General features: G+C 71.3%; 61 protein-coding genes (1 of these 61 only partly in view). 32 read left to right on the forward strand and 29 right to left on the reverse strand.

The genetic code is table 11. The annotated features are described in order from the left end of the window. The coding region (gcvP, locus tag OWR29_RS35355; protein WP_267567835.1) for an aminomethyl-transferring glycine dehydrogenase at window positions 1-2,277 on the forward strand (2,277 nt) is incomplete at its 5' end. Between the two features lie 267 nt (window positions 2,278-2,544). On the opposite strand, the gene OWR29_RS35360 is transcribed toward gcvP, so the two are convergent. Continuing rightward, entirely contained in the window at window positions 2,545-2,745 is a 201-nt protein-coding gene (locus tag OWR29_RS35360) for a DUF5999 family protein (protein ID WP_267567836.1), read from the reverse strand. 405 nt (window positions 2,746-3,150) lie between these two features. Between OWR29_RS35360 and OWR29_RS35365 the strand changes: the two genes are divergently transcribed. Then, the gene (locus OWR29_RS35365) at window positions 3,151-4,392 is read left to right on the forward strand and encodes a chorismate-binding protein (RefSeq protein WP_267567837.1); all 1,242 of its coding nucleotides are present in this window, start codon (window positions 3,151-3,153) and stop codon (window positions 4,390-4,392) included. A gap of 679 nt (window positions 4,393-5,071) precedes the next feature. Here the strand turns inward: OWR29_RS35365 and OWR29_RS35370 are convergent. Then, entirely contained in the window at window positions 5,072-5,647 is a 576-nt protein-coding gene (locus tag OWR29_RS35370; protein WP_267567838.1) for a dihydrofolate reductase family protein, read from the reverse strand. A gap of 157 nt (window positions 5,648-5,804) precedes the next feature. On the opposite strand from OWR29_RS35370, the gene OWR29_RS35375 reads away from it, so the two are divergent. From OWR29_RS35375 to OWR29_RS35390, 4 genes are all read left to right on the forward strand, one after another. Beyond that, window positions 5,805-6,635 (forward strand): hypothetical protein, encoded by an 831-nt coding sequence (locus tag OWR29_RS35375; RefSeq protein WP_267567839.1) that lies wholly within the window; start codon window positions 5,805-5,807, stop codon window positions 6,633-6,635. Continuing rightward, complete coding sequence (locus tag OWR29_RS35380; protein ID WP_267567840.1) at window positions 6,632-7,126, forward strand: sigma-70 family RNA polymerase sigma factor; 495 nt, start codon at window positions 6,632-6,634, stop codon at window positions 7,124-7,126. The genes OWR29_RS35375 and OWR29_RS35380 overlap by 4 nt, the downstream gene beginning before the upstream one ends. A gap of 27 nt (window positions 7,127-7,153) precedes the next feature. Then, the gene (gene def, locus OWR29_RS35385; protein ID WP_267567841.1) at window positions 7,154-7,654 is read left to right on the forward strand and encodes a peptide deformylase; all 501 of its coding nucleotides are present in this window, start codon (window positions 7,154-7,156) and stop codon (window positions 7,652-7,654) included. Window positions 7,655-7,824: 170 nt separating this feature from the next. After that, window positions 7,825-8,151, forward strand: a complete 327-nt coding sequence (locus tag OWR29_RS35390; protein ID WP_267567842.1) for a hypothetical protein — start codon at window positions 7,825-7,827, stop codon at window positions 8,149-8,151. A gap of 20 nt (window positions 8,152-8,171) precedes the next feature. Here OWR29_RS35390 and OWR29_RS35395 read toward each other — a convergent pair whose 3' ends face one another. After that, entirely contained in the window at window positions 8,172-8,990 is an 819-nt protein-coding gene (locus OWR29_RS35395; RefSeq protein WP_267567843.1) for a phosphotransferase family protein, read from the reverse strand. 42 nt (window positions 8,991-9,032) lie between these two features. After that, window positions 9,033-9,770: a VOC family protein gene (locus OWR29_RS35400; protein ID WP_267567844.1), complete on the reverse strand. Its 738-nt coding sequence runs from the start codon at window positions 9,768-9,770 to the stop codon at window positions 9,033-9,035. A gap of 34 nt (window positions 9,771-9,804) precedes the next feature. Here OWR29_RS35400 and OWR29_RS35405 point away from each other — a divergent pair, with 34 nt between their 5' ends. Then, window positions 9,805-10,299 carry a tRNA-specific adenosine deaminase gene (locus OWR29_RS35405; RefSeq protein WP_267567845.1) on the forward strand — a complete coding sequence of 165 codons (495 nt, stop codon included), beginning with the start codon at window positions 9,805-9,807 and terminating at the stop codon, window positions 10,297-10,299. Here the strand turns inward: OWR29_RS35405 and OWR29_RS35410 are convergent. From OWR29_RS35410 to OWR29_RS35420, 3 genes are read right to left on the reverse strand one after another with little or no spacing between them, the layout of a single operon-like run. Next, complete coding sequence (locus OWR29_RS35410; protein WP_267567846.1) at window positions 10,289-11,398, reverse strand: type III PLP-dependent enzyme domain-containing protein; 1,110 nt, start codon at window positions 11,396-11,398, stop codon at window positions 10,289-10,291. The two genes, OWR29_RS35405 and OWR29_RS35410, sit on opposite strands and share 11 nt — an antisense overlap. Further along, window positions 11,385-12,881: an IucA/IucC family protein gene (locus OWR29_RS35415; RefSeq protein ID WP_267567847.1), complete on the reverse strand. Its 1,497-nt coding sequence runs from the start codon at window positions 12,879-12,881 to the stop codon at window positions 11,385-11,387. Before OWR29_RS35415 ends, OWR29_RS35410 begins: the two co-directional genes overlap by 14 nt. Then, the gene (locus OWR29_RS35420; RefSeq protein WP_267567848.1) at window positions 12,878-15,031 is read right to left on the reverse strand and encodes an IucA/IucC family protein; all 2,154 of its coding nucleotides are present in this window, start codon (window positions 15,029-15,031) and stop codon (window positions 12,878-12,880) included. The genes OWR29_RS35415 and OWR29_RS35420 overlap by 4 nt, the downstream gene beginning before the upstream one ends. Before the next feature lie 595 nt (window positions 15,032-15,626). On the opposite strand from OWR29_RS35420, the gene OWR29_RS35425 reads away from it, so the two are divergent. Both OWR29_RS35425 and OWR29_RS35430 read left to right on the forward strand, forming a co-directional pair. Next, on the forward strand, window positions 15,627-15,944 hold the full coding sequence (locus OWR29_RS35425; protein WP_267567849.1) for a hypothetical protein: 318 nt from the start codon (window positions 15,627-15,629) through the stop codon (window positions 15,942-15,944). Window positions 15,945-16,236: 292 nt separating this feature from the next. Further along, complete coding sequence (locus OWR29_RS35430) at window positions 16,237-16,575, forward strand: hypothetical protein (protein ID WP_267567850.1); 339 nt, start codon at window positions 16,237-16,239, stop codon at window positions 16,573-16,575. A 198-nt stretch (window positions 16,576-16,773) separates the two neighbouring features. Here the strand turns inward: OWR29_RS35430 and OWR29_RS35435 are convergent, their stop codons facing one another. Beyond that, entirely contained in the window at window positions 16,774-17,265 is a 492-nt protein-coding gene (locus tag OWR29_RS35435) for a pyridoxamine 5'-phosphate oxidase family protein (protein ID WP_267567851.1), read from the reverse strand. Between the two features lie 258 nt (window positions 17,266-17,523). Between OWR29_RS35435 and OWR29_RS35440 the strand changes: the two genes are divergently transcribed. Genes OWR29_RS35440 through OWR29_RS35455 form a run of 4 tightly spaced genes read left to right on the forward strand, consistent with a single transcriptional unit; the run spans window position 17,524 to window position 21,825 of the window. After that, complete coding sequence (locus OWR29_RS35440; RefSeq protein ID WP_267567852.1) at window positions 17,524-19,062, forward strand: ABC-F family ATP-binding cassette domain-containing protein; 1,539 nt, start codon at window positions 17,524-17,526, stop codon at window positions 19,060-19,062. Window positions 19,063-19,074: 12 nt separating this feature from the next. Continuing rightward, complete coding sequence (locus OWR29_RS35445; RefSeq protein WP_267567853.1) at window positions 19,075-20,004, forward strand: tyrosine-type recombinase/integrase; 930 nt, start codon at window positions 19,075-19,077, stop codon at window positions 20,002-20,004. 55 nt (window positions 20,005-20,059) lie between these two features. Then, complete coding sequence (locus tag OWR29_RS35450) at window positions 20,060-20,896, forward strand: undecaprenyl-diphosphate phosphatase (protein WP_267567854.1); 837 nt, start codon at window positions 20,060-20,062, stop codon at window positions 20,894-20,896. After that, the gene (locus OWR29_RS35455) at window positions 20,893-21,825 is read left to right on the forward strand and encodes a DUF3626 domain-containing protein (RefSeq protein WP_267567855.1); all 933 of its coding nucleotides are present in this window, start codon (window positions 20,893-20,895) and stop codon (window positions 21,823-21,825) included. Before OWR29_RS35450 ends, OWR29_RS35455 begins: the two co-directional genes overlap by 4 nt. On the opposite strand, the gene OWR29_RS35460 is transcribed toward OWR29_RS35455, so the two are convergent. Further along, window positions 21,781-22,251, reverse strand: a complete 471-nt coding sequence (locus tag OWR29_RS35460) for a hypothetical protein (RefSeq protein ID WP_267567856.1) — start codon at window positions 22,249-22,251, stop codon at window positions 21,781-21,783. The two genes, OWR29_RS35455 and OWR29_RS35460, sit on opposite strands and share 45 nt — an antisense overlap. Window position 22,252: 1 nt before the next feature. Then, window positions 22,253-23,443 carry an LPXTG cell wall anchor domain-containing protein gene (locus OWR29_RS35465; protein ID WP_267567857.1) on the reverse strand — a complete coding sequence of 397 codons (1,191 nt, stop codon included), beginning with the start codon at window positions 23,441-23,443 and terminating at the stop codon, window positions 22,253-22,255. Between the two features lie 87 nt (window positions 23,444-23,530). On the opposite strand from OWR29_RS35465, the gene OWR29_RS35470 reads away from it, so the two are divergent. Both OWR29_RS35470 and OWR29_RS35475 read left to right on the forward strand, forming a co-directional pair. Next, the gene (locus tag OWR29_RS35470) at window positions 23,531-24,040 is read left to right on the forward strand and encodes an NUDIX hydrolase (RefSeq protein WP_267567858.1); all 510 of its coding nucleotides are present in this window, start codon (window positions 23,531-23,533) and stop codon (window positions 24,038-24,040) included. After that, entirely contained in the window at window positions 24,040-24,948 is a 909-nt protein-coding gene (locus tag OWR29_RS35475) for a hypothetical protein (RefSeq protein WP_267567859.1), read from the forward strand. Before OWR29_RS35470 ends, OWR29_RS35475 begins: the two co-directional genes overlap by 1 nt. On the opposite strand, the gene OWR29_RS35480 is transcribed toward OWR29_RS35475, so the two are convergent. The 9 genes from OWR29_RS35480 to OWR29_RS35520 form a co-directional block, all read right to left on the reverse strand. After that, complete coding sequence (locus tag OWR29_RS35480) at window positions 24,945-25,484, reverse strand: maleylpyruvate isomerase family mycothiol-dependent enzyme (protein ID WP_267567860.1); 540 nt, start codon at window positions 25,482-25,484, stop codon at window positions 24,945-24,947. The two genes, OWR29_RS35475 and OWR29_RS35480, sit on opposite strands and share 4 nt — an antisense overlap. Continuing rightward, window positions 25,481-25,921: an SRPBCC family protein gene (locus OWR29_RS35485; RefSeq protein WP_267567861.1), complete on the reverse strand. Its 441-nt coding sequence runs from the start codon at window positions 25,919-25,921 to the stop codon at window positions 25,481-25,483. The genes OWR29_RS35480 and OWR29_RS35485 overlap by 4 nt, the downstream gene beginning before the upstream one ends. After that, on the reverse strand, window positions 25,918-26,277 hold the full coding sequence (locus OWR29_RS35490) for an ArsR/SmtB family transcription factor (protein ID WP_267567862.1): 360 nt from the start codon (window positions 26,275-26,277) through the stop codon (window positions 25,918-25,920). The genes OWR29_RS35485 and OWR29_RS35490 overlap by 4 nt, the downstream gene beginning before the upstream one ends. 126 nt (window positions 26,278-26,403) lie before the next feature. After that, window positions 26,404-27,165, reverse strand: coding sequence for a class I SAM-dependent methyltransferase (locus OWR29_RS35495; protein ID WP_267567863.1), 762 nt, complete (start codon window positions 27,163-27,165; stop codon window positions 26,404-26,406). Beyond that, window positions 27,162-27,518: a GntR family transcriptional regulator gene (locus OWR29_RS35500; protein ID WP_267567864.1), complete on the reverse strand. Its 357-nt coding sequence runs from the start codon at window positions 27,516-27,518 to the stop codon at window positions 27,162-27,164. Before OWR29_RS35500 ends, OWR29_RS35495 begins: the two co-directional genes overlap by 4 nt. After that, entirely contained in the window at window positions 27,518-28,894 is a 1,377-nt protein-coding gene (locus OWR29_RS35505; RefSeq protein ID WP_267567865.1) for an MFS transporter, read from the reverse strand. The genes OWR29_RS35500 and OWR29_RS35505 overlap by 1 nt, the downstream gene beginning before the upstream one ends. 78 nt (window positions 28,895-28,972) lie before the next feature. Continuing rightward, window positions 28,973-29,461: a hypothetical protein gene (locus tag OWR29_RS35510; protein ID WP_267567866.1), complete on the reverse strand. Its 489-nt coding sequence runs from the start codon at window positions 29,459-29,461 to the stop codon at window positions 28,973-28,975. Continuing rightward, window positions 29,458-31,254 (reverse strand): dynamin family protein, encoded by a 1,797-nt coding sequence (locus tag OWR29_RS35515; protein ID WP_267567867.1) that lies wholly within the window; start codon window positions 31,252-31,254, stop codon window positions 29,458-29,460. Before OWR29_RS35515 ends, OWR29_RS35510 begins: the two co-directional genes overlap by 4 nt. After that, the gene (locus tag OWR29_RS35520) at window positions 31,251-32,708 is read right to left on the reverse strand and encodes a dynamin family protein (RefSeq protein ID WP_267567868.1); all 1,458 of its coding nucleotides are present in this window, start codon (window positions 32,706-32,708) and stop codon (window positions 31,251-31,253) included. The genes OWR29_RS35515 and OWR29_RS35520 overlap by 4 nt, the downstream gene beginning before the upstream one ends. A gap of 265 nt (window positions 32,709-32,973) precedes the next feature. Here OWR29_RS35520 and OWR29_RS35525 point away from each other — a divergent pair, with 265 nt between their 5' ends. Continuing rightward, window positions 32,974-35,904 (forward strand): LuxR C-terminal-related transcriptional regulator, encoded by a 2,931-nt coding sequence (locus OWR29_RS35525; protein WP_438872704.1) that lies wholly within the window; start codon window positions 32,974-32,976, stop codon window positions 35,902-35,904. After that, a complete protein-coding gene (locus OWR29_RS35530) occupies window positions 35,901-36,449 on the forward strand; it encodes a LuxR family transcriptional regulator (RefSeq protein ID WP_267567870.1) in 549 nt (182 codons plus the stop codon). The genes OWR29_RS35525 and OWR29_RS35530 overlap by 4 nt, the downstream gene beginning before the upstream one ends. Window positions 36,450-36,478: 29 nt before the next feature. Here OWR29_RS35530 and OWR29_RS35535 read toward each other — a convergent pair whose 3' ends face one another. After that, entirely contained in the window at window positions 36,479-37,306 is an 828-nt protein-coding gene (locus tag OWR29_RS35535; RefSeq protein ID WP_267567871.1) for an arylamine N-acetyltransferase family protein, read from the reverse strand. A gap of 831 nt (window positions 37,307-38,137) precedes the next feature. Between OWR29_RS35535 and OWR29_RS35540 the strand changes: the two genes are divergently transcribed. The 3 genes from OWR29_RS35540 (at window position 38,138) to OWR29_RS35550 (ending at window position 39,907) form a co-directional block, all read left to right on the forward strand. Then, entirely contained in the window at window positions 38,138-38,902 is a 765-nt protein-coding gene (locus OWR29_RS35540; RefSeq protein ID WP_267568075.1) for a maleylpyruvate isomerase family mycothiol-dependent enzyme, read from the forward strand. A 73-nt stretch (window positions 38,903-38,975) separates the two neighbouring features. Next, window positions 38,976-39,491: a histidine phosphatase family protein gene (locus tag OWR29_RS35545; protein ID WP_267567872.1), complete on the forward strand. Its 516-nt coding sequence runs from the start codon at window positions 38,976-38,978 to the stop codon at window positions 39,489-39,491. Further along, window positions 39,473-39,907 (forward strand): hypothetical protein, encoded by a 435-nt coding sequence (locus OWR29_RS35550; RefSeq protein WP_267567873.1) that lies wholly within the window; start codon window positions 39,473-39,475, stop codon window positions 39,905-39,907. Before OWR29_RS35545 ends, OWR29_RS35550 begins: the two co-directional genes overlap by 19 nt. A 5-nt stretch (window positions 39,908-39,912) precedes the next feature. On the opposite strand, the gene OWR29_RS35555 is transcribed toward OWR29_RS35550, so the two are convergent. Next, window positions 39,913-40,347 carry a VOC family protein gene (locus OWR29_RS35555; protein WP_267567874.1) on the reverse strand — a complete coding sequence of 145 codons (435 nt, stop codon included), beginning with the start codon at window positions 40,345-40,347 and terminating at the stop codon, window positions 39,913-39,915. Here OWR29_RS35555 and OWR29_RS35560 point away from each other — a divergent pair. The 4 genes from OWR29_RS35560 to OWR29_RS35575 are packed head-to-tail and all read left to right on the forward strand — an operon-like array spanning window position 40,346 to window position 43,812. Next, entirely contained in the window at window positions 40,346-41,005 is a 660-nt protein-coding gene (locus OWR29_RS35560; RefSeq protein WP_267567875.1) for a shikimate kinase, read from the forward strand. The two genes, OWR29_RS35555 and OWR29_RS35560, sit on opposite strands and share 2 nt — an antisense overlap. Before the next feature lie 51 nt (window positions 41,006-41,056). Beyond that, entirely contained in the window at window positions 41,057-41,926 is an 870-nt protein-coding gene (locus OWR29_RS35565) for a phosphotransferase enzyme family protein (protein ID WP_267567876.1), read from the forward strand. Window positions 41,927-41,949: 23 nt separating this feature from the next. Next, complete coding sequence (locus tag OWR29_RS35570; RefSeq protein WP_438872701.1) at window positions 41,950-42,798, forward strand: lysophospholipid acyltransferase family protein; 849 nt, start codon at window positions 41,950-41,952, stop codon at window positions 42,796-42,798. A gap of 60 nt (window positions 42,799-42,858) precedes the next feature. After that, window positions 42,859-43,812, forward strand: coding sequence for a hypothetical protein (locus OWR29_RS35575; protein ID WP_267567877.1), 954 nt, complete (start codon window positions 42,859-42,861; stop codon window positions 43,810-43,812). A gap of 13 nt (window positions 43,813-43,825) precedes the next feature. Here the strand turns inward: OWR29_RS35575 and OWR29_RS35580 are convergent, their stop codons facing one another. Further along, window positions 43,826-44,542, reverse strand: a complete 717-nt coding sequence (locus OWR29_RS35580; RefSeq protein ID WP_267567878.1) for a hypothetical protein — start codon at window positions 44,540-44,542, stop codon at window positions 43,826-43,828. A gap of 46 nt (window positions 44,543-44,588) precedes the next feature. Then, window positions 44,589-45,059 (reverse strand): NUDIX domain-containing protein, encoded by a 471-nt coding sequence (locus tag OWR29_RS35585; protein ID WP_267567879.1) that lies wholly within the window; start codon window positions 45,057-45,059, stop codon window positions 44,589-44,591. A gap of 69 nt (window positions 45,060-45,128) precedes the next feature. On the opposite strand from OWR29_RS35585, the gene OWR29_RS35590 reads away from it, so the two are divergent. After that, window positions 45,129-45,890: an alpha/beta fold hydrolase gene (locus tag OWR29_RS35590; RefSeq protein WP_267567880.1), complete on the forward strand. Its 762-nt coding sequence runs from the start codon at window positions 45,129-45,131 to the stop codon at window positions 45,888-45,890. On the opposite strand, the gene sugE is transcribed toward OWR29_RS35590, so the two are convergent. Continuing rightward, the gene (gene sugE / locus OWR29_RS35595; protein WP_267567881.1) at window positions 45,874-46,188 is read right to left on the reverse strand and encodes a quaternary ammonium compound efflux SMR transporter SugE; all 315 of its coding nucleotides are present in this window, start codon (window positions 46,186-46,188) and stop codon (window positions 45,874-45,876) included. The two genes, OWR29_RS35590 and sugE, sit on opposite strands and share 17 nt — an antisense overlap. Window positions 46,189-46,280: 92 nt before the next feature. Further along, window positions 46,281-46,994 (reverse strand): VOC family protein, encoded by a 714-nt coding sequence (locus OWR29_RS35600; protein WP_267567882.1) that lies wholly within the window; start codon window positions 46,992-46,994, stop codon window positions 46,281-46,283. Between the two features lie 29 nt (window positions 46,995-47,023). Here OWR29_RS35600 and OWR29_RS35605 point away from each other — a divergent pair, with 29 nt between their 5' ends. The 4 genes from OWR29_RS35605 (at window position 47,024) to OWR29_RS35620 (ending at window position 49,789) form a co-directional block, all read left to right on the forward strand. After that, entirely contained in the window at window positions 47,024-47,353 is a 330-nt protein-coding gene (locus OWR29_RS35605; RefSeq protein ID WP_267567883.1) for a DMT family transporter, read from the forward strand. Further along, window positions 47,350-47,673, forward strand: a complete 324-nt coding sequence (locus OWR29_RS35610) for a DMT family transporter (protein ID WP_267567884.1) — start codon at window positions 47,350-47,352, stop codon at window positions 47,671-47,673. Before OWR29_RS35605 ends, OWR29_RS35610 begins: the two co-directional genes overlap by 4 nt. A gap of 28 nt (window positions 47,674-47,701) precedes the next feature. Further along, complete coding sequence (locus OWR29_RS35615; protein WP_267567885.1) at window positions 47,702-48,184, forward strand: GNAT family N-acetyltransferase; 483 nt, start codon at window positions 47,702-47,704, stop codon at window positions 48,182-48,184. A gap of 648 nt (window positions 48,185-48,832) precedes the next feature. Continuing rightward, window positions 48,833-49,789, forward strand: a complete 957-nt coding sequence (locus tag OWR29_RS35620) for a tyrosine-type recombinase/integrase (protein ID WP_267567886.1) — start codon at window positions 48,833-48,835, stop codon at window positions 49,787-49,789. Between the two features lie 449 nt (window positions 49,790-50,238). Here OWR29_RS35620 and OWR29_RS35625 read toward each other — a convergent pair whose 3' ends face one another. After that, window positions 50,239-50,664 carry an organic hydroperoxide resistance protein gene (locus OWR29_RS35625; protein WP_267567887.1) on the reverse strand — a complete coding sequence of 142 codons (426 nt, stop codon included), beginning with the start codon at window positions 50,662-50,664 and terminating at the stop codon, window positions 50,239-50,241. 12 nt (window positions 50,665-50,676) lie between these two features. Beyond that, complete coding sequence (locus tag OWR29_RS35630; protein WP_267567888.1) at window positions 50,677-51,099, reverse strand: MarR family winged helix-turn-helix transcriptional regulator; 423 nt, start codon at window positions 51,097-51,099, stop codon at window positions 50,677-50,679. A gap of 79 nt (window positions 51,100-51,178) precedes the next feature. On the opposite strand from OWR29_RS35630, the gene OWR29_RS35635 reads away from it, so the two are divergent. After that, window positions 51,179-51,679: a GNAT family N-acetyltransferase gene (locus OWR29_RS35635; RefSeq protein ID WP_267567889.1), complete on the forward strand. Its 501-nt coding sequence runs from the start codon at window positions 51,179-51,181 to the stop codon at window positions 51,677-51,679. Here the strand turns inward: OWR29_RS35635 and OWR29_RS35640 are convergent. Next, complete coding sequence (locus OWR29_RS35640) at window positions 51,661-52,437, reverse strand: endonuclease/exonuclease/phosphatase family protein (RefSeq protein WP_267567890.1); 777 nt, start codon at window positions 52,435-52,437, stop codon at window positions 51,661-51,663. The genes OWR29_RS35635 and OWR29_RS35640 overlap by 19 nt on opposite strands. Window positions 52,438-52,565: 128 nt before the next feature. Here OWR29_RS35640 and OWR29_RS35645 point away from each other — a divergent pair, with 128 nt between their 5' ends. Beyond that, window positions 52,566-53,027, forward strand: coding sequence for a heme-degrading domain-containing protein (locus OWR29_RS35645; RefSeq protein WP_267567891.1), 462 nt, complete (start codon window positions 52,566-52,568; stop codon window positions 53,025-53,027). Window positions 53,028-53,074: 47 nt separating this feature from the next. Beyond that, the gene (locus tag OWR29_RS35650) at window positions 53,075-54,034 is read left to right on the forward strand and encodes an NAD-dependent epimerase/dehydratase family protein (protein WP_267567892.1); all 960 of its coding nucleotides are present in this window, start codon (window positions 53,075-53,077) and stop codon (window positions 54,032-54,034) included. Here the strand turns inward: OWR29_RS35650 and OWR29_RS35655 are convergent. Then, window positions 54,023-54,573 carry the 3' portion of a pyridoxal-phosphate dependent enzyme gene (locus tag OWR29_RS35655; RefSeq protein ID WP_267568077.1) on the reverse strand. The gene runs 400 nt beyond the window's last position, so the window shows 551 of its 951 coding nt (coding positions 401-951); the start codon falls outside the window, past its right edge — the gene reads right to left on this strand; it ends in the stop codon at window positions 54,023-54,025. The genes OWR29_RS35650 and OWR29_RS35655 overlap by 12 nt on opposite strands.

Here is a 54,573-nt window from a genome sequence, read left to right on the forward strand (position 1 = left end):
CTGCGCACCCGGGCCGAGCCGCTGGGCATCTCTCTGCATCTGCTTTCCCCGGACGCTGAACTCCCGGACGAGTTCTTCGGGCTGCACCTGCAATATCCGGGGGCCTCGGGCGCCGTACGGGATCACAAGTCTTTGATCGAAGCGGCTCACAACCAGGGTGCGCTGGTCACGGTGGCCGCCGACCTCCTCGCTCTGACGCTGCTGCGCGCGCCGGGCGAGATCGGGGCGGACATCGCGGCCGGCACCACCCAGCGGTTCGGTGTTCCGCTCGGGTTCGGCGGGCCGCACGCCGGTTACCTGGCCGTGCGGGCCGGGCTCGAGCGGTCGCTGCCGGGCCGCCTCGTGGGTGTGTCGAAGGACGCGGACGGCGCCCCGGCGTACCGGCTGGCGCTGCAGACCCGCGAGCAGCACATCCGCCGCGAGAAGGCGACGAGCAACATCTGCACGGCCCAGGTGCTCCTGGCCGTGATGGCGAGCATGTACGCCGTCTACCACGGGCCGGCCGGTCTGCGCGCGATCGCGGCGCGGGTGCACGGCCACGCGCTGACCCTGGCCGGCAGCCTCACCGCCGGCGGCATCTCCGTCGAGAGCGACGCGTTCTTCGACACCGTGACGGCCGTCGTGCCGGGCCGTGCGGCCGAGGTGGTCGCGGCCGCCGCGGCTGCCGGCATCGACCTGCGGCTCGTCGACGCCGACCGGGTGTCGGTCGCGGCCGACGAGACCACCACCGACGCGCACGTCGCCGCGGTGCTCGAGGCGTTCGGCGTACCGGTGGCCGCCCCCGCTACCTGCGGCGCCAAGCCGCTCGGCCGGACCAGCGACTACCTGACCCACCCGGTCTTCAGCAGCCACCACTCCGAGACCAGCATGCTGCGCTACCTGCGCAAACTGTCGGACAAGGACTACGCGCTGGACCGCGGCATGATCCCGCTCGGCTCGTGCACGATGAAGCTGAACGCGACCACCGAGATGGAGCCGGTCACCTGGCCCGAGTTCGCCAACATCCACCCGTACGCCCCGGCAAGCAACACCGAGGGCTATGAGGCGCTGGTGTCGACGCTCGAGGGGTGGCTGGCCGAGATCACCGGGTACGACGCGGTGAGCGTGCAGCCCAACGCTGGGTCGCAGGGTGAGCTGGCCGGGCTGCTGGCGATCCGCGGCTACCACCGCTCCCGCGGCGAGGAGCACCGCAACGTGTGCCTGATCCCGTCGAGCGCGCACGGCACGAACGCGGCGTCGGCGGTCATGGCGGGCATGCGCGTAGTCGTGGTGGCCTGCGACGACGCCGGCAACGTGGACCTCGACGACCTGCACGCCAAGATCGCGGCGCATGCCTCGAACCTCGCGGCGATCATGGTGACCTACCCGTCGACCCACGGCGTGTACGAGTCGTCGATCGCCGACCTGTGCGCGGCCGTGCACGAAGCGGGCGGCCAGGTGTACGTGGACGGCGCCAACCTGAACGCGCTGGTCGGGTTCGCCCGGCCCGGCAAGTTCGGGGCCGACGTGTCGCACCTGAACCTGCACAAGACGTTCTGCATCCCGCACGGTGGTGGCGGCCCGGGTGTGGGGCCGGTGGCCGTACGCGCGCACCTGGCTGGCTTCCTGCCCGGCGATCCGCTCGAGCCGGGCGACCACCACGCGGTGTCGGCGGCGGCGCACGGCTCGGCCGGCATCCTGCCCATCTCGTGGGCGTACCTGCGGATGATGGGCCCGGACGGGCTGGCCGCGGCGACCGGCACGGCCGTGCTGGCGGCGAACTACGTGGCCTCGCGGCTGCGCGAGCACTACCCGGTGCTCTACACGGGCAACAGCGGCCTGGTCGCGCACGAGTGCATCCTCGACCTGCGGCCCCTCACCAAGGCGACCGGCGTGACCGTGGACGACGTGGCCAAGCGGCTCATCGACTACGGCTTCCACGCGCCGACCATGTCGTTCCCGGTGGCCGGCACGCTCATGGTGGAGCCGACCGAGAGCGAGGACCTGGCCGAACTCGACCGGTTCGTGGCGGCGATGATCGCCATCAAGGGCGAGATCGACCAGGTGGCGGCCGGGTCGTGGCCGAAGGACGACAATCCGCTGCGGAACGCCCCGCACACCGCGGCGGCGGTGTCGGCCGACGAGTGGGAGCACGCGTACCCGCGGTCGGTGGCCGGGTTCCCGGCGGGCGTGGACCGGGCGGCCAAGTACTGGCCGCCGGTGCGGCGCATCGACGGGGCGTACGGCGACCGGAACCTGGTCTGCTCGTGCCCGTCGCCGGAAGCGTTCGAGGACTGAGCCTGTTCGCGGGGCCGGCCGGGGTTCGGTCGGCCCTCCGGCCCTGCTTTGTGGGGCCCTGCGGCTTTGCGCGGCTTGCGGCCTTGTGTGGCTTGCGGCCTTGGGCGGCTCGCGGCTTTTGTGGGCCTCGCGGCTTTTGTGGGGCTCGCGGCGCGCCCTCTCGTCGTCGGGGGGCGCGCTTCGGCCGCTTCAGCTTCGGGGATCGTTTCGCTACGGTCGGTAGCGAGACGGTGCCGACCTCACGGCCGGCTTTCAGCTGTTTTCCAGTCAGGCCGCGAGGGCGTGACGGGCCGGGCCGCGGTGCGGTTCGATCATCGTGCCGTCGGGCAGGATCTCGCCGGTGTCCTCGAAGATGATGACGCCGTTGCAGAGCAGGCTCCAGCCCTGCTCGCGGCATGTCGCGACGGTCCGCGCGGCCTCACGGTCGACGGCCTCAGCGGTGGGACAGGGCTTCGTGTGCTGGCACATCAGGTGTTTCTCCGGTCGGGGGGCTTGTGTGATGACTCACAACGACGGTGACGGACGTTACCTCAAATCGAACGACGACGGTTCGAGCCGGTGACGGTGTCGCCATTGACAGAATCCTCGTCTCCGATGGTCCACGGAAGCCGGTCGATCGGCCACTTCCCGGTACCTCCTTTCGTCACTCCTCCGGGTGCTCCGGCGTCCTGCCAGGGCCGTCACCGTGCGTACGCAACGTTCCGTTGGTCCAGGTGCGACGGCGGCGACCCAGCAGAGCTTGTCGCCGACTTCCTCGCCGCCAACGGACTGCGCGTGCGAAACATTGGCCTAACGGCCCCCCACGTCCACCCGATCGGCGCTGGCTCCCTCTGCGGCGCCGCACTGTACGTATCGGCCGATGCCGGTTCCGTGATGGCCGGCGGCCCCGCCGCCGCCCCGTCCCCGGTCCCGGCACTCCCCGACGTCTACGCAGTCATCTACAAACATGTCTCCCCTGACAATGACTCCCCGTCGCAACCCGATGACACGGTGCTGTCTCAGGGCGCGGCCGCCGATCGAGTCCACGCTGACGACGTCGCAGAAAGCGGGCCGCCGCCATCAGACCGTGCGGCTGAACCACAGGCGCCCTTCCCAACCGAGCCGGCACAAGCGCATCCCGCCAGCGTGCCGAGCGGCCCGAGGCCTGATCCGGCGTCGCCGGGCGACCGGCACGGTCCTTCATGGGCGTTGGGGAAATGGACCATCAGCAGGATGCCGCCGCACGCCGATGACGTGCCGAGCGGCACGGAGGTCAGTTCGGCATCGTCGCCGGGCGGAGCTGGTCGGTCGTGGGCGCTGGGGGAGTGGACGGCCAGTTGGACTCCGGCCGAGCACGCGGCGGCGGTGTCGGCGGTGCGGGAGGCCATCGGGCGCGGCGACGTCTACCAGGTCAACGTGGTGGGGCACGCCAAGGCGCCGTATGTGGGTGACCCGTTGTCGGCGCTGCGGCGGGTGGCCGGGCTGGCGGGGGCGCGTTACGGGGGAGTCCTGGTCGGGGAGGGGTGGGCGCTGGCCACGGCGTCGCCCGAGACGCTGGTGGAGGTGCGGGACGGGCGGGTGATCACGCGGCCGATCAAGGGCACCCGGCCGGCCACCGCGGACGGCCGGCGTGAGCTGCTCGCCTCGGAGAAGGAGCGGGCCGAGCACGTCATGATCGTCGACTTGTCGCGCAACGATCTGTCGCGGCTGCCCGGCGTGGGCCCGGTCGAGGTCGACGAGTTGTTCGCCGTGCGCGAGTGGTCCGGGCTGTGGCAGGCCGAGTCGGTGGTGTCGGCCCCGATCGTGGGCGAGCTCGACCTGGCGTCTCTGCTGCGCGCTCTGGTGCCCGGCGGCTCGGTGACGGGCGCTCCCAAGGTCGCCGCCCTGGCCGAGATCGCCCGTCTCGAACCGGTCGGCCGCGGCGTGAGCATGGCCGCGGTCGGCTGGATCGGGCCCGACCACCTCGACCTGGGCCTAACCATCCGCACAGTCGCTGTCGACGGCACCCACGTGCACGCCTGGGCCGGCGGCGGCATCGTCTGGGACAGCGACCCCCAAGCCGAGGTGGCCGAGGCCGCCGCCAAGCTGGCCCCCATCAAAGCCGCCCTCGCAGGCCCCCCTCCAGCCACCGACTGAGGGAGTTCGCGCCACGAGAGGAACGCCCGGCACGGTTCGCCCCACCGAACCGTCGCCTCGTTCCGGACCACGACAGGGGCGGCCGCCCCGCGAGCCGGATTTCGGCCGCCGGATGTTCGGGCATGCCGCGACGCGCCGGCGCAGGGTTGACCGCGACCGTCGCCTGGCCGGATTTCGGCCGCCGGATGTTCGGGCATGCCGCGACGCGCCGGCGCAGGGGTTCACCGCTACCGTCGCCTGGCCGGATTTCGGCCACCGACGTTCAGGCATGCCGCGACGCGCCGGCGCAGGGTTCACCGCGACCGTCGCCTGGCGGGAGCTGCCCCGCCCGTAGGCCGGTGGACCAACCTGAAATCCGGCTGTTGGCTGCGGGGTCTTGCCCATCGGCGCAGCTCCGCTCGTGGGCAGCGCATCGACCGGTCGCGTCGCACGCTCCGACTCGGAACCGTCATTGCTGTTGGCGACTCCACTTGAGTCGTTGCTCGCTTGGGGATCGCTCCCGAACTGTCGTCCCACATGCGGGCATGGATCAGGCGGGCCAACGCCTCCGGCGACGGTCGCTACAAGTCAGGCCGGCCGCGGCGCGGGGTTGCGCGGCACGTATCGGCTTGTTCGAGCCATGCGGGCGCGCCCGTGCGGCCGGTCGGGGAGGAGGACGAGCGGGTTGAGTGGGTGATTGTCAGTTGGGCGCCCCCACTGCGTAGGTCAGGTAGGCGAAGGGGCCTCGGCGCTCCAGAGCCGTGAGGGTCAGGCGGGAAGAGGTCAGGCGGCGGGGGAGGACGGGGGCGCCGGCGCCGAGGGTTACGGGGGCCACGCCGAGGATGATCTCGTCCAGGAGGCCGGCGTCGGCGAAGGTGGCGGCCAGCTCGCCGCCGCCGACCAGCCAGATGTTCTTGCCGGCGGCGGCCTTCGTCATGGCGGCGTGGACGGGGCGGACGTCGCCCTGGACGAAGTGCACTGTTGAGCCGGGTAGGGGTGGCAGGTCGCGGTGGGTGAAGACCCAGGAGGGGACGTCGGCGTAGTACTCGCGCCACTTCTCGGGATGCACGCCCAGTTTTTCGTGGTTGTGGACCCACTCGTAGGTGGTGGCGCCCATGGCGAAGGCGCCCACGTCGGCGAAGAAGGCGGCGAACGGTTCGGCGCCGGACTCGTCCTCGCGGCCGTCGCCTGTCTCGAACAGCCAGTCGAGTGAGTTGTGCTGGTCGGCGATGTAGCCGTCGATGGAAGTGGCGGTGTAGTACTGCGTCTTCGGCATGCCCGGCACACTGCCACCCCCGTACGACAGAAATTGGCCGGAACCCTCGTGAGCGGGCAGTATGGGCAATTCTCCGTTCGAGGTCCTCCGCCACGGTCACCGAACGGCCTGGTCGGCACGTCATGTCTTCCAGACGGGTGCGGAGAGGGTTGAGCTGGTGACCGAAGACCTGCGTGCGCTGCTGCGGGCCGAACTGAACGACGAGCGGCCGCCGCCGCTGGGTGACGTGGTGGGGGCTGCGCTGCGCGAGGGGCGCCGGGTGCGGCATCGCCGGCGGGTCGCGTCGGTGGCCGCGGGTTCCGCCGGGGTGCTGGCGCTCGTGCTGGCGGGTGGGGTGGCGGCTCACTCGGAGCCGCGCAAGGCGGTCCAGGCGGCCGAATCAGTGGTGACGCCGTCACCGGCTGCCACCTCGGAACCCGTACCGCTGGGAAGGGCCGCTCGCAAGGCGCCGGCGACTCCCGGATCTGTGCCAGTCAGCCCGACTGCCCCCACGGCTCGTGATCACGGGCGTACGTTGACGATCCACAGCGGCGTCCAACGCGTCGCGGGAAAGCGTGAGAAAGCGACAACGGGGGCCATGCTTCACCTTTTGACGCAGCTGCTGCCGTCCGGGCGGACCAGTGAGGCCGCCGTGGCGGACACCGGTGACCCGTACGTAAGAATTCAGCTCGACCGCGGCGACGGGCCCGGCCTCGTCCGCCTGATCCTCGGGCAGATGCCGACCGGGAAGCCCCGCGGCGGCACCGCGACCGTCTCGATCATCCACGTCGACGACAACTGCGAGCAGGACACGGTGGTCGTCGCTCGCTGGCCCGACGGAACCGCCGTGCAGCTCGACGTGGACGCCTGCTCGCCCCGCCGTTCCGCGCTCACACCGGACGAGGCAGCCAGGATCGTCGCCGACCCGCGCTGGGGCATGACGATGGACGCCGAACTGGTCAAGCTGGGCGAGGTGCGCTACGGCCGGGCGCCGGTGTTCGTCTCATGACCGACGATGAGCAATTCGCCGAGTTCGCCCACGCCCACGCGGAACGGTTGCGCACCACCGCGTTCATGCTGTGCCGCGACTGGCACCTGGCGCAGGATCTGACCCAGACCGCGCTGACCAAGCTGTACCTGAGCTGGCGGCGCGCCGCGCAGTCGGACAACCTCACCGCGTACGCGCAGAAGATCTTGCTTCGGGTCTTCCTCGACCACCGCCGGCGCCGCTCCTCCAGCGAGAGCACGACGGCGGTCATGCACGAGCCGGCCTACCGCGAGAACCCCGAGCTGCGCCTGACGATGCTGGAGGCGCTGGCCCGCTTGCCCGAACGCGACCGGGCGATCGTTGTGCTGCGCTACTTCGAGGACTACAGCGTGGACCGGGTGGCCGACGTGCTGGAGCTACCGGTCAGCGTGGTGAAGAGCCAGACCCGGCGCTCGCTGGTCAAGCTGCGGGAGTTGCTGGCCGACGACCAGCTGGCCCTGTTCGCGGGCTGACGGTAACGGCCGGATAGCCTTTCCCGCATGACAGTACGGCCCATCAGGATCTTCGGGGACCCGGTGCTGCGCACCGAGGCCGACCCGGTCACCTCGTTCGACGCCGAGCTGCGGGCGCTGATCGACGACCTGGAGGACACGGTCCGCGAGCCGGGCCGGGCCGGGGTGGCCGCCCCGCAGATCGGCGTGAGCCTGCGTGCGTTCTCATACAACGTCGACGACACGATCGGGCACATGATCAACCCGGTCCTGACCGACTTCGAGGGCGAGCAGGACGACGACGAGGGCTGCCTGTCGATCCCGGGGCTGTACTTCCCGACCAAGCGGGCCATGTCAGTGACGGCGACCGGCTTCGACCGCTACGGCGAGCCGCTGGTGATTCACGGCACCGGATTTCTGGCGCGGGCTCTGCAGCATGAGACCGACCACTTGAACGGGACGCTTTACATCGACACGCTGACCGGGGATGTCCGCCGCCAAGCGTTGCGCGAGATTCGCCGGGTCCGCCCTGCACCGGGTCCATCCTAGGACGCCGTACCCGCGGAGATCAACAGCGCAAAGGACGGGCGACCCTACGGGCCGCCCGCGCTGCCGATCCCAGACAAACAGACGCTGAGTGAACGCACAATGCCGTGGTTCAGGCCTCCATCGCGCCTAGTCAGCGAAGCAAGGAATCAACCCCGGATGGATGATGAGGCATGAAGATCTTCAGCAGCGAGGACGAGCCCGAGGTCACTATGGATCCGGATACCCGCAGGATCCTGGTCCGGCAGCTGCTCGGGCCAGATGCGCCGCCGGCGTGGTGCGAGTTGGTCGAGGCGTTGGCCATCCTCGCCCCGGCGCACAACAACGACGTCCGCCCGCTGTACTGCGAGGACGGAATGCTGACCGTGTGCGCCCAGCCGGCCGGCGTCCCGATCGAAGAGATCGACCGGCTGGAGCAGATCGGGTTCGAAGTCGCCGAGGACGAGGAAACCTTCTACTCCTTCCGCTTCGGCACGGATGGTTGGACGCCCACGTCGTGAGAACCGGTGCTCGGTTGACTTCAGGCCGTCGTCGCTCGTAGTTGGGTCAGCCACTCGAGGCCTAGGCGGTGGCCGTTGGGGAAGTGGTCGTCGCGGTCCCAGCGCCACGTGGTGATCAGGGCCAGCATGAGGGTGCGGCAGTCGCGGAGCAGGGCGGGGTCGTCGTCCGGGTAGAAGGCGGCCACCTCGTCGGGGGCGTGGGCCAGGTCGAACTCGATCGGGCCTCGGCAGCACGTCTCGAAGTCGATGAAGCGGGGGCCGTCCGCGGTGGGGAGCAGGTTGCCGGGGTGGGGTTCGCCGTGCAGCAGTTGGTGGGGGCGAGGGCTGTTGGCGACCGCTCGGCGCAGGCGGCGCAATGTGGTGGCCAGGAAGTCGCGGTCGGCATCGGTCAGCTTGGGCGTGCGGTCGGGGTCGGCCACGAGTTGCTGAGCCTGGGCTACGCGGTCGGTGAAGTTCGGGGTGGGGACGTCGATCCGGCGCATCCCGGCGTGCAGTCGTTCGAGTGCTCGGGCGTACTCCGCGGGTGGGATCGCTTCAGTGGTCACCGGTTCGTAGTACGTCCACAGGGTGACCACGAAGTCGTCCGGGAGAAAGACCTCGGGTGCCAGCGGTGCGGCCACCGGGCTTCCGACGTCGGACAGCTGCCGGGCGACGTCCAGTTCCAGCTGGGCGGCCTGGCGCGCTAGCGGCGCCACCTGGGCCAGCACGTCGCAAGGGCGCAGGCGCAGGGTGAGCTTGTTCGAGTTGTGCAGGACCACGGCGTCGTCCGCGGGGTGGCCGAGCGACGAGGTGATCGACATGGCGGCCCGGGTGGCCCGCCGGGCCGTGCTTGCATCCATCCGCGCACCCTAGCCAAGCGTTCCGGCGTCGGCGCGGGTATTTCAGTGGGGGCCGAGGATGCAGAAGTGGTTGCCTTCGGGGTCGGTCATGATCAGCCACGGGACGTCGCCCTGGCCTACGTCGGCCGGTTTGGCGCCCAAGGCCTGCAGGCGGGCCACCTCGGCGGGGCGGTCCTCGGGGCGGTGGGGCAGCACGTCCAGGTGGACGCGGCTCTGCACTGTCGGCTCGCCGGTGGTGCGGATGAATTCGAGGTACGGGCCTACGTTCTGGTCGGAGCGTAGCGACGCGAAGTTGTCGTTGGTTTCGTGGCGGGTCCAGCCGGTGGCCTCGCCCCAGAAGTCGGCTTGGGCGCGCGGGTCGGTGCAGTTGACGACGACCGCGGCGATGGGGCCGGTGTCGCGGTAGGTCTCGCGCGGTTCCAGTACGCAGAACACGTTGCCCTCGGGGTCGGCCAGCACGGTCCAGGGAACGTCGCCCTGGCCGATGTCGGCCGGTGTCGCACCCAGGTCGATGAGGCGGGCGACCAGTTCGGCTTGATGCTCGGGCGATTCCGTGGCCAGGTCGAGGTGTACGCGGTAGCGGACCGTCTCGGGGTCGGGCACCTTGACGAGGTCGATGCAGACGGCGCTCGGGTCCGGCCAGTGGAAGCCGACCGGCTGAAGGTTGGTGACGCCGGGAGCCTCGCTGTCGATGCCCCAGCCGAGCGCCGCGGCCCAGAACCAGCCCAAGGCGGCGTCGTCGCGGGCCTTGAAGTTCACCTGGGTGAGCTGCAGCGCCATGCCGCTCACCCTAGTGCCCGGCAGGATGGGTGCCATGACGCCGGACGAGATGGTGGCGGCCGCGATCGAGGTGGCCGAGGCGGGGATGGCCGGCGGGGAACTGCCGATCGGGGCCGTGGTGGAGATGGGCGGGGAGATCGTGGCCAGCGCCTTCACGCGTGACGTGTCGTTGGGGCGGCGGCTCGTGCACGCGGATCTGCTGGCCATGACCGCGGCCGACGAACGGCTGGGCTGGCGTGGGCGGGAGCATCCGGTGCGGCTGGCCGTCAATCTCGAGCCGTGCCTGATGTGTTTCGGGGCGGCCATGGCCTTGAAGGTGGACGAGGTCTACTACGGGCTCGAGTCGCCGGCCGACGGTGGCGCCGCGCTGGTGGCGGGGTGGCCGGTCAGCGCAGATCTGCCGTGGTACCGGCCGCCCGTCATCGTCGGTGGGATCCGGCGGGACGAAGTGCGAGACCAGTTCCGGCGTTACTGCGAAGGCGCGCCCGAGTCGGGCTTTCGCGAGTGGGCGGCGACGCTCACAGGATGACGAATTCCGGCGGGTCGTGGCGCAGGAACTCGTGGTGCGAGATGTCCCAGCCGTAGGCGCCGGTGCGCCCGAACACCAGCAGGTCGCCCGCGCGCACCGAGTCGACGTGCTGACCGCGGCACAGAACGTCCCGCGGGGTGCACAGCTCGCCGACCGCATCCACCGACGTAGAACGAACAGAGGGCCGCGGATACGGATGCGGCCACTCGTCGACCGGCACCACCGTGAACGGATGCGAATAACCCCAGGCCGCGGGCAGCCGGAAGTGGTGGGTGCCGCCGCGCAGCACGGCGAAGGTGCGCCCGTGGGTGGTCTTCACGTCGAGCACCGAGGCGGCGTACCAGCCGGCGTCGGCGGCCAGGAACCGTCCGGGCTCGAAGACCAGATCCACTCCCGGCGGCACCTCGACGGACCGGAGCGGCGACAAGTCCATGGAGGCGTCGGTCAGGTAGTCGACGCCGAAGCCGCCGCCCACGTTGACCACGCGCGGGTTGATGCCGGTGGCCAGCGACCAGCGCAGGGCCTCGCGGACGAACGCCGCGTGGGCCGCGCCGTCCATGTTGTTGGACACCGCATGCAGGTGAAAGCCGATTACTCGTACGCCGGGAACCGCAAGCGCCGCAGGCAGCTGGCGCTCGTCGATGCCGAAGGGCGTGGGCGTGCCCGTCATTGTGTGGCTGCCGGTCAGGGCGCTGCCGGCCCGGTTGACGCGGAGCACGACTTCAGCCCCGGGGCGCAGGGCGGCGATGCGGTGCAGTTCGTGCACGCTCTCGGCGTTGATCTGCACGCCGGCGTCGAGGGCGGCCGCCAGCTCGGCGTCGGTCTTGGCGGGGCCGCCGAACACGATGCGCCGCGCGCCCGCGGCCAGCGCCAGCTTCAGTTCGCCGCCCGATGCCACTTCGAGCCCGTCGCATGCGGTGGCCAGCGTCCTGAGCACCGACGGGTGGCCGTTGGCCTTCACCGCGTACAGGAAGGAACCGGGAACGCTCTGCCGGACCGTCGCCGCTCTCGCGCGCAGCGTGGCCGTGTCGTAGACGTAGGCGCAGGCCGGTCGGGGCCGCTCGAGCAGCGCCCGGAGGACGTGCTCAGGCGGGCGCATGCAGCGGATTCCGGACGGGCACGTAGATGTCGCCCTCGCCGGCCAGCCGCATCCGCACGAGCGCCTTGTGCAGCGCGGTCGGGGCGGTGAACGCGGCATGGTCGTCGGGGTGGGCGTGCTCGTCGATCACCGAGCGGATGATGCGCCACGCCTTGTCCTCGTCGAGGTCGAGGCGCTGGTTGAGCCGCAGCACCAGCTCGCCCAGGTGGGCCTGGAACAGCGTGTAGCCGATCTTGGCGCGGAACACGTCGAGGTCGTCGGTGCCGACCACCGAGCCCGGCCACAGGTCGATGTCGTGCCCGGCCGCGTTCAGGCGCGGACGATGCAGGCGCAGGCCGGCGAAGTCGCGCAGGGCCAGCCGATGCGGGCGCCCGCCGATGAAGGTGGGCAGGCAGTTTTGCAGGTGGGCTTCGAGCGCCACGCCTTGGGCGGTCAGCCGCAGCAGCGGGGGCACAACCAATTGCGCGTACGACCGAAGCCACTCGCCCGGATCGCCGGTGATCAGCTCGTCGAGCACCAGAGGCAGCGCGCCTCCCGGGATGGCGCGTTCGCCCGGTTCCAGTCGCCCGGCCAGGCCGTCACGGCGGATGGCCGACAGGTCGCGCCCGGACCCGACCGGCACGGCGGCGCCCGCGGTCTCGGCCATGAGCAGCAGCCTGTCCTCGCCGGCGGTGAGCCGGTGCAGCAGCTTCGACACGCCCGGGCCGTTGCGGGTGCTGGCCACGCTGATGCTGCGCCGGGTCGAGGTGACCTGGATGTCGAGCGACACCTTGAGGTACTGGCCGGTGCCGGGCAGCAGCAGTGTGCGCAGGGCGGCGGTGGGTATGGCGTCGCGTTCCTCGTCGAGGATGATCAGATCCTTGGCGCGGAGCAGATCGGCGTACCGGTCGGGCAGCACGTTGTCGCGCTGCCACGCGTGGACCGGCTGGACGGCGTACCCGGAAGGCTTGTCGACCTCGGGGAACACGTCGTCGCCGAGCAGCAGCCGCTCGCGGACGGCCACGAAACCGATGCGCGTCCGTTCGCTCTCCAGGTCGTGGGCGAGCACGTCGCCGGTGTCCCAGCCCAGGCGCGTACGCCCGCAGGGGTGCAGATTGTGGCCGGCCACAGCCAGGCGTTCCAGGCCGATCGCCTGCTGGTCCGCATCGTCGCCGACGGGCGGCCGGGGGCGGGCCATCGCGATGGCCAGGTTCATCACGGCGTTGCGCAGCTCGGCCGCAAAGCCGGGGGCGTCAATGTCGCCCAGCAGCTCGACCGGGTCGCCGGCGCCGGAACTCGGGTATTCGACGCGGCCGAAGCCGTGCTGCTCGCCCGGGCCCATGTCACGCAGCCCCTCACGGACGAGGGCGCCGCGCAGCCGCCGCCCGACCGTGTCCGCCGCCTCGGGCAACGCGGCCAGGAAGCCGGGGACCAGCTCCGGGGCGTGAATGGCCAGGGCGGCCTCGGTGTGCGCGATGCGCTCCGGGCGCAGGGTCTTGTTCATGCGTGTGCCGCCATCGGGTTGGGGACGTGGGCCCAGAGGTCGTCGAGCGGGTCGGAGGCCAGCCGCATCGCGGTGGTGGCTTTGATCGGCAGGGGGTCGCGGAGCAGGTGCGGGACGTCCTCGCTGCCGGTGGCGCGGACGGCCCGGGCCACCATGCCCCACAGCCGGTCCGGGTCGGAGTTCCGCGTGCGGGTGAGCATGGCGATCAGCTCGGCCGCGACGGTGCCGAACGCGGCCGCCGCCAGTTTCGTCCGCAGCTCGGCCGGGTCGTCGCTGGGCAGGTCACCCAGCAGCGCGGGCGGTTCGATCCCGGAGGCGCGGAGCCGAGCGGCGCTGACCCGTACGCCGCCCAGGTCGCGGTAGAGGATGCGGGTGGGCCGGCCGTCCTCCAGCACGACCAGCGCGTTCTGCCCGTGCGCCTCGAGCGCCACGCCGCGGGCCAGCACCCGGGTGATCGGCCCGAAGAACAAATCACAAAACCTTTCCCACCACCCGTACGGGTCATCGAGGCGCACCGGCAGCGCGGCCAGCGCAGCCAGGGGGACGGCCAGCTCGCCCGGCTTGAGCTGCGGCGCCTCGCGGATCACATGGGCCAGGTGGCGCTGCGGCACACCGTCGACGATCACCGCGCCGGCGGCGATCTCGGCCAGGATCTCGATCGGCAGGTCCGCGGTGAGCCGCCGCAGCAGCCGCGACAGGACGGGCCCGTTGTGCACGGCGGCGGGGGAGACCGTCCGGACGGCGCTGGTCATCTGCACGTCCACCGCCGTCTTGATGTGCGGGCCACCGTCCACGGGCGCGACGGTACGAAGTGACATCAACGGCCGTACGGGATCCGACTCGCCGTCCGGAACCAGCCAGGGATAGTCGGCCGCGAGCCGCGCGGCCTGCCAGGGGTGGGCGAACAGGATCGGCGCGGCCGTGCCGTACCAGCGGTCCCGCGGCACACGCAGGCGCTGCAGCCGGATGACGGGGGAGTGCTCGGGCGCGTACGCGAGAACGTCGGCCACACTCATGCCGCCCCGGGTGCGGCAACAGGGGTGCAGCGGGTGGCCGTCGGTGACCAGCTGCTCGATCCGCCCGAGCGCGTCCGGGTCGCCAGGCTCGGGCAGCTGCTGATCGTGGCGGGCAGCCCGAGCGAGCGCCATGTTGGCGACGCTGTTGTCGATTTCTTCAGCCAGGGGCACGTCACCCCAGAGCAGCCGTACGAGTTCCCCGGGGTCCACAACCGACCGGGTCACCCCGCCGGCATCGCCGTCGCCCCCGGTCTTGGTCGCGTCGCTGAAGTCGGTTGCGCTTGCACGACGATTTGCGCCGCCGGTCATGGTGACGGCCGCATAGCCGGCGTCCGCCGCGTTGCCGCGCTGGGTCGTGCTGCTGGTGTTCGCCGCGTCGGCCGCGTGTGGGGCGTCGCTCGAGTTGGTTGTGCTCGCGCCATGATCTGCGGGGCCGGTGTTGGTGGTGGCCGCGCTGTTGAGTGCCGCGTAGCCGGCGTCCGTCGCGTTGCCGGGCTGGGTCGCGCTGCTGGTGTTTGCTGCGTCGGCGGCGTCGGTGAGGCTCGCTGTGCTGCCGGCGGCATCCTCCCCGCCCAAGCCTGCACCGAGCCGACCCGCCGCGTTGCCGGCCGCATTTTTCCTGCCCCCGGCTGCGCCGAGTCGATACGCCGCGCTGGCGGCGGAATCCTGCCTAGTCAAGCCTGCGTCGAGTCGATCCGCCGGGGTGCTGGCGGAGACCTCCGAGCCCGAGGCTGCGCCGAGCCGATCCGTCGGGGTGGCGGTGAAGTCCTCCGAGCCTGAGCCTGCGCCGAGCTCATTTGCCGCGTTGTCGGGCGAGCTCATTATCGACGTCGCGAGGCCTGGATCTACAACGGCGAACGGGCGGGCGGCCCTGATGGGGTAGCGCACCGAGACCAGGCCTGAACCCTGAGCGGGCGCGAAGGTGGCCTCACCCGAGCGGCGGGAGATCAGGCCGGGGAGCGGTTCGCGGTCGAGGGCGCCTAGCAGGCGGGCGAGGACGGCCGCCCGGGCGCCGGCCAGCTCGGCGTCGTAGCGCGCGACCAGCTCGGGGCGGAGGACGGCAAGCTCCTCCCGCGTCCGAAGGGGACCGGCGGTGTGCCGGTGCGGCGGGGCGCTTCCAGAGGATCGCGGCACGGCGTCAATTCTCCGCACCCCAGCGACAAGATCTCTCCGGGGCGGCCCAGCGTGAGCGAGAACGCAGTAACCAATGAAACATCCTAGGATGCAGTAGCGGCTGTGCGCCTGAACACCGGCGCACCAAACCAAGCTGAAAACCCAAACCAAAAGGAATCAACGACACCCAACTATTTGGTTTCGAAGCTCGGCGCCATCGCAGTCGGCGCGTGCCTCGGCGCGGCAAGGATCGGGAACGCGTCGACCTGCCGATGGCAATGACGACTCGAGTCGCCACGAAGCTGTAAGTCACCACGAGGCACTGAGGCAACTTGAACCGCCGAAGACCGCCGAAGACCGCCGAAGACCGCCGAGACGGCCGACGCGGCCGACGCCCTAGAGAATGTAGTGACGCCCCAAGGCGACCGCGCTAAGCGACGTCCGACGCCCATTGATGTGGTGACGCTTACGGCGGCCGCGCGCAGAGCGTCATCCCACATGCGGGAGGCGGTGCGACCGCCAGCGCCTCCCGCATGTGGACATCGGATGCTTGAGTGGAGCCGTGCACTTGGGAGAACTCGCTGGGCCGACTGTGACTCGGCGGCCAGTCTTAACTGTGTCCGGGCGGCTGGCTGTGGTCCTGGCGGCGGCCGCCTCACTGGCCGGGGCGTGCGGCGACGCCGAGACCGAGCCCCAGCGGCACATCTCAGTCTGTGTTCCGGTTACTTCCGAACGGCCGTCCGGCGCGGCGGGACGGGTCGAGATCCGCGACTCCAGCACGGTGCTGGCGTCGGCCTCGATCGGCGCGGGTGAGTCCTTCACGGCCGAGGTGCCCGCGGGCTCCGCTGTCGACGTCTATGTCGACGGTGTGCTGCTCGGTGGCAGCCCGGAGGGCACCGGCGACGTCTCCCTGAACTGCCCTTCCTCCTCCTAGCTTTTTGGGCGGCGCGAGCACCCAGCGCAGGGTGTCCGGCAGGAGGACGCCGGCGTGGTTGGGGTTGTGGCCTCCGTCGCCGAGGACGAGACGGAAGTCGTAGCCGGCCTCGGCCAGGGCGGCGGCGACGCGCAGGTTGCTCGACAGCCAGTTGTCTTCGGGCTCGTTCCACTGCAGGTCGCGGTGGCCGGCCTGCAGGAAGATTCGCAGGGGCTTGCGGGGGACGTTCGGGATCAGCTCGGGGTAGGGGTTTCCGCCGTGTATCTGATGGCTCGCTGGAATTGTCGGGGCGGTGCCAGGCGACGGTGAAGGCGCCGTTCCCGCCGCTGCTGCCGCCGCAGACGGCCCACCGGTCGGGGTCGTCGGTGATCGCCCAGCGCCGGGTGACCTGCGGGATGATCTCGGTCAGCAGGAAGGTGGCCAGCCGGTCGTAGAAGGCGTCGTACTCGATGTTGCGGTTCTCCGGGCGCGGGCCCGCAAGGACGCCGGGGTCGACGAACAGGCCGATGGTGTTGAGGATGTCGCCGCCGTGGTTCAGGTTGTCGAGGACGATCGCGCCCCGGACCTCGCCTTCGGGGTCGAGGTACCACTTCCCGTCCAGGAAGACGATCAGCGACGCGGGCTGCGATAGGTCGCACCGGGCCGGTAGGTGGACCCAGAACCTGCGGAGGCGCCCGGGCAGACAGTGCTGTGTTTCCAGGTGAATGCGTCGGGCACCCCGGGCCGTCGCACGGAGTCGGGTCCGTGGGCGTACCGGACGTCGGTCTGGTCGACGGCGAGCGGGCGGAACGGCACCAAGGCGGTCACGCCCGACAGGTTAGGCGCCGACTCAGGCGCTCCGGCGTTCGGCTCGTTGCCGCACGAGTTCTTCCACCGCGCTGGGCAGGGTGGTTTCGAAGTCGATCAGCTTCGCCCAAGTGGGGGTGATGACGATGCGAACCATGCCGTCGTACAGGGAGCGGACCTCGGCTTCCCACTCGACGCGTTGTGCGGGGGTCATCTCGTACGTGCCGTTCATCTGCAGGTATTCGTCGGGGATGCCGTCGACGTCGTCGAGTTCGGCCCGGCCGCGCAGGAGCAGGATCTTGGGTGGGTGGACCTCGGTGTCGATGGTGAGGGCTACGGCCGGGTTGCGGCGCAGGGCGGGCAGTTTCGGGGCGTTCCGGGTGGTGCACAGGACGATTTCTGTGCCGTTCCAGGTGAAGGCGATCGGAATGGTGCGCGGGGTGCCGTCCTGGGCGACGTAGGCCAGGCGGGTGATGTCGTGGGCGAGCAGTTCGCGGCTGGTCGGGTGGTCGAGGATGTCGGGGAGCTGGTTCATGCTGCGGGGACGGAGCCGGCCGGGCGTTCTCGACATCACCTCCACAGGTAATTCGGTTGCGGAGGCGGCGTTGGCCGGGCATCGTGGTCGGCGGACCTGTTGCCGATGTCTGGGAGTGCCTTTCTCCATGTGATAGCGACCCGACCTTCGTGAATCGCCCCGCCTGTTCCGCAGCGGCGCGTCCCTGTCGGTTTCTCGCTCGTGGAGGGCTCCTTGTTAAAGGCTGTCAATCTCAGTTGTACGCATGACGGTGACCCCTTGTTCGCCGGGTTCGACCTGGTCGTCGGGGACGGGGACCGGATCGGGATCGTCGGGCCCAACGGCGCCGGCAAGTCGACTTTGTTGCGGGTGCTGGCCGGTGAGTTGAAGCCGCAGGCCGGCAGCGTCACGTACGGGCCGGAAAGTCGGATCGGGTACGTGGCTCAGCAGATGCCTGACCCGGAGGGCACGGTCGGCGAGTTCCTGACCGCCGGGCTGGGCGAGCTGGCCGAGGTCACGCGCAGCCTGCGGCGTCTTGAGGCGCGCCTGGCCGACGGCGAGGACGTGCTGGACGAGTTCGGCGTACAGCAGGAGCGGTGGACGGCTCTGGAGGGCTGGTCGGCCGAGGCGCGGATCGCGGAGATCCGGCAGCGCCTGGACATCGCGCACTTGCCTGACGATCTGACGTTGCGGCAGGTCAGCGGCGGCGAGCAGGCGCGGCTGCTGCTGGCGCGGGCTTTGCTGGACGAGCCGGATGTTGTGTTGCTCGATGAGCCGACCAACCACCTGGATGCCGAGGGTGTGGCCTGGTTGCAGGGATGGCTTCACGCGTACGCGGGTGGGGTTCTGACCGTCAGTCATGACCGCGCGTTTCTGGATGCCGTGGTGTCGCGGGTGCTGGAGCTGGACGGCATCGACACCGAGGTGCAGGACTATCCGGGTGGCGGTTACACGGCGTACCGGGCGGAGAAGCAGCGCCGGTGGGAGCGGCTGCTGCTGGATTTCGAGGCGCAGGAGAAGGACCGCCGCCGGTGGGAGGCGGACATCGAGCGGACGAAGGAGTATTCGCGCGGTGTCGAGAACGCCTCCGGGCTGGGGGTGGCCGGTCCGCACCTGCGGCGGGTGGCCCGGTTGGTGGCGCGCAAGGCGAAGGTGCGGGAGCGGCGGCTGCGCCGGCAGATGGAGTCGGTGAAGTGGATCGCCGAGCCCCGCACACGACCGCCGTTGACTTTGGCTTTCCCGGCCGATCAGGCGGATCCGGGTGAGGTGGTGCTGAAGGCGCGCGGCCTCACCCGGAAGGCCGGCGATCGCGTGCTGCTCGACGGAGTCGACGTCGAGGTGCGGCGAGGTGACCGCATCCTGATCACCGGGCGTAACGGGGCCGGGAAGACGACGTTGCTGCGGGCGCTCGAGAGTGACGACACCGCCGTGCTGCCGCAGACGACCGACGGGCTGCGCTCGAAGGTCACGGTGATGGAGTTCTTCCGGTCGCGGGTGCCGGTGTATCCGGACGACGCGGAGAAGCTTCTGGCCGGGCACCAGTTCGGGCCGGACCAGTGGGACGCGCGGATGAGCAGCCTGTCGGCGGGGGAGTTGCGCCGGTTGCTGCTGGCCGTGCTGGTGAATTCGCCGGCGCGGGTGCTGCTGCTGGACGAGCCGACGAACTTCCTCGACCTGGACGCCCTGGACGTGATCGAGGAGGCGTTGCGCCGGTACAAGGGGACGCTGCTGGTGGTGACCCACGACCGGTACTTCGCGGAGTCGGTCGGGTTCGGGCGGCGCTGGCATGTCGCGGACGGCGCGGTGATCGAAAGCTGACACCATGGGGCCATGCAGCTGGTGCCGAGGCAGGGTGGGGAGCTGGCGGCCGGTGGCCCGGCCGAGCAGTTCACCGAGATGTGGCTGGCCAACCGGCGGCTGTCGGAGCACACCCGGGCGGCGTACCGGCGGGATGTGGCGGTGTGGCTGGCCTGGTGCGCGGAGCGCGAGGTTGATCCCCTGCGGGTGTCTTTTCTGGACGTGAACGCGTACGCCCGGGGTCTGGAATCGCAAAATCTGGCGCCGGCCACGGTGGCCCGCAAGTTGTCGGGGTTGTCGAGTTGGTACGACTTCCTGGTGAAGGTGCGGGCGATCGACGCCAATCCGGTGGCGGGCGCGGACCGGCCGTATGTGTCGCGGGATCATTCGGCGACGCTGGGGTTGTCGCCGGAGGAGGTCGACGCGCTGCTCGAGCGGGCGCGGGAGGCGGGACTGCGGCATCACGCGGTGATGACCATCCTGGCCGATCTGGGTCTGCGGGTGGGTGAGCTGGTCGGCCTGGATCTGGCCGACCTGGGCTGGGAGCGCGGGCACCGTACGGTCCGGTTCGTCGGCAAGGGCGGCAAGCAGCGCCGCCGTGCGCTGACGCCGGGAGCCTCGGCCGCGTTGGACGCCTATCTGGCCGAACGCGGGGACGAGGACGGCCCGATGTTCCTCACCTCGACCGGGGGACGGCTGGACCGGCATGCCGTGTTCCGGCTGATGCGCCGCCTGGCCGTCGAGGCCGGCATCCCCGAGGCGGACCGGTTGTCGCCGCACTCGCTGCGGCACGCGTTCGCCACGACAGCCCGCGCCGAGGGCATCCCCCTGGAGGACGTCCAGGACGCGATGGGGCACGCCGACCCGCGGACGACCCGCCGCTACGACCGCGACCGGATGAACCTGGACCGTGATCCCGCCTACATGATCGCCGCGGCGCGTGCCCGCCGCGCCGGGGGATGACAACGCCGCCTATGCTCGTCCGCGGTAAAAAGCGGATCAAAGAGGCGGTCGGGGTTTGAACATCTTCGAAGCGGTGCTGCTGGGCGCCGTTGAGGGCTTTACCGAGTTCCTGCCCGTGTCGAGCACCGGCCACCTGACGATTCTCGAGAAGTTGCTGGGCTACCGGATCGACGATCCGGCCATCACGGCGTTCACGGTGATCATCCAGTCCGGTGCGGTGCTGGCGACGATCATCTTCCTGCGCAAGGACATCGCCCGGGTGGTTCCGGCGTTCCTGGCCGGGTTGTTCAACAAGGCCAAGCGCGACAACCCGGACTTCCGGTTCGGGTGGGCGGTGCTGCTGGGCGCGATCCCGATCGTGATCGTGGCGTTGTTGTTCAAGGATCAGGTGGAGACGACGCTGCGCAGCCTGTGGTTCGTGGCCGGGGCGTTGATCCTGTGGTCGGGGGTGATGGCGTTCGCCGATCACGCGGCCACCCAGGTGCGCCACGAGGACGACGTGACCTGGAAGGACTCGCTGATCATCGGTACGGTCCAGTGCCTGGCGCTGATCCCCGGTGTGTCGCGCTCGGGTGCGACCATGTCGGCCGGTCTGCTGCGCGACTTCGACCGGGTGACGGTGACGAAGCTGTCGTTCTTCCTGTCGATCCCGGCGCTGCTGGGCGCCTCGATCCTGCAGGGCTACGAGGAGGCCGGGAACATCTCGGCCGGTGTGGGCTGGGCGAACACGCTGATCGCGACCGCGGTGAGTTTCGTGGTGGCCTACTTCTCGGTGAACTGGCTGCTCAAGTTCATCTCGCGGCACTCGTACAGCATCTTCATCTACTACCGGGTGGCGCTCGGCGTGATCCTGATGGTGCTGCTGGCCACCGGCACCATCGACGCGAAGTGACCGCGCCGGGCGAGAGGGCCCTCGCGTACGTGCGGGAACTGTTCCCCGAGGCCGGCCCGGCACTCCAAGCGCCGATCACGGTGAACTTCCACCCGGACCGGTTGCTGGCCGACGGCCGCACGGTCGCCGAGCACCTGGCGGCCGAGGGCGTCTACCGGTCGCAGTTCGAGACCCGCATCTCCAACGGGGGTCTGACCGCGTACGCCGGTGGGGATCGAGACCGGTGGGAGCAGCGCATGTTCCCCGGCGTGTACGACGGTGACGCGGGCCGGCCGATCTACGGGGCGCTGAACCTGGCCGGCTATCCCGACGGCGCGTCGCCGCGGTTCGGCAGCAGTCATCTGGTGCTGGCCTCGCACGTGGCGGAGCGGGCCACGTTCAGTCACGGCGACAGCTTCACCGAACCTACCGTGTTCGGGACGGCGGCCACGTTCGGTGCGGTGTGGGCGGCCCTGCTCGACGAGGTGTCACGGACCGGCAGCGCGCTGAACCTGCCGGCCGCGTCACCCGCCGAGTGGATCGAGGCGCTGGCCACCCCGCGCACCGAGGCGGGCCGGGCGATGGACCACTACGTCGAAGCCCAGATCCACGGCGGGGTCACGCTGAGCGAGGATGTGACGGCCGTCGTGGCCGACCCTTCCTTCCGCGGTACGGCGGTGGAGGCGCAGTTGCGGGGGCTGGGCCCGGAGCTGCGGTGGGCGCCCGGCTTCGAACTGCCCGCCGTCGACTTCCCCGCAGACCTCAAGGGCCCGGAAGTGCCGCCCCTGGCCCGGGCGGTGGCCGACCACTACGGCACCGAGGTCCTCGACGCCGCGCTGGTCGGCCGGGCCACCCACGAGCCGCACACCTGGGCCGCGTGGGGCACCCCGCCCGAGGTGCTGCAACTACTCAAGTACGTCTGGCACATCCTGGTGATCCGCGGCCGCTAGCCGGAAAGCCTCCCGGATGCTGTCCCCGTACGCGTCATCGGCCAGCGCACCCAGATGGGCCCGGCCCAGCGTGAAGTGCCGCCGCGCGCTGCCGTCGTCGCCGAGCCGCCAGTAGTCCTCGGCCAGGTTCAGGTGCAGCGACGGCAGCAGCGCGTCGCGGCCGCCCGGGTTGCCCCGCTCGACCGCCAGCTCATCGGTCAGCTCGTCGAAGAACGCGAGCGTTCGCAGGTCCCACGCGAGTTCGTCCTCGGCCGTCTCCTGCACGTCGGCCAGCGAGTGAGCGAGAAAGACCTTGGCGTACGGGTCCCCGCCGCCCTCGACGCCGGCAATCAGGCCTTCCAGCAGCGCCCTCGCCTCGGCCGGGCGGCCCTGCTCGCGCAGGGCCATGCCTTGGCGGATCAGCGCGTACGCCGGGGACTCCTCCACGTCAGGCGGTGAACCGGGTCCGGCGGCGCCGGGTCAGCGCGAACGCCAGCACACCGGCGGCCAGCAGCACGCCGCCGGCCACACCGGCCAGGACGGTGTTGGCGCCGGTGATCGGCAGGCCGCCGCCGTCGCCGCCACCCTGCCCGGGGGCGGGTGCTCCCGCCTCGGGCGTCTCGTCCACGTCGTCGCCGGGCTTGCCGGGCGGGGTCTGCACGGGCGAGGTGGCCGGTGTCGTCGGGGTGCCCTGGGCGCCGCCTTCGACCTCGACCGTCATGTCGGCGCTGGAGGTCCACGGCTGGCCGGCGGTCGGGGCGGAGGTGGGCGTGCCGCAGCAGTCGTCCTGCGGGGGCGTGGTCAGCTCGAGCGCGGGCTTGCCGGGCCGGGCCTCGGCGTCCGGGATCAGGACCCGGGCCACGTTGTCGGCGCTGGTGCCGGCCCACCAGGTGGTGCGGGCCAGGTACTGCCCGTTGCGGGCCTGGTCGTTGACCTTCAGGCTGCGCGGGTCGAGCCGGCGGTACGGGATCGAGCTGAGGTTCGCGTCGGGCAGGTCGCACACGACGCTGCCACCGTCCAACGGCCAGCAGTTGCGGTAGTCGAGCAGCCAGCGCAGGCCGGCCGGCTCGGCGTCGAACCGGACCAGGGCCCGCTCGGTGCGGCCGGGCCCGGCGTCGGAGATGGTGATCGGCGCCTCGATCAGGTTGCCGGGCTTCTCGGTGCTGCTGCCGCGCCACCGCACGATCAGGCGGACCTCGTCGACGGTGACCGTCGGGGTGGTGACCAGCGTGCCGATCCCGTCGCCGGTGACGGTGATCTTCACCTTGCCCGACTTGCCGGCGGCGACGCCCTGGGTGGCCTGCAGCAGGATCGGCGGCAGGGCGTACCCGTGGGCCTTGTCGATCGTGCCGATCTCGCAGCCGACCGGCCCGGCGGTGGTGCCGCACACGTTGGGCACGGCGACCGTGCCGAGCCCCTTGATCCCGCTCGCGTCCAGGATGATCCGCACGTTGGTGATGCGGTCCGGTGCGACGTTCGTCGTACGCAGCACGACCGGCAGGAAAGTGCCGGTGTTGGAGAAGCCGAGGTCGGGCGCGGACAGGCTGTACTTGGCGACGGGCGCGGCGGCCTGGGCCGGTGCCGGGACGAGGGCGGCGGTGGCGGCGACGGCGGCCGCGGCAGTGATCAGGCGGAGCACGGGCGGCAGTGTATCGACGGGCGGCGCTGCCCGGCCATCGCCCTAAGGGGTGAGCCCGGTTTGCGGTGATCAACTACCGTCTGCGCCATGCCAGTTCCCGAGTACGTGACACGGATGCGCGAGCACATCGGACACGACCTGCTCCTGCTGCCCGGCGCCGGCGCGGTCGTCCGCGACGACCGGGGCCGCATCCTGCTGCTGCGCCGCTCCGACAACGGCCGGTGGTCCCTGCCGGCCGGCATGATCGAGCCCGGCGAGCAACCGGCCGAGGCGATCCTGCGCGAGATCACCGAGGAGACGGGCATCGTCGCCGAGATCGAGCGCCTGGCCGGCGTGGCCGTCCACGAGACGGAGTACCCGAACGGCGACAAGTGCTCGTACCTGGCCGTCTGGTTCCGCTGCCGCGCCGTCGGCGGCGAGCCCCGCCCGGACGGCGACGAGTCGCTGGACGTCGGCTGGTTCGCCGAGGACGAGCTGCCCCCGGTGGGCGGCCTGACCAAGCTGCGGATCGCCACCACCGCCGACCCCGAAGGCCCGGCCTGGTACGCCCAGCCCGGCGAGTCCCTGGAAGCCTTCGGCCGCCTGCACGGCTTGTGATGAGACGACTGTGGTGGGTCGCGGCGATGGCGGTGCTGGCCGGGTGTGCGAGCACGCCGGCGCCCGCGCCGGTGGAAGTGGAAGTGGCGACGCCGCGGACGGACGACACGCAGCGGCTGCGGGAGCGGGCCCGGGTGGTGCTGGCGAACTACGACAGGGCCGTGGGTGACGCCGGTCTCGTGGTGGTGGGGCGGCAGGATTCCCAGGTCGTCGGGGGCCTGGAGCCGGGCAACGAGCACCTGAAGCAGACGATCTCGGCGGGACGGTTCGAGGCGGCCGGTGCGCTGCCCGCGGCGCCGGCGGAGAAGGGCGATGTCGTGTGGTCCACCGGCCGGCGCCTGTCACTCCCGCTGCTTGCCGCGCCGGACGCGTTGCGCCTGCTGGCCACGGATGACGACTGCCCCGGCTGTGTGCCGGTCCCGGTGACCGGCGCCCGCTTCACGACCATGCGGGTGCCGACCACGCGCGGCCCGGCCACCGTGCCGGCGTGGGAGTTCGCGCTGAAGGACACCGAGCTGCGTGTCCTGCGGATGGCCCTCGACACCGGCCCCGAGGTGCGGGTGGACCCGCCGGCCGGCAACCCGGACGACATCCCCGACGGCGCCGTGGCCGAGGCGGCCGAGGTCGACGGCAAGCGGATCACCGTGACCCTCACCGGACCGCGGGAGGGCGCCGACCAGCCGTGCGGCGAGGACTACATCGCCGAGGCCGTCGAGTCGGACACGGCCGTGGCGGTGCTCGTGCGGATCATCCGCCACACCGGCCCGATCCCGACGGTCCCGCCGGGCACCGAGTTCGGGTGCACGATGGCCGGCCACCCGCGCACGGCCACGGTCACGCTGAAGAAGCCGCTGGACGGGCGCACCGTCCTGGAAGTGCAGCAGGGCCAACCCGTCGGCCTGCGTTAGGCGCGCGGCGGCAGCTTCCGTCCGTCCGGAAGGGTCCGGCCACTGAGCAGGGCGACCAGCGGGCCACTGTCGGCGGCCTCGATGCGGACGCCGGTCACGTCCACGCCGAACAGGGTGCCGTCGGCCAACTGGTCGAGGACGGCGACGACGGCCTCCGGCGGGGCGACCGGCGGCCGGTCGAGCGCGACCGTCACGTCCAGGGAGTGGATGACGGCGTGGTTGAGGGCGCCGGGCGCGCCGCCGACCGGTGGCTGCCACTCGTGCAGCACCGGCGACCGCAGCTGGCCGAGCAGGTCGTCCAGCGGCAGCGACGCGTCACGCGCGGCCACGGTGTCGGACAGCACGGCGAAGTCGCCGCGGGCGGCCGCCATCTCGGCGCCGAACTGCTCCGGGGTCAGCCGGGCCGGCATCGTCACGTGCGCGACGACGTGCCGGACGAGCCACTTCTCGCACAGCGAGGGCGCGTCCCACGTCGCGGCGGGCGCGGCGGCAAGCAGGTCGGCCAGGCCGAGGTAGGTCGAGGCAACCCAGGTCATGATCGGTCTCCCTGCGTCAGGCGGGCGAGGTGCTCGCCGAGTTTGTCGAGCGAGGTGAGGAACCCGGCCCGCGCCTCGGGTTCGCGCATCGCCGCTGGCACGTGCCGCTGGCGGATGACCACCAGGGTCCGGCCGTCGCCGAGGTCGTCGAGCGTGCTCACGGTGTGCAGGCCACTCGCCGGCTCTGTCCAGGCGAGCCGTTGCGGGGCGACGACCTCGGTGAACGTGGCGACCATCCGATAGGTGCCACGCGGGCCGACCATCAGCGTCTCGAAACGGCCGCCCGGCCGCAGCTCGACAACGATCCCTTCGACCGGGGTGCTCATGCCCCGCGGACCCCAGAAGTGCGCGAGCTCGGCCGGCTCGGTGAGGCAGCGCCACACCAGCTCGCGCGGCGCCCGGAACTCCCGCTCGTAGACGAGTTCGTCGTCGTTCACCGGCCCTCACCGTCCTGCAGGTGAGCCAGACGCGCCTCGAGCTGGTCCATCCGCTCGGCCCACACCCGCCGGCTCTGCTCGATCCACGAGGCGGCGGCCTCCAACCGGCCCGGTTCCAGCCGGCACGGCCGGGTCTGCCGGTGCCGGCCCCGGCTGACCAGCCCGGACCGTTCGAGCACCTGAATGTGCTGCGACACGGCCTGCATGCTCATGTCATAGCGCTCCGCAAGCTCTTTGACCGTCGCCTCGCCCGCACTGAGCCGGGCCACGATGTCGCGCCGCGTGCGATCGCCGAGCGCCATGAACAGTGCGTCGAGCTGTTCCGCTTCCAAAGTGCCGTTCACACCGTTACTCAAGCACTTGCTTTATCAAGCGTCAACTTGAGTAAGCAATTCAGCCGAGTACGACTCGGCCGTCGCCCGGCTGACCGGAGTTGGTGCAGACGTCGGCGGGCGTGTGGCGGATCCCCGGCGCCTGACGCTCTAACGACGCCGGGCGAGCACCAGCGTCGTGTGGATCACGACAGGTACTTCTTCGTCGAGCAGCGAGGACAGGGCCGCCAGCAGGTTGTCGCGCACCGGCTGCGGCAGCACCCGGACCTGGGATCTGGTGCTGGTCAGGCCCACGTAGTCCGCCTTCGGCATGGTCCACCGGCGCTGGTAGTGGCGGCTGGTGAGGTCCTCGAACTCCGCGGCGGCGGACAACTCGTCGCCGGGCCACCGCTGCCGGACCTGGTCAGCCGCTACCGGCTCGTCGTTGACGACGACCGACGGAGCGTGCCGCGCGACCGTCTCCAGCAGGCTCGTCCGCAGGGCGGGGTCGGCGATCCGCTCGGTGTTCCAGAACAGCGCCAGCGTCGCACCGCCGTCCAGGGCGTCCGCGGCCAGCGACCAGCGGGTCGCGGGGGCCGTCCAGTGCCAGGCCTCGGCGCTGAACAACAGCCCGAACCGTTCCGCCGGCCGGAAATCCTCGAAGCTGCTCCGCACGATGTGGACGTCGGGGAACCGGGCCACCCGGCGGGCGAGGACGTCGGCCATGGCGTCGTCCGGTTCCACGGCCACGACCGGCACCCCACGGGCGGCGAACTGCTCGGTGGCCCGGCCCGTGCCCGCCCCGACCTCCACGGCGCGCGGGCCGGGCCGGCTGTATGCGAGCACGTCGTCGAACAAGGCCGCCGGGTACGCCGGGCGGACCCGGTCGTAGTCGTCGGCGACCTGCCCGAAGACGCGGCTGGGATCGGTCACAGGCCCAGCGCCGCCCGCACGAGGGCCAGGGCCGTCTCGGGTGGCACGCCCAGGGCCAGAGCTTTCTCCGCGTACGCGACGGCGGCCTTCTGCGCCTGGGCCGAGGTGCCGGCGGCGCGGGCGGTCACCACCGTCCCCAGCCGGCCCCGGGTCTCCACGAGGCCGGCCAGTTCCAGTTCGCGGTAGGCGCGCGCCACCGTGTTGGCCGCCAGCCCCAGTTCGGCCGCCAACGCCCGTACCGGAGGAAGCTTTTGACCTGCCGCCAGCTCACCGGAGGAGGCGAGGGCGGCGATGCGCAGCCGCACCTGCTCGTACGGCGGGGTGGGCGACGCCGGGTCGATGGTGATGTCCATCAGAGCAGTCTGGGGGGTGTGTTGCCGACGGCGGTGATGGCGCGGCGGATCGGGACGAGGGCGAGCAGGATGCCGCCGACGACGAAGAACACGACCAGCGAGATGATGCCGAGCCGGTAGCTGTCGGTGAGCTGGAAGATCAGGCCGAACAGCAGCGGCCCGAGCCAGCTGGTCCCCTTGTCGCTGATCTCGTAGAAGCCGTAGTACTCGCCCTCCTTGCCCTGCGGGATGAGCTGGGAGAACAGGCTGCGGCTGAGGGCCTGGCTGCCGCCGAGCACGATGCCGATGCCCGCGCCGAGCAGCATGAACGGCAGCGGCTGACCGGCCGGCAGCCAGTACGCGGCCACGATGACGACCAGCCACAGCGCCAGGCTGAACAGCACCGTCTTGCGGGCGCCGATCCGGTTGGCCAGGGCGCCCAGGGCCAGCGCGCCGCCGAAGGCCAGGAACTGCACGATCAGGATGGTCACGATCAGCGTGGACTGCTCGAGATCCAGTTCCTCGCTGCCGAACTGGGCGGCCAGCGCGATGACGGTCTGGATGCCGTCGTTGTAGATCAGATACGCCAGCAGGAAGAACAAGGTCAGGGGGTACGCCTTGAGGCTGCGCAGCGTGTGACCGAGCTGCTTGAAGCCGTCGGTCAGCACGTTCCCGCGGGTCGTGGCGGCCCCGGCGGCCGGGTGTTCCTTGAGCCAGCGCAGCGGGATCAGCGTGAACACGGCCCACCACACGCCGGCGCTGACGATGCAGAACCGGGCGATGTCCAGGGTGCGCTGATCGTCACCGTCGATCGACAGCAGCATCACCGCGACCAGGTTCGCCGCCAGCAGCAGCCCGCCGCCCAGATAACCCAGCGCCCAGCCGCGCGAGGACACCTTGTCGCGTTCGTCGGGGCCGGCCAGTTGCGGCAGGAACGAGTTGTAGACGACCACGGCCGCGCCGAACGCGATGTTGGCGACCAGGAACAGCAGCCCGCCGAGCAGGTAGCGGTCGCCGGTCACGAACACCATGGCGATGGTGGCCCCGGCGCCGAGGAAGGCCGCCCCGGCCAGCAGCGGCTTCTTGCGCGGGGCGCGGTCGGCGATCGCCCCCATGACCGGCAGCACGAACACCGTGAGAAGGACCGACAGCGACACCACGTACGGGTAGAAGGAGCCGGCGGCGACGGTGATCCCGAACGGGTGGACCCGGCCGGTGCAGTCGTCGGTGCCCAGCGGGCAGCCGGCCGCGATCTCGGTGACCGTCGTGAGGAACGGGCCCAGGAAGACGGTCAGGACGGTGGTGGAGAAGGCCGAGTTGGCCCAGTCGTAGAAGTACCAGCCGGTGCGTTCCCGGCGGGCGGGCGCGGCGGTCAGGTCGGTGCCGGGTGCGGCCATGGGGTTCGGCTCCAGGTGTCGATCGTCAGCGCCGAAACTATGCCACCCCCGCGCGAGCGAAGGGGAGAGGCCGCGTACCTAGTTTTCGCTCCACCACTTGGCGAGGGTGCTGGTGGCGGGGTCGTCGGACTCGGCCAGTGCGGCCCACGGGTCCTGCGCCTCGGACAGGTCGACGCCGGCGTACTCGGCCAGCTCCTCCGGGCGTACGGGATCGGGGGTGTCGTCGAGGGCGGCGGCGTGCACGACGCCGAGGCTGCCGGTGTCGATCCACGGGAAGCCGTCGACGGGTTCGGGCAGCTCGCCGACGTCGACGGTCGGCGGGAACACGTCGACCGGGTCCTCGGCCGCCACGACGTCGGTGAGCGCCGAGTGGTCGTCGACGAGCGGTTCCTCGTACGGGGTGTCCTCGTGGTGCTCGAGCTGCGGCTGCCACGGCTGGTCGTCGTCGAAGTGGTGCTCCTCCACCGCGGGCAGCTCGAAGTCGTCGTGGTGCTCGGCGTGCGACTCCTCGAAGATCGGGAAGTCGTCCTCGTGGTGGTCGCCGAAGTCGTGATGATGGTCGGTCATCGGTCCTCCTCGTGCGGCACGGGCGTCAGCGCCCGCGCCTTGGACAGTGCCGCGTCGGCGGCGCGCAGCTTCGCGCGTACCCCGTCGAGTTCCTGCTGTGCGGCGGCGCGGCGTTTGCTGCGGCCGGCCGCGTCCTCGGCGGCGGCCGCGTCGATCTCGGCGATGTGGGCGTCCAGGTCCTTCAGGCGTTTCTCGACGGCGTCGTCGACGGCCACGCTGAGCGCGTACTGCAGGTCGGTGAAGCGGTTGGCGATCTCGTCGGCCAGGGCGGCGCGGGCCTCGCCGAGCACGTCGCGCAGCCAGATGCGGGCCTGCTGCCGGTCGGTCTGCACCCGCCGCCGGTACAGCACGTACCCGCCGGCGGCCAGGCCCAGTCCGATGCCGGCCACCGGGATCAGCAGCCCGCCGCCGACGGCCAGCACCGACGCGCCGAGCATGGCGCCGCGCCCGGCCATGAACGCGATGCCGCCGGCCGACAGGGCGATGAGCAGGTTGTCGGCCGAGCCGTCGCGGGGCGGGGCGGCGTCCATGGCGTGGCGCAGGGTCGCGTTGAGCCGGCCCAGCATCTCGGCCCGCTCCGAGTCGTCGAACACCGAGGCCAGCACCTTCTCGCCGACCTGGGCGAACGTCTCTTCCAGCCGCTCGGACAGCTGCACGGCCACGGCCTGCAGCTCGGCGTCCAGCTGTTCCGGCAGCTTCGCCAGGGCCTCCCCGCGCCCGCTGTCGATCTTCTCGGAGAACTCCTGCTGGACGGCGGCGATGCGGGTGCGCAGCTGGCCGACGGTCTCGACCCGGGCCCGCTGGGTCTCGGTGCTCAGCAGCAGCGTCCACTGCCGCGACTCGGTGCGTTTGCGGGCGGCCAGGGCCGCTCTTTCCGCGCGGAGCTGCGCTGTCCGTGCCGGGTCGGCCTCTATTGCCCGTACGCGGTCGTGCGCGGCCGCCTCGAGCCGGGCCAGCTCGTTGCGGCCGGCCCGAAGCACGTTGGCCAGCTGCAACTGGTGCCCGCGGCCGGCCAGTTCGACCAGCGCGTGCTGCAGCTCGGCGATCTTGGAGGCGTCGACCAGGGCGGCCTGGTCGTCGGGCCCGGCCGCCACGGCCAGTTCGGCCAGGGTGGACGACACGGCGAACCAGGCGGCGTCGGCGAACCGCGGCGCGTGGGCCTGCAGCAGCGCCTTGTTGTCGTCGAGGATCCGCCGCCACCCCGGATACGCGTCGATCTTGGTGAGGGCGAACACGACGGCGTCGACCCGCTCGCTGGCCGCGACCAGGAAGTCGAGCTCGGGCCTGGACAGCGGCGCCGACGCGTCGGCCACGAACATCAGCGCGGTCGCCCGTTCCACCGCGGCCAGGGCCACCGCGGTGTGGGCCGGGTCGAGGCCGCCGACGCCGGGGGTGTCGAGCAGGCTGACGTAGCGCAGCAGGGGCGCCGGGTGGCTGACCTCGATGCGCCGGGCCCGTTGCTCGCCGGTGGCCCAGTCCCGCAGGCCGTCGATGGTGATCGGGTCGGCCGACCCGGGCAGCCACGCCTTCGCGCCGGGCTCACCGGGCACGAACTGCAGGTAGGTGGCGGTGGCGACGGCGGCGTCGACCGGGGACAGGCCGGGCACGCCGAGCAGCGCGTTGATCAGCGAGCTCTTGCCGCGCTTGGTCTCGCCGACGATGACCACCTGCGGGCGGGTCAGGCGCCGGCGGCGCAGCTCGGCCAGTTCCGCGCCCGCATCGGGGTCGTGAGTTCGTACGTACGCCAATGTGTCTTTGACTGTCCCGTCGAGCACCGGGGTCAGGTCGCTCATCGGTTCACCCGCAGCTGCTGGGACAGGATGTGGAAGCCGCGCTGGGCGATCTGCGCGACCCGGGACTGGGCGGGACCGGCCCCGGCCACGGCGTAGACCCGCCACCGGTTGGCCGCGGCCACCGCCGCTCGGGCCAGCTCGTCGGGGCTGGCCTCGGGCAGGCGCAGGATCCAGCGCGGATCCTCCGAGGTGGCCAGCCGGGTCAGCTCCTGCTCCCACTCCACCGGCATCTGCACCGAGCCGGTGGCCACCCGCTGCGCAGCGTCGAGCAGCCGCAGCCGGTGGTAGGCGGGATCGCGCAGCAACCGTTCCACGCCGTCGCGCAGCCGTTCCCGGTCGCCCTCGTCACGGGTGTGCCCGGCGAGGCGCTCGAGCCGCGACAGCGCCCAGCCGGCCTTGATCGCGTCGGAGCGCCAGCGGAACGTCTCTTGCAGGATGTTCTGCAGCCGCGGGAAACCGGAGGCGGCGACCAGGCGGCGCACCAGCTCCCCGGTCGAGATCGCCGGGTCGGCCGACAGCTGCGCGAGGGCGAAGCCGATCCCGTACAGGTCGAGCAGGGTCAGCAGTCTTTCGCGCTGCTCGGCGCTGACCGGGCCGGGCCGGGTGCGGAACAGATCGACCGACGCCAGCAGCAGCTTGATCTCGCCCGGGGGAAGCTCGGACAGGCGCTGCAGGGCGTCGCGGTCGGCGGCGGTCAGCCGACCCGACTCGCCCGTCTCGGCCAGCAGCCCGACGACGGGAACGACGTCGGACACCGTACGCGCGAGAAGGTGGGCTTGTTGCTCGGCCAGCGGGGCAGCCACCGGCCACGGATCGCCGGCCCCGCCGACCAGGGTGTCGGCCTTGCCGAACACGCCCAGCGCGTTGATCGGGCTCGACGCCAGCCGGGCCGACGCGTCCCGGAACGCCTCCAGCGCGCGCAGGTCGTCGGCCCGCACGGCCTGGGTGAACACGTAGACGACAGCCTCGGCCGCGGCGACCTCACCGGCCGAGTCGGCGTCGATGTCGGCGTCGAAGGGTGCGGTCGAGGTGCCGACGGCCTCCTCGGCGCGGGCGCTGACGATCGTGTCGGTCGAGGCCAGGCCGGGCGTGTCGACCACGGTCAGGTCGCGCAGCTTCTCACTCGTGAGCGTCACATCGACGTAAGCCACCCGGGACGCGGGCACGCCGAGCCGCTGCGGAATCATGCCGTCGTCGTCCAGCGGAAGGCTCCGCCGCTCCCCGTCCCGGCACACCACATCGATGCGGTCGGCCGGCCCGTACCGGAACCGGGTGACCACCCGCGTGCACTCGCCGACCGCCGTCGGCGCCACCCGGCGCCCGATCAACGCGTTGACGAGTGTCGACTTTCCGGCTTTCAGACGACCCGCGATCGCAACGCGTAGCGGCTCGCCGAGTCGATCGCGGATCTGTATGAGCTGGTGACCGGCCTCTTTCCCGACTCGGTCCACCATTTCGTCACAGAGCGTCGCTACGCTGGCGCTCAGCGGGCCGCTCACCACGACTCGTCAGCCGGGCACATCGTCGGCGAGAATGTGCTGACCACGGCGGGTGTCACGGCCGGCCCTCCCTGCGTTGTCGGGGCGGGCCGCCAAGGTCGCCCGCCGCACGGACAGCCTACGGACAGCGCACGAGCAGGGGATCCCGTGTTCGTGCCAGGGGAAGATTCGCTCGGGGGAGGGGGGTCAGGTGGCGGAAGCGCTGCGACAGGCCGCCGCCATGCTGCAACGCCCCGGTCTCGTCGTGCTCACCGGCCCGCCCGGCTGCGGCCGGAGCACGGCCCTGCGCGAGATCGCCGCGTCGGTGCCCGGCCCGGTGCACGCCGGCGGCGGGCTCGCGATGCTGCAGACCGTGCCCGCGCTGGCCCTGTCGCGGGCCGTGCGGGCCCGCCTGCCCGCCGACGACGTGCACCTGCTGGCCGAGGCGGTCCGCTCCCGCGTGCGCGGCGGCCTGCTGGTCCTCGACGACCTGCACTACGCCGACCCCGCCACTCTGGCCGCGCTGCCGCTGCTGGCCGCCCGCTGCCGCGTTCTCACTGCGGTCCGTACGCCGCACCGGTTGCCCGCCGCCGTCGTCGAAACACTGCAGGCTGCCGCCACCGCGTGGATAGAGATGCCGCCGCTGGACCGGGCGGCCGCGCTCGACCTGGCCCGCCGCACGGCCGGCAGCCTCGACGAAGCGACCCTTTCGGCGGTGGTGGACAGGGCGGGCGGCAATCCCCTGGCCATCACGGCGCTGACCCGTCAGGCCGCCGCCGGGCGGGCCGCTTCGAGTGCCGGGATCGACCAGGTGGCGTATGCGATTGCCACCGCGCTGGCTGATCTGCCTCGCCCGGCGCGTACGGCGCTGGCTGCGCTGGGTCTGCTCGGGCGTCCGGCTCCCGCGGCTCTGCTCGGACCCGGCGCGGCCGACCTGCTCGCGGCGGGCCTGGTGGCCCCGGCGTCTCTTCTGCTCGCCTCCGTGGCCGGCGCTGAACCGGCTTCGTGGCAGGGTGCGGCGTCCGGCGGTTTCGCCGATGCATCCAGCGCGGGCTCTCATCCTTCGCCGCAGGACGCTGGTTCGGGTGGTTTCACCGGTCCTTCGGGCGCGGACTTCAATCCCCCGGCGCAGGAGGCTGCTTCGGGCGGTTCCGTCTCGCCGACCGCCGGCGCGGGTCAACTGCACGAGAGCACCCGGTCCGCGTCGGGCGTTGCTTCGCCGGGCCGTGCGCGGGCGGGCGAAGACTTGCTGCTGCCGGTGTCGTCCTACGTGGCCGAGACGGCGGCGGGGCTGCTCGACGCGGCGGCTCGGGTCGAGTTGCACACGCGGCTGGCTGAGCTGACACCGCCGGCTGAGGCGGCGCGGCACCTCGCGGCGGCCGGGGATCTGGTGGGGGCGCATCGGCGGGCGTTGGTGGCGGCCGATCACGCGTCCGGCGGGGATCGGGCTGCGTTGCTGCTGTTCGCCTGTGAGCTGGACGTGCCGATCGACCCTCGAGTGCGGATCGCGGCGGCTGACGCGGCGCTCACCGCGGGTCGTCCGGCTTCGGCGGCTCGGGTGCTGCAGGCCGGTGAGCCGCTGGGGCCGGAAGCCGATGTGTTGCGCGGTGAGGCGCTGCTGCAGGCCGGTGACCCGGTGGGCGCTCGGGCCGCCGTTCGTGCGGTGCCGGATGCCGCCACCGGGCCGGTGCTGGCCGCGCGGGATCGGGTGCTGCTGCTGGCCGAGCTGGCCGCCGACCCGTCGGCCGCGCAGGATCTGGCGGACAAGGTCAGTGCCCGGCATCCGCAGCCGTCGCCGGGGGTGGCGGCAGCACTGGCGGCTGTGCAGGCCCACTTCCGGGCGCCGGGCTGGGATGTCGCGTTGGCCGCGGCTTCGCGCAGCGGCGACCCGCTGATCGCGCGGTGGTCGGCGTGGCTGCTCGTCGAGCAACTGGCCGCCGACGGCCGCCTGACCGACTCGGCCGACGCCGCCCTGGCCGCCGCGCGTGACAGCGCCGCCGACCTGGCCTACGGCTGGCAGACCCGCTTCACCGCCGCGGCCGACTGGGCGTTGGCTTTGCACGGCTCATTGCCCGGCGAGATCGTCGCCGCTTCGAACCCGTCCGTTTCGGGAGCAGGTTCGTCCGGCGGGGTCGGTGCGGCCGGGGCGCCTGACGACGCGACGCCGATGCGCGGTTCTTCGGGAGCGGCGGGGGCCGGCTCGGCTGAGGGCCCGACCGCATCGCGTAGGGCTGACCTCGTACTTGATAGGTCTTCTTCGAACGGTCCGGCTGTAGGTAGGTCTGCGAGTGAACCCCGCTCGGCTGTGGATTTGCTTCGGTGGGATGGGGCTGACGGCGTTTTGAAGCGCGCCTCCAATCTCACCGACCGGGCGCTTCCGGATGAGGCTCGGGGTTATGCGACGGCGGCGGCGGCGTTGATCGAGGCGGATACGGGGCTGTTGGGGGCGGCTCGGGCGCATCTGGACGCGGCGGGTACCGCGCATCCGGCCACGGCCTGGGTGGCTCAGGAGACGGCCTGGTTGGACGGGCAGCCGGAGCGGGCCTCGCAGAGTCCGGCGCCGGAGGCGAACGGGTTGCTGGCGGGGCTGCATGCGATCACGGCGCAGTGGGCGGCACACGATCTGGGGGAAGTTGCGGCGGCACCGGTTCCGGGCGGGCTTCCGGCCGCGGCCCGGCGTACGCTGACCGCCTGGGCCACCGGCACCGGCTTCACCGCCGCCGCGGAGAGCTGGCGGCCCGTCGCCCTGCGGGAACGCATCCGTTGCCTGATCGCCGCCGGGGTGACCGACACCGACGCGGCGCGGGCCGTGGCCGCGCTGCTGACCGCCGAGCAACTGGCCGACGCGGCCGGGCTGACCGTGCTGGCCGGCCGGGCCCGCCGCGGGTTGCGCCGCCATCACGTGCACCGCGACACCCGCAGCCCGCGCTCGGGTGACCAGCTGACCCGCCGTGAGACCGACGTCCTTCGGCTGGTCGCCGCCGGTGAACCGACCCGCCGGATAGCCGGCCAGCTCGGCATCTCGGCCGAGACGGTCGACACCCACATCCGCGCCGGCATGCGCAAGCTCGGCGCCCGGACCCGTACGGAAGCCGCCGCCCTGGCCTTCGCCACCCACCCATCAGAAACCGACACGAATGACATTTATGACACGCACAAGGATGGCCGGTGACCAGACAGCCCGACGCTCCTCGCCACGTCGTCGCCAATTACGGCGACGCCGACACCGTGATACGCCGCCTCACCCGGGACGGCTGGGTGGCCCGCGACGGGTTCGCCCTGCCCGATCCGGCGTGGGACGTGACGGGCAGCCGCCTGGTCCTGCACGGCCGGGTGGGTGACCCCGACACCCTGCAACTGGCTGTGCTGGCCGCCGCCCGCGGGGCCGGGATCGTCGCCGTGTGCGACGCCGAGTCGCAGCTGGGCCGGGCCCTGATCGACGATCTGGGCCGGTTGGGCCCGGTGAATCAGGGCATCGCCGAGCCGCCCGCCGGCGGGGACAACGCGGTGGCCGACCTGGTTCCCGAGCAGCGGGCCCTGCTCGACCGCCTGGCCGCCGGCGATACCATCGCGGCGGCCGCCGCCGCGGAGTTCCTTTCCCTGCGTACGGCCAACCGGCGCATCGCCGAGGCCCGGGCCATGTTCGGGGTCCGCACCACCCGCGAGGCCGTCCTGGCGTACCTGCGCCAGCGCGGAGCACCACCGCGCTCCCACTGACGCGACCGGCTCGGCCGCCAACGAGCCCGTCACGCCCCGCTCGACCACTGTTCGTGGGCAGTCACCAGGCGCCGCCACAGAGCGGCCCGCTCGGCGCCCGTCACATCGCCGAGCGTGAGCCCGAACAGATCACCCAAAGCAGCGAAGTACTCCGGCTGCGTCTGCAGGACCGTCCGGGTGACCGTTTCCCCGACCCTCGCCAGCGTCAGCCCCCGCAGCACATCAGCGCCCTTCTCGTCGCGCCGCTGCACGGTCGCCGTCCGCACGAAGCCGGAGTCGGCCGAGGTCGACAGATGCTCGTGCTTGGCCGCGAAGGCTTCCAGGGGTACGGCGCCGGGCCGCAGATCCATGCCGGCGAACCCGCCGCGGTCGTCGTGATCGAACCGCCACCCGCCACGCTCCGCTTCGGACGGCCGCAGACCGTACGTGAAGGGGCCCTGCCGATATTCACCCTCGGTCAGCGGGATCGGTTCGTACAGCGCGTCACCCAGCCCGACGTCAACCAGCCAGCGCCCGTCGACGGTGAGCGCCAGGTGGTCACCGCTCGCGCCGGTCAAAGGGCCGCCGCGGCGTTGCACCCCGCCGACGTGCCGGGTGACCCGGTAGCCGAGTGCTTCCAGTAGGAGTGCGAAGGCCCCGTTCAGGTGGAAGCAGTAGCCGCCACGGTCGCGCAGGATGCGAGCCACCGACTCGCCGGCGTCCACGGTGGTCGGGCGGCCGAGCCAAATCTCCAGGTTCTCGTACGGGATTCGCTCGACGTGCGCCCGGTGCAGGGCCCACAGCCCTTCCGCGCTGCGCTGGTGGCCAGCCAACTCTGTCAGGCCGAGCCGCCGCAGATACCCGTCCACATCGATCATCGGGTCACGCTATCGCCGGCCTGCTTGCCCGTTGGCTGGTTCGGCTCCGTCATCGGCGCACGACGCCGCCGGATGCTGTTCAGAGGCTCGCTTACCGGCGTGGGCTCAGGGTCGGCCTGCGCGGCGAGCTCGCGCCCCCAGCTGCGGCGCCGGTTGTCGGAGCGAGGTGGATGGACGGCGCGCCCAGGTCTGGCGCCGGGCGTCGGGTCGAGCTGAACGGGCACGCTCTCGGCTCTGGCTCCGGGCGTCGGGTGGGGCTGAAACGGGCGCGTTCCGAGTCGTCCTGGCCGGCGAGCTCGCGCTCCAGGCTTCGGCGCCCGGAGTTGGGTTGAGGTGGATGGACCCGCTCCCAAGTTTGGCTCGGGGCGTCGGGTGGCTCTGAAGGGGCGCGCTCCCGGCTCTGGCTCCGGGTGTCGGTGGAGCTGAATAGGCACGCTCCCGGCATCGGCTCCGAGTGTCGGGTCGAGCTGGACGGGTGCGCTCTCGGCTTTGGCTCCGGCGTCAGGTAGGGCTGAACGAACGCGCTCCCGGCTCTGGCTCCGGGTGTCGGGTTGAGCTGGACGGGCAGGCTCCCGGTGTCGGGCGTCGAGTCGGGCTGGAGCGACGCGCTCCCGGCTCTGGCGCCGGATGTCGGATTGAGCTGGATGGCCGCGCTCCAGGCGTGGTGGACCGGCTCCGCGGTTCAGCGGCCCGAACGCGGATTGGACGAGGTGCCTTTGTCGCCGTGCTGGACCAGCCCTCGCGGTGCGGACCCATGATCGGGTTCACCGTGGGTCCGGCTGCAAATCGCTGTCGGTTGATGCGGCGGGATGGTAGACAGCCCGGGTGGAAATGACATTGGGCTTCCCTGACCTGCTGCGGCTGATCGACGAACGAGCGGCGGCCTTCCGGGAAGTCGTCGCGTCGGCGCCCGACCTCGACGTGCAAGTGCCGACGTGCCCCGAGTGGACGCTGCGCGACCTGGCCCACCATCTGGGCGACGGCCGGTACGCCTGGGCGGCCACCGTCGCAGCCGGCCCCGACGCCGAAGCGAAAGCTCCTTCCAACGGCCCGCAAGCGCCCGAAGACCGGCAGGCCCTGGTGGAGTGGCTGGCCGCCGCAACGCGGGCGATGCTCGACGCCTTGCGCGCAGCCGGCCCGCACCGCGGCTGCTGGACGTGGTGGTCGGACTCCCAGTCCCCGCAGACCACCGGCGCGGTGGCCCGGCACCAGCTGCAAGAGGTAGCCGTACACACCTACGACGCCCAGCTGACCGCCGGCTCCGCCCAGCCCCTCCCGGCCGAGATCGCCCTCGACGGTGTGGAGGAGTTCCTGTTCACCTGCTGCACGACGACAGCCGCGTGGCCCCACGACCCCGCCACGATCGACTACCACACCACCGAGGGGCCGTCCTGGCGTCTCACGCTGTCAGCCCAGGGCGCCGAGGCGAGCCGGTTCGGCTCGGACGACGATCGCGCGGCCGTTGACGTTTCGGCGTCGGGCACCGCGAGCGACTTAGTCCTGCTCTTCTACGACCGCGTCGCCTTGGACGCGGTGAAGGTGGAAGGCGACTCGCGCATTTTCGACCAGCTCATCGCCTGGGATCCGAGTGAGTGACTGGGATCCGAGTGAGTGACCAGCGCACCCGCGACAAGCTGGCAAGCGCTACCGGCCCTACAGGTTGGCGTTCGTGCGAGTGATCCTGGTGCGGCACGCCATGCCGGAAGTCGACCCCGGAGTGCCGCCGCGGCTGTGGCACCTCGGCGCGGCGGGGGAGGCGGCGGCTCGGGCCCTCACCCCAGCCCTGCCGGCGGACGCCGTGCTGGTGGCCAGCACCGAACCGAAGGCGGCCGAAACCCTGCAGGCCGCGGCCCCCGGCCGGGCGGTGCTGCGGAATGCCGGCTTCGACGAGGTGCATCAACCCGCGGAGTGGCGCGACGACCACCGCGAGAGGGCGCGCGCCTACGTCGAGGGCACCAGCCACCCGGACTGGGAACCGCAGCCCGAGGTCGCCGCGCGCTTCACCGCGGCGATTGCCCGGCACGCCGGCGCCCGCCCGCTGGTGGTCGCGAGCCACGGCCTGGCCATCACCTGCTGGCTGGCCGCTCAGCAACTGCTGACGCAGCCGCCCGGCGTTTTCTGGGCCGCCCTGACCTTCCCCGACGTCATCGACCTCTCCCTGCCCACATGGGCACCCGGACCGTGACCGGCACGCCGCACGAACACCACACCTTCCGCAACCCGCCACCGGCCGAGCCGGCCGCCGTCCACGCCGCCCTGAACGCCGGTGACCTTTCGTCCGCGTTGGACGCGATGGTCGGCGCCGTCCTGCACGGTCACGGCGACCGGCGGGAACTGCAGGAGCTTTACCTCGGCCTGCTGGATCACGACGATCCGCAGGTGGGTGCGCTGGCCGCCACCTGCCTGGGGCACCTGGCCCGGGTGCACCGCAGCCTGGACGAGGAGCGGGTCGTGCCGGCCCTGCGCCGGGCGCGCAAGGTCGAGCACCTGCGCGCCACCGCGACGCACGCGCTGAGCGACATCGAGATCTTCCTGCACCCGCGCCGGGCCCGGTGGCGGGGCCGGCTGTGGCGGGCCACCCGGCCCTGGACGTGGTTCTGAACCCCTCAGCCGAAGGCCAGCAGCGCCCCCCGTTCGTCGAAGCGGGCCGTGCCGGCCCAGGCGATCTCCCACCGGTTGCCTTCGGGGTCGGCCACATAGCCCGAGCGGCCGCCCCACGGCCGGTCGACCGGATCAGCCACGGGCGTCGCGCCGGCGGCCACCGCGGCGGCGAAGGCCGAGTCGACCTGCTCGCGGGAGTCGACGTTGCAGGCCAGCGTCACCCCCGACCACGCACCCGGTGGACCGCCGGCCCCGGCCTCGGCGGCCAGCTCGTCCAGCGGGAACAGGGCGAGCAGCACGCCGCCGAGCAGAAACCCGGCCCACGTGTCCGCGCCGCCGGGTAACTCTGGCCAGCCCAGCGACCGGTAGAAGGTGCGCAGCGCGCCCATGTCGCGGGCGCCGAGGGTCACGACCGTCAGTCGTGCGGGTACGTCGGTCATGGCTGCGATCCTGCTCGGGGGGTACGACACTTTCGCGATGGACGTCTATTGGATCGGCGGGGGCAGCGGCGCCGGGAAGACCACGATCGCGCGGCGGCTGGCCGGGCGGCACGGCATGCGCGTGTACGACACCGACGCGGTCATGGGGGATCACGCCCGGCGCAGCGACTCGGCCACCAGTCCGCAGCTGGCCGCGTTCCTGGCGATGAGCATGGACGAACGGTGGCTGCGGCCGCCGCCGGTCATGCTCGAGACGTTCCACTGGTTCCGCGGCGAGGCGTTCGATCTGATCCTGGACGACCTGGCGGCGCTGCCCGACGGCCCACCCGTGATCGCCGAGGGGTTCCGCTTGCTGCCCGGACTCGTACCGGAACCGGCCCGAGCCGTCTGGCTGCTGCCCACACCGCAGTTCCGGCGCGCCGCGTTCGACCATCGCGGCAGCACCTGGCAGATCGCCGCCAAGACCAGCGACCCCGAGAAGGCCCTGGCCGGCCTGCTGGAACGCGACCGCCTGTTCACCGAGCGGCTGCGCGCCGACACCCGCGAGCGTGGCTTGAAGACCATCGACGTCGAACCCGGCCTGACCGAGGACGACCTCACCGCGCTCGTCGAGGAGGCGCTGTTCAGTCGGATCACGGACACCATGCGAAGGCCGTAGGCGCTAAGGTCTTCCCGCTATGCGTTTGACGTCACCCGGGCGGGGGCCGAAGTGACCGAAGCGGTGGGCCGTGCGTGGCCCCGGACCGCCCGTCTGGACGCCCCGCAGATCATCGACCGGATCGCCGACATCACCGGCGTCCGGCTCGTCCTGGAGGGCCCGGCGCCCGGCGGCGAGGTCGGTGCGGCCTTCGTGCGCTGGCCCGACGGGCGGCGCTCCGTGCTGACCGAGGGCCGGTCCCGCAGCGGCCCGCTGGTGGACAGGGCACGCCGCGCCGGAATCCCGACCGCCCGTCATGAGCTGGCCGCGCACGTGGACGGGGCACGCGTGATCGTCCAGCAGCGGCTTCCCGGGGCCCCGCCCGACGACGTGGACCTTCCCCTCGTACGCCAATTGGTTGCTCTGAATGACAGGCTGGCCGGGCTGCTGGCCGATGTGCCGGCGCCGAAACCCAGCGACCTCTATCTGCTCTCCGACGGCCCCGGGTTCTGCCTGCATCAGCCCTTGGCCGAGCACAGCGCCCGCTCGGCCGAACTGCTGGAGCGCATCCACGCCGTCGGCGCCGCGAACGGCTCGGCGATGGTCGGCGACGACCTGGTGCACTTCGACTTCCACCCGGGCAACGTGCTGGTCGACCGGGGCCGCGTCACCGGCCTGATCGACTGGGACGGCGCGACCCGCGGCGACCGGCACTTCGACCTGGTCACGCTGCGGTTCTGGCTCACCGGACGCGGTGATCACCTGCTCGCCCCGATCGAGCAGCGCCTCGCGGGCCTCTCCCGGCGCCGCCGCGACACCTACTGGGCGCACATCAGCCTGCGCATGGTCGACTGGTCGATCCGCCACCACGACGAAGCGGCGGTCGACCACTGGCTGACCGTCGCGGAAACCGGGCTGGACGGGGACCTGTCCTCCGGATGATCCGTGCGATCATTGTCGGCCTGATGACCAGCACCCCCACCCCTTTCATGTGGCGGTTCATGCTCGCGCTGTCCCGCGCGGTCGTGTTCCCGCTGTGCCGGCTGCGCGTCTCCGGCGACATCCCCGACGAGCTGCGCGCCGGCCCGCTCATCCTGGCCGCCAACCACGTGAGCCCGTTCGACCCGGTCGTCATGACCGCCGCCTGCCACAAAGCCGGCATCGCCCCGCGCATCATGGCCACCGGCGGCCTGTTCAGCGCCCCGGTCGTCGGCGCCGCGATGAAGGCGGCCGGGCACATCCGCGTCGACCGCAACACCGCGCACGTCGCCGACGCCCTGCCCGCCGCCGCGCAGGCCCTCAAGGACGGCGCGCTCGTGCTGGTCTACCCCGAGGGCCGCATCGGCCTCGACCCGTGGATGTGGCCGGAACGCGGCAAGACCGGCGTCGCCCGCATGGCCGCCGCCTCCGGCGCACCCGTCCTGCCGGTCGCGCAATGGGGTGCGCACGCGGTTCTGCCGTACGAGACCCCGAAGCACCTGCTGCGGTCGGTGCTCAGGGCGATGCGGCACCGCCCCGTCGTGCACGTCCGCTTCGGCACCCCGGTCGACCTGACCGGCCTGACCGGAACCGCGGGCGCCCAGGCCATGCAGGCCACCCGCCTGATCATGGACGGCATCCACGACACCCTGATCCCGCTGCGCACCGGCGAACTGGAGACGCCGCGCTTCGTCGACGAGACCCGCGCGGTCGACATGGCCCGCGTCCGCCCCCGCCGCCCCACCGACACCGAGGCTGCGCCGCTCGTCGCCATCCAGCGCCGTCACCGCTTCCGCCTGCGTCGCCGCGCCGACCATCGCCTCACCCAGCGGTGACAACCGCCCACCGCCGGCTGCCTCAGTCGGCCCGATCCAGCGCGGCGTCGGGCGGGCGCCGTGGCTGAGATCCCCGGCTCACCAGGCGCCTTTGAGCAACCGCGCGACCTGCCCCTGCGCCGCCGCCGGCAGCTCATCGTGGCCGGCACGGTAGCCGTGGCCGCCGAGCAGATCGCCGGGATCCGCTACCCCGTCCCGGCCTACGTCACAGCCGGCGCCGCCGCCCTCCTGCTGCTCATCGCCGGGATGGTCATCGGCTGGCGCCGCAACCGCAAAGCCCCCGCGGTCCTGATCGTCGACGACAAAAACCGTTCCTTCCGTACGCCCACCCACGCCGCCGGCGCTCTCATGGCGCTCAGCTGCCTGCACATCGCCGGCCTGTTCCTGGCCGCCACCCGCGAATCAATCCTCGTCGGCCTGGGCGGCGCCGCCCTGTTCCTGGCCGTCATCGCCGGCACGTGGAGCGCGTACTGGAACGGCACCTGGATCGCCTTCCACCCCGACCGCCTGGTCGCCGCCAAAAGCACCGGCATCCTCACCGTCCCCTGGGACGCGCTCACACCTGACCAACCCGGCGCCGGCGACGAGTGGCACCAGGTCAAGCTCGCCTACGCCCACCCCGATCGCGCCACCACCACCGGCCTGCGGGTCAACCGCGACGAGGTCACCTTCGAGGCCACCAACGCCGACCTGATCATCAAGGCCGTCGCTACCTACGCCGCCCACCCCGACCGGCGAGCCGCCATCGGCACCCCCGCCGAATTCGATCGCCTGCGCGAAGGCCTGCCCACCCCGCTCCGCGGCATCTTCGAGGCACCCGAACCCGCCCCACGCGCCACCACGATCCGCCGCCTGGTCGTCGGGGCCGCCCTGTTCGCCGCGGCCGTCTTCATCGCCGACCTGGACCACTGGGTGCACTACGCCGGCACCCTGTTCGGCTTCGCCGCCGCCGAACAACTCCTCTCCGCCTACCGAGGCTGGCGCGCCGCCCGCCGAGCCCGGGCCACCGCCTGACGGCGCTATCGCGTCACGGCTTCTCGGCTAACTCGGCCAGCCGCGCCTCGACCTCGGCCAGCTCGGCCCGCAGGCGCCGCGCCTGCTCCTCGGCCTCGGCGCGCTCAGCCGTGAGGATCTGCTCCACCGCCTCTTGCACGTCGGGCATGTCGACCAGCGCCACCATCCGCAGCGCCTCGGCCGGGCGCACCACGTAGGGCTTCGCCAGCACCTTCGAGCCCTGCGAGGCCGCCACCGTCCACTCGCCCTCGGCGTAGGCCAGCGTCACCGTCAACGCCGGCGGCGGTTTCGGCTTGGCCGACCGGCCGGCCGCTTTCCGAGGCCCAGGAGCCGCCGTCACGTCATCCCCACCCTTCCGTGGCGCAGGCGCGCCTGCTGTCTGCGACCCGCCGTTGGCCTGAGTCTTCTTGGCGCCGGGCGCCGGCTGGTCAAGCACGAACGCCGGCCCCGGCGGCAACACCGGCTCAGCCGGGGGCGGCGGGGGAGCCGCCTTCTTCGCCACGGCCCCCCGCGGTGCTATCCGCAGATCACCGGGGGAGAAGGGCAACTCGTCGCGCCCGAACTTCACCACCACCCACTCGTCGGACTCGGCCGGATCGGCCAGCCCCACCACCTGCCCGAGCTGGCCCGCCACCTGCCCGGCCGCCTCGGTGAACTGCACCCGGGGCTTGCGCCCGGCCGCCAGCCCGTCGCGGATCGTCTGCAACTCGTCGCTGCTCAGCCCAGCCATCGCCCCAGCCCTCCACACACCTTCGAACATTTGTATGACACTTCTATCAGGTGCCTCCGACATTCCCGTCGGCGAGGAGGCCGGCCAGGCTCTCGCGTACCTCGGCCGGGTACAGATTCAGCGCCTCGAACCGGTCCGCGCCCACCCACCGCAGCTCATAGCGGTTGTCCGGCTCGTTCTCGGCCGCCTCCGGTCCTGACAACACGGGTACACCTTCGACGTCGGCCATAAGGAAGTAGGAGGCAGGACGCCCGTTGTGCCAACCCGTCCACAAGTGCCGGCCGATGACGGCCCGCAGGCCCGTCTCCTCGGCGAGTTCGCGCACCGCCGCCACCTCGGCGGTCTCCCCGTCCTCGACGTGACCGCCGGGCAGCACCGAATAGTGATGTCCCGTACAGAGCGGGCTACCGTCCTCGCACATCCAGCAGTCGGCCGGAGAATCCCGTCGCAGGAACCGCTTGATCAGCAACACGCGAGAACCGTCGATGACCACCGCGACCGCTCTGGGAACCTTCACGCGCAGGAGTATGCCCACCCGGGCCGACGGGGCTGCGAGCGACACCGGCGATCGGGCACCATCGTCGCCATGCTGCACGTGCATCACTTCGGCGACGACAACGGCACCCCGGTGGTCGCGCTGCACGGGCTGACCGGGCACGGCGGCCGGTTCCGCGCGCTGGCCGAAAAACACCTTCCCGGCGTACGCGTTCACGCCCCAGACCTGCGCGGCCACGGCCGGTCGACCACGTACCCGCCGTGGACGTTCGAGCAGCATGCGGCCGACATCATCGAGGTGCTGGACGACCTCGGGCTCGACCGGGCCGTGATCACCGGCCACTCCCTGGGCGCCACCATCGCCGTACACCTGGCACGCCTGGCCCCTGACCGCGTCGACCGGCTCATATTGCTCGACCCAGGCCTCGCCCTGCCGCCCCCGCTCGCCGAGGAGAGGGCCACGGCCGCGCTCGACCCGCCGACGTTCGACACGCCGGAACAAGCCGCGGGGGAGAGGGCGCTTTACTGGCCCCCGGAAGCCGCCCATCTGGTCGACGACGAGGTACGCGACCATCTCACCCGGCACGACGACGGCCGCTGGCGGTGGCGCTACAGCATCCCCATGGTCGCCGCCGGCTACTCCGAGCTCGCCCGGCCGGCCGTCACCCCACCGGCTGGCACAAATACGACCCTGGTCGTAGCGCTACGGTCGAAGGCAGTCCCACCCGGCTACGCCGACATGTGCGGTGACGAACTGAAAAGCGACTTCCGCCTGGTCGAACTCGACTGCGGCCACCAGATCCACCTCGAACGCCCCGCCGAAGCCGCCGCCCTCATCAGTGGAACAGCTTGAGACCGATCACCCCGGCCACCACCAGCAGCAACGACAGAATGCGCAGCACGCTCGCCGACTCGCCCAGAAACAGCATCCCGGCCAAGGCGGTGCCCACCGCGCCGATGCCCACCCACACCGCGTAGCCCGTGCCGATCGGAATGCTGCGCAACGCGTAACCCAGCCCGACCATCGACGCCACCAGCGCGACCGCGAAGATCACGCTCGGCGCGAGACGAGAGAAACCCTGCGAGCGGCCCAGGGCGACGGCCCACACCGACTCGAGCACACCAGAGACCACCAGAACGATCCAGGCCACGACGACACACCACCTTCAAGCGGTCGTCTTTGCCTGCCGGGTACGACACGTCCTCGTCCGGGGTATCCGCTGCTGCGGTACCGCCACCCACGCTAGCAAACCGACGGCGTACGGCCAGTGACGCAATACTCCCGGCCAGAAGGATCACGCAACGTCGTCCAGTCACCCTCGACCCGCCGCACCACCTGCGCCCCCAGAGCCACGTGCCGCGCCACCTCACGATCCACGTCGTCACAGGCCAGATCCAGATGCATGCCCGCCGAGGCCGACCCGACCCGCTGCAGCAGCAACTTCAACGGCATGCCCGCACCCCGCTCCAAGTGCACGAACTCCGGCAGATCAGACGGCCGAGGCATCCAGCCGGTCAAGGCCGACCAGAACGACAACTCAAGATCAAAAACGTTCCCGGGTACGTCGACACACACCTGATCGACCACACTCGTCTGCCCGCCCGGCCACCGCACCGGCGACGGACACGACACCTCACCCGCCCACGGCACCAGACAGAACACCGCACCGGCAGGGGAGCGCAGCACCACAAGATCACCCTCGTCGAGCACCACCTCGGCGCCCAGCCCCACCGCCTCCTCAGCACCGGCCGGCACCGACGAAACATGCAGGTCGAGATGCGTACGCGGGGGAGCAGCAAGCACCTGAACCCGCAGACAGGGATCACCGACCACCGGCACCAACGTCGCGAAATCCCCGCGCCGCGGCGACAGAGACGCACCAGTCACCGCCAGCCAGAACCCCTCCACATCACGCGACGGCGAATCCAGAAACCCCGTGACCCACCTGACGTCCACGACATCGCCCCCTGTAAAGATTGACCGACATGAAGTGGATCACCCTCGGCAGCGCGATCATCTCAGAAGTCAGCGCCAGCCTCGCCCTGCGCGCCGCCGTCGACCACCCCGCCTGGTACATCCTGGTCGTCACCGGCTACATCGCCGCCTTCATCCTCATGTCCCTGCTGCTGCGCCAAGGCATGCCCATCGGCGTCGCCTACGGCATCTGGGCCGCCAGCGGCGTCGCCCTCACCGCCCTGGCCGCCGCCGCCATCTTCGGCGACCCGCTCACCTGGCTCATGACCGTAGGCTTCGCCGCCATCATCGGCGGCGTCCTGCTCATCGAAATGGGCTCCCGCACCGAGGCCGCACAATGAGCTACCTCTACCTGGGCCTGGCCATCACTCTCGAAATCAGCGCCACCATGGCCCTGCGCATCAGCGACGGCCTGCGCGTCAAGAGGTGGATCGCGCCCATCCTGCTCGGCTACACCGTCTCGTTCACGCTGCTGTCGCTGGCCCTGCAGGAGGGCATGCCGATCGGGATCGCGTACGGCATCTGGTCGGCCATCGGCATCGCCGGGACAGCAGTGATCGCCCGAGCCGCCTTCAAGGACCCCCTCACCAAGAAGATGGCCGCCGGCATCATCCTGGTCATCATCGGCGTCCTCCTGGTCGAGTTCGGCAGCCACCACTAGTTGATCAACTCCAGCAGGGGAGAGGCGCATGAAAATCCGCCCGGCCACCCACACCGACGTCAAAGCGATCATGACCATCGGCGAGAGAACCTGGCCCCAGACGTACGCGTTCGCCGGCCCCGACTACATCAAGCACGGCCTCGCCACGTGGTGGTCCGCCGAAGCAGTCGAACGCAGCCTGCACACAACCAAGGTCCTGATCGCCGAGAACGACAAAGGCCCACTCGGAACCGGCAACATCGACCTGCGCGCCGAGACGGCCGTCATCTGGAAGCTGTACGTCGTCCCCGAAGCCCAGGGAACCGGCGCCGGCAGCGCACTACTGACAGAACTCGTGCGCCTCGCCGGCAGCAAACCCGTCCAGCTCGAGTACACCGACGGCAACACCCGAGCAGCCCGCTTCTACACAGCCCACGGCTTCACCGAACTACGCCGCGACCCCAGCGACCAGCCTGAATGGCCCGACACCGTCTGGCTCCACAAATCCATCGACGATATCTCAGGTCGTTAATCGACATTATGTAAACCTAGCTAAGTAGGAGCGGGCAAGCGCATCGAGCGCACGGCGTCTCCTACCGCGGAATGCACGCCCGGCCCGCCGTCATGCAAGTGGGTTCGGCGGGCGGCGACTGGCACGGCTCGCCCCACTGGCCGACGAACCCGCGGGTGCGAGTTAGGGCCGGCTCGCGCGGGCCCGGCGCTGCTCGGGTTCGTCAGCAAGAGAATTACCGCTCGCTCATCGCTGCAGTAGATCGATCGCTGAACCGCTGACGCGCTCGAAAGCCAGTCTGGGCGCATGCGGCGGTGCTCGAACATGCGTGTTCAAGGGCGCTAGTTGAGCGAATGAGCATCCTGCTTCACGATTCGCTCACCCGATGCGGCTGGTTATGCACGTTCGCTCACTGCCGTACGGCATCACTCACTCGGGTGTGCGGTTAGCGCTCACTGGTGCACGTTCGCTCACCATCGCTCTTCACCGTTCACGCCGCGGCGCGCAAAATGCTCGTTCGCTCACCGTTGTGCATCTTCGATCAGCCGCACGCTGCGCGTGGTCCACTGATGTATGTACGTTCGCTCGCTCGCCTCTTTCGGCTCGGAGATGCCAGGCTGAGCGACAGCTAACCGTACAAACGTGCGAAAGTGCTGTATATTGTCTCTTATGCACGATAACGGAGGAATCGTAGTCAGTGAGCTCATCGGGGACTTTCTGGCGGCTCGAGCGGTACGCAAGCCGTCTGTGCACACCTTGGCTGCGTACGAGCGGGACCTGAACTCGGTTGTCGTGTTGATGGGCGGCGAGGGGGTTACTTTGGGTGACCTCTCCCCTCGTTCGCTGCGGTTGGCGTTTGCGGCATTTGCGAGCTCTCGGGCCCCGGCTTCGGTGGCTCGGGCCTGGTCCAGTTGGAACGCGTTCTTCACGTTTCTGGTGACTGAGCAAGTGGTAGCCGGTAATCCGATGTCGGCGGTGGACAAGCCGAAACAGGCGCTCCACTCCCCTAAGCCGTTGCGGGGTGAGGACACTCCGGAGCAGTTGCTCGACGCTGTGAGCAGGGCGGATGACCGTCAGCGGGATCCCTGGCCGGAGCGGGACGTGGCTGTGCTGGCTCTTGCGCTCTGTGCTGGGCTGCGGCTGTCGGAGCTGCTGGCCTTGCGGGTGGGCTCGTTCCTGGGGCGTCCGGGTGAGCGGCGGGTCGAGGTGGCCGGTAAGGGCGGGCGGCCGAGGACCGTACCGATCGAACCCGAGTTGGACGCCGTGGTGGAGCGTTATGTGGAGAGCCGGCGGTTGCGGTTCGGGCGGGTGTCGGCCGGTGACGCGTTGATGGTGGATCGCAAGGGTGCTCCCCTGCAGCGTGGTGGTCTGCAGTATTTGGTGAGCTCTTGTTATCGGCGGGCGGGCGTCAACGATCGGGTGCCGCGGGGTGCTCAGCTGCACGCTTTGCGGCACACGTTTGCCACTCGCCTGGCTGAGGACGGGGCCAATGCGAGCGAGATCATGCGGCTGCTGGGGCACGCGTCGCTGGCTACGTCGCAGAACTACATCGAGGTGACGGCAGAACAGCAGCGCGCGGCCGTGCGGGCGAACCGCACGAACCGCGCGCTGGGCAAACTGGCGTAGCCCGCCGGAACCCGGCGTCGATGGTGGCGCGAGCGCCCGTCGGGGCTGCTTTCAGCACGGCGACAGTGCGGCCAGGCGACGGTGAGAGCCTTCGGCGGAGCGGGCGAACCGCGCGCTGGGTGAAACTGGCGTAGTCCGCCGGGTCCCGGCGCCGATGCTGACGCGAGCGCCCGTCGGGGCTGCCTTTCAACACGGCGACGGTGCGAGTCCTCGGCTGTGCGGGCGAACCGCGCGCTGGGTGAAACTGGCGTAGTCCGCCGGATCCCGACGCCAGTGCCGACGGCGAGCGCCGTCAGGCCGACGTACTGGCCGGCCGCCCTGTCGCGAGCGCCCGTCGGGCCGCCCTGCCGGACCGTCTGACGCGAGCGACCGAGATAGGCCGCCCCTGACAAGCGCCGCCCTTAAGTGAGCGCCGGTTGGGGCTGCCGGCCAGCACGGCGTCGGTATGGTCAGGCGACGGTGAGCTGGACGTCGATGTTGCCGCGGGTGGCGTTGCTGTAGGGGCAGACCTGGTGGGCGGCCTCGAGCAGCTGCTTTGCGGTGGCCTCGTCGACGCCGGCCAGTTCGGCTTCGATGGTGGCGGCCAGCTGGAAGCCGGGGGTGCCGTCGGCCTTGGGGCCGATGCCGACGTCGACGGTGATGGCGGTGTCGGTCAGTTCGACCTTCTGGCTGCGGGCGACCATTTTGAGGGCGCTGTGGAAGCAGGCGGCGTAGCCGGCGGCGAAGAGCTGTTCGGGGTTGCTGTGGGCGCCGCCCGGGCCGCCCATCTCTTTCGGGACGGCGAGGTCGAAGTCGAGGACGCCGTCGCTGCTGCGGACGTGGCCGTTGCGGCCGTCGCCGGAGGCGGTGGCGCTGGCGGTGTAGATCGCGGTCACTGGTGTTCCCCTTCAGTTGGCGCCGCGGATGCGGCCGAGCAGGTGGTGGAGCTGGATGAATTCGTCTTCGGTGAGGTCGACGGTGCAGGCGACGCGGCGGGGCAGGTCGGCCAGTTCGTCGCGCAGGCGCCGGCCGGTGCTGGTGAGGTGGACCTCGACGGTGCGTTCGTCGGCGGTTCCGCGCTGGCGGGTGACGTGGCCGGCCGCTTCGAGCCTTTTGAGCAGGGGCGAGAGGGTGCCGCTGTCGAGGTCGAGGATTTTGCCGAGTTCGCGGACGGTGGTGGCGCCGCGGTGCCAGAGGACGCGCAGGGCGAGGTATTGCGGGTAGGTGAGGCCGTGGGGGTCGAGGGCCGGGCGGTAGATGGCGGTCATGGCGCGGCTGGCGGCGTAGAGGTTGAAGCAGACCATCTGCTCGAGTCCGGTGCTTTCGACCATGCGGAAACCGTAGCGGGCAATTAAGTTGTGCGCAACTGAAGTGTGGCGATGATCGCCACGGTGTGTGATCATCGCTCGCGTGCCGGATGTCCGATTCGTACAGCTCTCCCCCGCGGCCCTGGCCGCGCTGATCGACGGTGACCTGGCTGCCGCAAGCGCGGCGGCGGGCGCTCCCCTCAGCCAGTACCTGGTGGATGAGGCCTGGTTGTGGCGTGTGCGCCTGACCGACGTCGAGGCCGATCCGGCCGCCGCCGAGTGGATCGCGCGGGCCGCCGTGGCCGAACCGGAGGGTGTAACAGTCGGTCACGGAGGGTTCCATGGTCCGCCCGACGAGAACGGGGTGGTCGAGGTGGCCTACTCGGTCGCGCCGGAGCATCGCCGCAAGGGGTACGCGAAGGCCATGCTGCGCTCGTTGCTCGCGCGCGCCGACGCGGACCCGCGCGTGACCGCCGTACGGGCAAGCATTCGCCCTGACAACGTGGGGTCGAGGGCGACGATCGCCGGGTTCGGGTTCAGGAAGATCGGCGAGCAGTGGGATCCCGAGGACGGGCTGGAAGACGTCTACTTGCGGTCGAGCTGAACGACCAGCGGCAGGTGGTCGGAGACGGCGGGCCGGCTGGTGGTGACCTGCACGACGCGGCCCAGGTCGTCGAGGCCGCGCGGGTCGGCCAGGATGTGGTCGAGCTGGGCGCGGGGCATGGGGCTGGGGAACGTGGCGGCCCGGGCGAGGGTGCGCCAGCCGGTCACGGCGCGGACCGGACGGGCGGGCATGTTCAAGTCACCCAGCAGCACCCGGGGTGCGGGCAGCGCGCGCAGGGCCCGTACGGCATGACGCAGTTGCCGCAGGTTCCAGCCGGGCACGAACGACAGGTGGGTGGTCGCGACGGTCATCGGACCGCCCGGTGTGTCGAGGACGGCGGCCAGCAGCACCCGCGGCTCGTCCTTGAGCAGGCGCAGCCCGTTGTCGGGGTCGTAGATGGGTGAGCGCATGGGCGCGCCGGGCAGCGTGGTGATCTGCCAGCGGCTCACCGGATAGCGGCTGACCAGGGCGATCCCGTACAGGGGATGGTCGTTGTCGTCGTCGCTGCGCCACGGTTGCCACTGCTCCCCCGGCGTGCCGACGACGGCCGCGGCGAAGCGGTGCACCGAGGCGCCGAGCGCGTCGGCGGCGATGGCGGTCAGGTCGAGATGGCCGCTGCGGGGCTGGGCCTTGTCGACCTCCTGCAGTCCCAGGACGTCGGCGTCGAGGTCGGCCACGGCGTTCGCGACCCGGTCGGCGTGTACGGTGCCGTCGGACAGGGATCGGCCGTGCAGCAGATTGAAGGTAGCCAGGCGCACGGGAAGTACTTAACCAAATCGGAGTCACACATGTTCATCAAGGCGATCTGCTGCTCAGTGATGATCTTCATCGCAGTGGCGGCGATCGGCATCTGGTTGCAGCGCCGTCGCGGCCGATAATGCCTGACATGACTGATGATCTGATCGCCGAGCTGGAGTCCCAGGAGCGCGAGCTCGAGCTGAGCCGTTTCGACAACGCCGACGCGTGGCGGCTGGGCAGTTCCCTCGTACGCCTGGCGACCGACCGGGAGCTGCCGGTGGCGATCGACATCCGCCGCGGCGCCCAGCAGCTGTTCCACGCGGCGCTGGCCGGCAGTGTGGCCGACAACGACCGGTGGATCGAGCGCAAGGTGCGCGTGGTCGAGCGGTACGGGGTGTCGTCGTTCCTGGTCGGGCGGCGGCTGGCCGCGAAGGGTCAGGAGCTGGACGCGGGCATGGGCGTGAACCCGGCCGACTACGCGGCGCACGGCGGGGCGTTCCCCATCCGTATCAAGGACGTGGGCGTGGTCGCGGTGGTGACCGTGTCCGGGCTGCCGCAGGCCGAGGACCACGCGCTGGTCGTCGAGGCGCTGCGGGCGTTTCGCTCGTAGCAATAAAACCTTCCGGTGCCGGTTCCCGGGAGGGCAGGGTCGTGGTCATGAGACTGCTGATCCTGGGCGGGTCCGGCTTCGTGGGCCGGGCCGTCGCCGACGAGGCCGTTCGCCGTGGGTACGACGTGACCGTGTTCAACCGCGGGCAGCGGGATGCGCCGGACGGTGTGACCACGCTGACCGGGGACCGGCTGGGTGATCTCAGCGCGCTGGAGAGCGGATTCTGGGACGCGGTTGTCGACACGTGGTCGGCCCAGGGCGAGGCGGTGCGCCGGACGGCTGAGCTCCTGAGCGGAAGGGCCGGTTATTACGCGTACGTGTCAAGCCGCTCGGTCTATTCGGGCGAGCAGCACGAGAAGGCTGAGGACGCGCCCCTGGTCGACGCGGCCGACGAGGGGTACGCCGGCGACAAGCTGCGCGGCGAGCAAGGGGCGGCCGCCTTCGACGGTCCGGTGCTGCTGGCCCGGGCCGGGCTGATCCTGGGACCGCACGAGGACATCGGCCGGCTGCCGTGGTGGCTGAACCGCCTCGCGCGCGGCGGCCCGACCCTGGCGCCGGGGCCGCGGGACAACACGCTGCAGTACATCGACGCCCGCGACCTGGCCAACTTCCTGCTCGACGCCTCCCTCGTCCACGCTGCCGGCCCGTTCGACCTGGTCAGCGAATCCGGCCACACCACCATGGGCGAGCTGCTGGACATCGCCAACGAGGTGACCGGCGGGCGGGCCGAGCTGCGCTGGACCGATCCGTCGGTGATCGAGGCGGCCGGGATCGAGCCGTGGACGCAGCTGCCGATCTGGCTGCCGCCGGGCGAGCTGCACGACTTCCTGCACGACGGTGATGTCAGCAAGGCGTACGGGCAAGGTCTGGTCTGCCGCCCTGTGCGCGAGACGATCGCGGACACGTGGGAGTGGCTGCAGAGCCTGCCCGGCGACGCGCCGCAGCGGGCGGATCGGCCGCGGGTGGGCGTGGACCCGGCCGTGGAGGCGAAGGTGCTAGGCCAGTAGCTCGGCCAGGCGGGCCGCGCCGACGTTGCCACCCGAGATGATCACACCGATCCTCGCCGGCGGCGGATCGAGGCGGCCCGCCAGCAGCGCCGCCACACCGGAGGCGCCGCTGGGTTCCATGACGAGCTTGAGCCGGTCGACCGCGAAGCGCAGCGCATCGCGGATCTCTTCGTCGCTGACCAGCACGATCCGGTCGACGAGCTCCTTGTTGATCGAGAAGGTGAGCTCGCCTGGGGTGGGCGCGGCCTGGCCGTCGGCGATCGTGCGCGGCACGGGGATGCTCACGCGCTCCCCCGCGGCCAGCGACAGGAACGTGTCGTTGCCGGCCTCGGGTTCCACTCCCACGACCCGGATCTCCGGCTGCAGGCCCTTGGCGGCGATGGCGCTGCCGGCGATCAGCCCGCCGCCGCCGACCGGCACCAGGATCGCGTCGAGGTGGCCGACCTCTTCCAGCAGCTCGAGCGCGGCGGTGCCCTGACCGGCGATCACATCCGGGTGCTCGTAGGGCGGGATGAGCGCGAGACCGCGTTCGGAGGCCA

It is taken from the genome of Paractinoplanes pyxinae (assembly GCF_026626335.1).
Lineage (GTDB): Bacteria > Actinomycetota > Actinomycetes > Mycobacteriales > Micromonosporaceae > Actinoplanes > Actinoplanes pyxinae.

Bases quoted from the DNA above. Each gene is read 5' to 3' on its own strand.
- OWR29_RS35645 (WP_267567891.1), top strand. From the start codon at position 52,566: ATGACTGATGATCTGATCGCCGAGCTGGAGTCCCAGGAGCGCGAGCTC.
- OWR29_RS35390 (WP_267567842.1), top strand. From the start codon at position 7,825: ATGAAGATCTTCAGCAGCGAGGACGAGCCCGAGGTCACTATGGATCCG.
- OWR29_RS35610 (WP_267567884.1), top strand. From the start codon at position 47,350: ATGAGCTACCTCTACCTGGGCCTGGCCATCACTCTCGAAATCAGCGCC.
- OWR29_RS35555 (WP_267567874.1), bottom strand. From the start codon at position 40,347: ATGACCGACGTACCCGCACGACTGACGGTCGTGACCCTCGGCGCCCGC.
- OWR29_RS35570 (WP_438872701.1), top strand. From the start codon at position 41,950: ATGACCAGCACCCCCACCCCTTTCATGTGGCGGTTCATGCTCGCGCTG.
- OWR29_RS35400 (WP_267567844.1), bottom strand. From the start codon at position 9,770: ATGGCGCTGCAGCTCACCCAGGTGAACTTCAAGGCCCGCGACGACGCC.
- OWR29_RS35445 (WP_267567853.1), top strand. From the start codon at position 19,075: ATGCAGCTGGTGCCGAGGCAGGGTGGGGAGCTGGCGGCCGGTGGCCCG.
- OWR29_RS35405 (WP_267567845.1), top strand. From the start codon at position 9,805: ATGACGCCGGACGAGATGGTGGCGGCCGCGATCGAGGTGGCCGAGGCG.
- OWR29_RS35525 (WP_438872704.1), top strand. From the start codon at position 32,974: ATGCTGCAACGCCCCGGTCTCGTCGTGCTCACCGGCCCGCCCGGCTGC.
- OWR29_RS35515 (WP_267567867.1), bottom strand. From the start codon at position 31,254: ATGAGCGACCTGACCCCGGTGCTCGACGGGACAGTCAAAGACACATTG.
- OWR29_RS35510 (WP_267567866.1), bottom strand. From the start codon at position 29,461: ATGACCGACCATCATCACGACTTCGGCGACCACCACGAGGACGACTTC.
- def (WP_267567841.1), top strand. From the start codon at position 7,154: ATGACAGTACGGCCCATCAGGATCTTCGGGGACCCGGTGCTGCGCACC.
- OWR29_RS35360 (WP_267567836.1), bottom strand. From the start codon at position 2,745: ATGTGCCAGCACACGAAGCCCTGTCCCACCGCTGAGGCCGTCGACCGT.
- OWR29_RS35620 (WP_267567886.1), top strand. From the start codon at position 48,833: ATGCACGATAACGGAGGAATCGTAGTCAGTGAGCTCATCGGGGACTTT.
- OWR29_RS35615 (WP_267567885.1), top strand. From the start codon at position 47,702: ATGAAAATCCGCCCGGCCACCCACACCGACGTCAAAGCGATCATGACC.
- OWR29_RS35580 (WP_267567878.1), bottom strand. From the start codon at position 44,542: ATGGCTGGGCTGAGCAGCGACGAGTTGCAGACGATCCGCGACGGGCTG.
- OWR29_RS35605 (WP_267567883.1), top strand. From the start codon at position 47,024: ATGAAGTGGATCACCCTCGGCAGCGCGATCATCTCAGAAGTCAGCGCC.
- OWR29_RS35500 (WP_267567864.1), bottom strand. From the start codon at position 27,518: ATGGACATCACCATCGACCCGGCGTCGCCCACCCCGCCGTACGAGCAG.
- OWR29_RS35365 (WP_267567837.1), top strand. From the start codon at position 3,151: ATGGCCGGCGGCCCCGCCGCCGCCCCGTCCCCGGTCCCGGCACTCCCC.
- OWR29_RS35435 (WP_267567851.1), bottom strand. From the start codon at position 17,265: ATGAACCAGCTCCCCGACATCCTCGACCACCCGACCAGCCGCGAACTG.
- OWR29_RS35540 (WP_267568075.1), top strand. From the start codon at position 38,138: ATGACATTGGGCTTCCCTGACCTGCTGCGGCTGATCGACGAACGAGCG.
- OWR29_RS35410 (WP_267567846.1), bottom strand. From the start codon at position 11,398: ATGCGCCCGCCTGAGCACGTCCTCCGGGCGCTGCTCGAGCGGCCCCGA.
- OWR29_RS35470 (WP_267567858.1), top strand. From the start codon at position 23,531: ATGCCAGTTCCCGAGTACGTGACACGGATGCGCGAGCACATCGGACAC.
- OWR29_RS35590 (WP_267567880.1), top strand. From the start codon at position 45,129: ATGCTGCACGTGCATCACTTCGGCGACGACAACGGCACCCCGGTGGTC.
- OWR29_RS35650 (WP_267567892.1), top strand. From the start codon at position 53,075: ATGAGACTGCTGATCCTGGGCGGGTCCGGCTTCGTGGGCCGGGCCGTC.
- OWR29_RS35415 (WP_267567847.1), bottom strand. From the start codon at position 12,881: ATGAACAAGACCCTGCGCCCGGAGCGCATCGCGCACACCGAGGCCGCC.
- OWR29_RS35480 (WP_267567860.1), bottom strand. From the start codon at position 25,484: ATGACCTGGGTTGCCTCGACCTACCTCGGCCTGGCCGACCTGCTTGCC.
- OWR29_RS35560 (WP_267567875.1), top strand. From the start codon at position 40,346: ATGGCTGCGATCCTGCTCGGGGGGTACGACACTTTCGCGATGGACGTC.
- OWR29_RS35550 (WP_267567873.1), top strand. From the start codon at position 39,473: ATGGGCACCCGGACCGTGACCGGCACGCCGCACGAACACCACACCTTC.
- OWR29_RS35630 (WP_267567888.1), bottom strand. From the start codon at position 51,099: ATGGTCGAAAGCACCGGACTCGAGCAGATGGTCTGCTTCAACCTCTAC.
- OWR29_RS35395 (WP_267567843.1), bottom strand. From the start codon at position 8,990: ATGGATGCAAGCACGGCCCGGCGGGCCACCCGGGCCGCCATGTCGATC.
- OWR29_RS35370 (WP_267567838.1), bottom strand. From the start codon at position 5,647: ATGCCGAAGACGCAGTACTACACCGCCACTTCCATCGACGGCTACATC.
- OWR29_RS35535 (WP_267567871.1), bottom strand. From the start codon at position 37,306: ATGATCGATGTGGACGGGTATCTGCGGCGGCTCGGCCTGACAGAGTTG.
- OWR29_RS35505 (WP_267567865.1), bottom strand. From the start codon at position 28,894: ATGGCCGCACCCGGCACCGACCTGACCGCCGCGCCCGCCCGCCGGGAA.
- OWR29_RS35380 (WP_267567840.1), top strand. From the start codon at position 6,632: ATGACCGACGATGAGCAATTCGCCGAGTTCGCCCACGCCCACGCGGAA.
- OWR29_RS35520 (WP_267567868.1), bottom strand. From the start codon at position 32,708: ATGGTGGACCGAGTCGGGAAAGAGGCCGGTCACCAGCTCATACAGATC.
- OWR29_RS35475 (WP_267567859.1), top strand. From the start codon at position 24,040: ATGAGACGACTGTGGTGGGTCGCGGCGATGGCGGTGCTGGCCGGGTGT.